This is a genomic window from Nostoc sp., assembly GCF_036917675.1.
Classification (GTDB): domain Bacteria; phylum Cyanobacteriota; class Cyanobacteriia; order Cyanobacteriales; family Nostocaceae; genus Nostoc.
Genome location: NZ_JBALCT010000074.1, coordinates 57,672 through 115,342 on the forward strand (window position 1 = coordinate 57,672; position 57,671 = coordinate 115,342).

At 41.8% G+C, this 57,671-nt stretch carries 51 protein-coding genes and 1 pseudogene (2 of these 52 cut by a window edge); 32 read left to right on the forward strand and 20 right to left on the reverse strand.

All coding sequences use genetic code 11. The features are described 5' to 3' along the window. The 6 genes from hpsE to V7K31_RS29860 all read left to right on the forward strand — a co-directional run. Positions 1 to 186: the end of a hormogonium polysaccharide biosynthesis glycosyltransferase HpsE gene (gene hpsE / locus V7K31_RS29835; RefSeq protein WP_335099848.1), read on the forward strand. The gene continues 795 nt to the left of window position 1, outside the view; the window shows 186 of its 981 coding nt (coding positions 796-981); the start codon falls outside the window, past its left edge; the stop codon is at positions 184 to 186. A gap of 163 nt (positions 187 to 349) precedes the next feature. Next, positions 350 to 1,348 (forward strand): glycosyltransferase, encoded by a 999-nt coding sequence (locus V7K31_RS29840; RefSeq protein ID WP_335099850.1) that lies wholly within the window; start codon positions 350 to 352, stop codon positions 1,346 to 1,348. Between the two features lie 182 nt (positions 1,349 to 1,530). Then, on the forward strand, positions 1,531 to 2,097 hold the full coding sequence (locus V7K31_RS29845) for a pilus assembly FimT family protein (RefSeq protein WP_335099852.1): 567 nt from the start codon (positions 1,531 to 1,533) through the stop codon (positions 2,095 to 2,097). Positions 2,098 to 2,133: 36 nt separating this feature from the next. Continuing rightward, positions 2,134 to 2,784, forward strand: coding sequence for a TIGR04282 family arsenosugar biosynthesis glycosyltransferase (locus tag V7K31_RS29850; protein ID WP_335099855.1), 651 nt, complete (start codon positions 2,134 to 2,136; stop codon positions 2,782 to 2,784). Between the two features lie 352 nt (positions 2,785 to 3,136). Then, a complete protein-coding gene (hpsJ-B, locus tag V7K31_RS29855; protein WP_335099857.1) occupies positions 3,137 to 3,979 on the forward strand; it encodes a hormogonium polysaccharide biosynthesis protein HpsJ in 843 nt (280 codons plus the stop codon). Positions 3,980 to 4,098: 119 nt separating this feature from the next. Continuing rightward, on the forward strand, positions 4,099 to 4,962 hold the full coding sequence (locus tag V7K31_RS29860) for a glycosyltransferase family 2 protein (RefSeq protein WP_335099859.1): 864 nt from the start codon (positions 4,099 to 4,101) through the stop codon (positions 4,960 to 4,962). A 15-nt stretch (positions 4,963 to 4,977) separates the two neighbouring features. Here V7K31_RS29860 and V7K31_RS29865 read toward each other — a convergent pair whose 3' ends face one another. Next, a complete protein-coding gene (locus tag V7K31_RS29865; RefSeq protein ID WP_335099861.1) occupies positions 4,978 to 5,106 on the reverse strand; it encodes a hypothetical protein in 129 nt (42 codons plus the stop codon). A gap of 478 nt (positions 5,107 to 5,584) precedes the next feature. On the opposite strand from V7K31_RS29865, the gene V7K31_RS29870 reads away from it, so the two are divergent. The 4 genes from V7K31_RS29870 (at position 5,585) to V7K31_RS29885 (ending at position 11,559) form a co-directional block, all read left to right on the forward strand. Then, positions 5,585 to 6,349 (forward strand): DUF502 domain-containing protein, encoded by a 765-nt coding sequence (locus V7K31_RS29870; protein ID WP_335100533.1) that lies wholly within the window; start codon positions 5,585 to 5,587, stop codon positions 6,347 to 6,349. Between the two features lie 122 nt (positions 6,350 to 6,471). After that, entirely contained in the window at positions 6,472 to 7,113 is a 642-nt protein-coding gene (gene nusB, locus V7K31_RS29875; RefSeq protein ID WP_335099863.1) for a transcription antitermination factor NusB, read from the forward strand. Positions 7,114 to 7,256: 143 nt separating this feature from the next. After that, positions 7,257 to 8,921, forward strand: coding sequence for a signal recognition particle-docking protein FtsY (ftsY, locus tag V7K31_RS29880; protein ID WP_335099866.1), 1,665 nt, complete (start codon positions 7,257 to 7,259; stop codon positions 8,919 to 8,921). Positions 8,922 to 10,173: 1,252 nt separating this feature from the next. Then, entirely contained in the window at positions 10,174 to 11,559 is a 1,386-nt protein-coding gene (locus V7K31_RS29885) for a PP2C family protein-serine/threonine phosphatase (RefSeq protein WP_334942387.1), read from the forward strand. A gap of 556 nt (positions 11,560 to 12,115) precedes the next feature. Here V7K31_RS29885 and V7K31_RS29890 read toward each other — a convergent pair. After that, positions 12,116 to 13,399, reverse strand: coding sequence for an ankyrin repeat domain-containing protein (locus V7K31_RS29890; RefSeq protein WP_335099869.1), 1,284 nt, complete (start codon positions 13,397 to 13,399; stop codon positions 12,116 to 12,118). Here V7K31_RS29890 and V7K31_RS29895 point away from each other — a divergent pair. After that, positions 13,398 to 13,613 carry a hypothetical protein gene (locus V7K31_RS29895; protein ID WP_335099872.1) on the forward strand — a complete coding sequence of 72 codons (216 nt, stop codon included), beginning with the start codon at positions 13,398 to 13,400 and terminating at the stop codon, positions 13,611 to 13,613. The genes V7K31_RS29890 and V7K31_RS29895 overlap by 2 nt on opposite strands. A gap of 74 nt (positions 13,614 to 13,687) precedes the next feature. Further along, positions 13,688 to 14,158: a DUF4079 domain-containing protein gene (locus V7K31_RS29900; RefSeq protein ID WP_335099874.1), complete on the forward strand. Its 471-nt coding sequence runs from the start codon at positions 13,688 to 13,690 to the stop codon at positions 14,156 to 14,158. A gap of 57 nt (positions 14,159 to 14,215) precedes the next feature. Here V7K31_RS29900 and V7K31_RS29905 read toward each other — a convergent pair whose 3' ends face one another. Next, positions 14,216 to 14,890: a DUF1997 domain-containing protein gene (locus V7K31_RS29905; protein WP_335099877.1), complete on the reverse strand. Its 675-nt coding sequence runs from the start codon at positions 14,888 to 14,890 to the stop codon at positions 14,216 to 14,218. Positions 14,891 to 15,068: 178 nt separating this feature from the next. Here V7K31_RS29905 and V7K31_RS29910 point away from each other — a divergent pair, with 178 nt between their 5' ends. Then, positions 15,069 to 15,725: an NAD(P)H-binding protein gene (locus V7K31_RS29910; RefSeq protein ID WP_335099879.1), complete on the forward strand. Its 657-nt coding sequence runs from the start codon at positions 15,069 to 15,071 to the stop codon at positions 15,723 to 15,725. A 324-nt stretch (positions 15,726 to 16,049) separates the two neighbouring features. Here V7K31_RS29910 and V7K31_RS29915 read toward each other — a convergent pair whose 3' ends face one another. After that, positions 16,050 to 16,937, reverse strand: coding sequence for a methyltransferase domain-containing protein (locus V7K31_RS29915; protein WP_335100535.1), 888 nt, complete (start codon positions 16,935 to 16,937; stop codon positions 16,050 to 16,052). Between the two features lie 72 nt (positions 16,938 to 17,009). Continuing rightward, entirely contained in the window at positions 17,010 to 17,474 is a 465-nt protein-coding gene (locus V7K31_RS29920) for a DUF29 domain-containing protein (protein ID WP_335099881.1), read from the reverse strand. Positions 17,475 to 17,789: 315 nt separating this feature from the next. Between V7K31_RS29920 and V7K31_RS29925 the strand changes: the two genes are divergently transcribed. Continuing rightward, a complete protein-coding gene (locus V7K31_RS29925) occupies positions 17,790 to 18,476 on the forward strand; it encodes a glycoside hydrolase family 24 protein (RefSeq protein WP_335100537.1) in 687 nt (228 codons plus the stop codon). Between the two features lie 10 nt (positions 18,477 to 18,486). Here the strand turns inward: V7K31_RS29925 and menH are convergent, their stop codons facing one another. The 5 genes from menH to metG all read right to left on the reverse strand — a co-directional run bounded on the left by menH (position 18,487) and on the right by metG (position 23,735). Further along, positions 18,487 to 19,308: a 2-succinyl-6-hydroxy-2,4-cyclohexadiene-1-carboxylate synthase gene (menH, locus tag V7K31_RS29930; protein WP_335100539.1), complete on the reverse strand. Its 822-nt coding sequence runs from the start codon at positions 19,306 to 19,308 to the stop codon at positions 18,487 to 18,489. Between the two features lie 285 nt (positions 19,309 to 19,593). Further along, positions 19,594 to 19,995, reverse strand: coding sequence for a metal-sensitive transcriptional regulator (locus V7K31_RS29935; RefSeq protein WP_335099883.1), 402 nt, complete (start codon positions 19,993 to 19,995; stop codon positions 19,594 to 19,596). Between the two features lie 132 nt (positions 19,996 to 20,127). Then, positions 20,128 to 21,336 (reverse strand): LPS export ABC transporter periplasmic protein LptC, encoded by a 1,209-nt coding sequence (lptC, locus tag V7K31_RS29940; protein WP_335099886.1) that lies wholly within the window; start codon positions 21,334 to 21,336, stop codon positions 20,128 to 20,130. Then, positions 21,336 to 21,965 (reverse strand): LabA-like NYN domain-containing protein, encoded by a 630-nt coding sequence (locus V7K31_RS29945; RefSeq protein WP_334825812.1) that lies wholly within the window; start codon positions 21,963 to 21,965, stop codon positions 21,336 to 21,338. Before V7K31_RS29945 ends, lptC begins: the two co-directional genes overlap by 1 nt. Before the next feature lie 165 nt (positions 21,966 to 22,130). Next, positions 22,131 to 23,735 carry a methionine--tRNA ligase gene (metG, locus tag V7K31_RS29950; RefSeq protein WP_335099889.1) on the reverse strand — a complete coding sequence of 535 codons (1,605 nt, stop codon included), beginning with the start codon at positions 23,733 to 23,735 and terminating at the stop codon, positions 22,131 to 22,133. Between the two features lie 372 nt (positions 23,736 to 24,107). Here metG and V7K31_RS29955 point away from each other — a divergent pair, with 372 nt between their 5' ends. Together V7K31_RS29955 and V7K31_RS29960 are read left to right on the forward strand one after the other, a co-directional pair. Then, positions 24,108 to 24,833 carry a lysophospholipid acyltransferase family protein gene (locus tag V7K31_RS29955; protein ID WP_335099891.1) on the forward strand — a complete coding sequence of 242 codons (726 nt, stop codon included), beginning with the start codon at positions 24,108 to 24,110 and terminating at the stop codon, positions 24,831 to 24,833. A gap of 78 nt (positions 24,834 to 24,911) precedes the next feature. After that, positions 24,912 to 25,733, forward strand: coding sequence for an alpha/beta fold hydrolase (locus V7K31_RS29960; RefSeq protein WP_335100541.1), 822 nt, complete (start codon positions 24,912 to 24,914; stop codon positions 25,731 to 25,733). Positions 25,734 to 25,800: 67 nt separating this feature from the next. On the opposite strand, the gene V7K31_RS29965 is transcribed toward V7K31_RS29960, so the two are convergent. Together V7K31_RS29965 and V7K31_RS29970 are read right to left on the reverse strand one after the other, a co-directional pair. Continuing rightward, complete coding sequence (locus V7K31_RS29965) at positions 25,801 to 25,992, reverse strand: hypothetical protein (RefSeq protein WP_335099894.1); 192 nt, start codon at positions 25,990 to 25,992, stop codon at positions 25,801 to 25,803. Between the two features lie 122 nt (positions 25,993 to 26,114). After that, positions 26,115 to 26,411 (reverse strand): DUF1308 domain-containing protein, encoded by a 297-nt coding sequence (locus V7K31_RS29970; protein WP_335099897.1) that lies wholly within the window; start codon positions 26,409 to 26,411, stop codon positions 26,115 to 26,117. A gap of 164 nt (positions 26,412 to 26,575) precedes the next feature. Here V7K31_RS29970 and V7K31_RS29975 point away from each other — a divergent pair, with 164 nt between their 5' ends. Both V7K31_RS29975 and V7K31_RS29980 read left to right on the forward strand, forming a co-directional pair. Then, positions 26,576 to 27,742 (forward strand): EcsC family protein, encoded by a 1,167-nt coding sequence (locus tag V7K31_RS29975; RefSeq protein ID WP_335099899.1) that lies wholly within the window; start codon positions 26,576 to 26,578, stop codon positions 27,740 to 27,742. 466 nt (positions 27,743 to 28,208) lie between these two features. Further along, positions 28,209 to 29,297 (forward strand): aromatic ring-hydroxylating dioxygenase subunit alpha, encoded by a 1,089-nt coding sequence (locus tag V7K31_RS29980; RefSeq protein WP_335099902.1) that lies wholly within the window; start codon positions 28,209 to 28,211, stop codon positions 29,295 to 29,297. Positions 29,298 to 29,719: 422 nt separating this feature from the next. Here the strand turns inward: V7K31_RS29980 and V7K31_RS29985 are convergent, their stop codons facing one another. The 3 genes from V7K31_RS29985 to V7K31_RS29995 all read right to left on the reverse strand — a co-directional run bounded on the left by V7K31_RS29985 (position 29,720) and on the right by V7K31_RS29995 (position 32,962). Then, the gene (locus V7K31_RS29985; protein ID WP_335099904.1) at positions 29,720 to 30,052 is read right to left on the reverse strand and encodes a hypothetical protein; all 333 of its coding nucleotides are present in this window, start codon (positions 30,050 to 30,052) and stop codon (positions 29,720 to 29,722) included. 113 nt (positions 30,053 to 30,165) lie between these two features. Beyond that, the gene (locus tag V7K31_RS29990) at positions 30,166 to 30,870 is read right to left on the reverse strand and encodes a hypothetical protein (protein ID WP_335099906.1); all 705 of its coding nucleotides are present in this window, start codon (positions 30,868 to 30,870) and stop codon (positions 30,166 to 30,168) included. 115 nt (positions 30,871 to 30,985) lie between these two features. Beyond that, on the reverse strand, positions 30,986 to 32,962 hold the full coding sequence (locus V7K31_RS29995; RefSeq protein ID WP_335099909.1) for a heavy metal translocating P-type ATPase: 1,977 nt from the start codon (positions 32,960 to 32,962) through the stop codon (positions 30,986 to 30,988). Positions 32,963 to 33,210: 248 nt separating this feature from the next. Between V7K31_RS29995 and V7K31_RS30000 the strand changes: the two genes are divergently transcribed. The 7 genes from V7K31_RS30000 to V7K31_RS30030 all read left to right on the forward strand — a co-directional run bounded on the left by V7K31_RS30000 (position 33,211) and on the right by V7K31_RS30030 (position 42,199). Beyond that, a complete protein-coding gene (locus V7K31_RS30000) occupies positions 33,211 to 34,548 on the forward strand; it encodes an Nramp family divalent metal transporter (protein ID WP_335099912.1) in 1,338 nt (445 codons plus the stop codon). A 370-nt stretch (positions 34,549 to 34,918) separates the two neighbouring features. Beyond that, a complete protein-coding gene (locus V7K31_RS30005; RefSeq protein WP_335099915.1) occupies positions 34,919 to 35,302 on the forward strand; it encodes a hypothetical protein in 384 nt (127 codons plus the stop codon). A gap of 711 nt (positions 35,303 to 36,013) precedes the next feature. Then, positions 36,014 to 36,292, forward strand: a complete 279-nt coding sequence (gene pipX, locus V7K31_RS30010; protein ID WP_335099917.1) for a transcriptional coactivator PipX — start codon at positions 36,014 to 36,016, stop codon at positions 36,290 to 36,292. Then, the gene (locus V7K31_RS30015; protein WP_335099921.1) at positions 36,289 to 36,957 is read left to right on the forward strand and encodes a YggS family pyridoxal phosphate-dependent enzyme; all 669 of its coding nucleotides are present in this window, start codon (positions 36,289 to 36,291) and stop codon (positions 36,955 to 36,957) included. Before pipX ends, V7K31_RS30015 begins: the two co-directional genes overlap by 4 nt. A gap of 672 nt (positions 36,958 to 37,629) precedes the next feature. Continuing rightward, positions 37,630 to 38,229, forward strand: coding sequence for a cell division protein SepF (locus tag V7K31_RS30020; RefSeq protein ID WP_334942664.1), 600 nt, complete (start codon positions 37,630 to 37,632; stop codon positions 38,227 to 38,229). Between the two features lie 309 nt (positions 38,230 to 38,538). Continuing rightward, a complete protein-coding gene (proC, locus tag V7K31_RS30025; RefSeq protein WP_335099924.1) occupies positions 38,539 to 39,357 on the forward strand; it encodes a pyrroline-5-carboxylate reductase in 819 nt (272 codons plus the stop codon). A gap of 166 nt (positions 39,358 to 39,523) precedes the next feature. Then, positions 39,524 to 42,199 carry a DEAD/DEAH box helicase gene (locus V7K31_RS30030; protein ID WP_335099926.1) on the forward strand — a complete coding sequence of 892 codons (2,676 nt, stop codon included), beginning with the start codon at positions 39,524 to 39,526 and terminating at the stop codon, positions 42,197 to 42,199. Between the two features lie 299 nt (positions 42,200 to 42,498). Here V7K31_RS30030 and V7K31_RS30035 read toward each other — a convergent pair. Then, a pseudogene (locus V7K31_RS30035) lies at positions 42,499 to 42,624 on the reverse strand (glycerate kinase); the annotation flags it as partial. Between the two features lie 164 nt (positions 42,625 to 42,788). Between V7K31_RS30035 and V7K31_RS30040 the strand changes: the two are divergent. Then, on the forward strand, positions 42,789 to 43,424 hold the full coding sequence (locus tag V7K31_RS30040) for a restriction endonuclease subunit R (protein ID WP_335099929.1): 636 nt from the start codon (positions 42,789 to 42,791) through the stop codon (positions 43,422 to 43,424). Between the two features lie 190 nt (positions 43,425 to 43,614). Here V7K31_RS30040 and V7K31_RS30045 read toward each other — a convergent pair whose 3' ends face one another. The 3 genes from V7K31_RS30045 to V7K31_RS30055 all read right to left on the reverse strand — a co-directional run bounded on the left by V7K31_RS30045 (position 43,615) and on the right by V7K31_RS30055 (position 45,372). Further along, complete coding sequence (locus V7K31_RS30045) at positions 43,615 to 43,839, reverse strand: hypothetical protein (RefSeq protein ID WP_335099932.1); 225 nt, start codon at positions 43,837 to 43,839, stop codon at positions 43,615 to 43,617. A gap of 132 nt (positions 43,840 to 43,971) precedes the next feature. Beyond that, a complete protein-coding gene (locus V7K31_RS30050; RefSeq protein WP_335099935.1) occupies positions 43,972 to 45,024 on the reverse strand; it encodes a glycerate kinase in 1,053 nt (350 codons plus the stop codon). A gap of 15 nt (positions 45,025 to 45,039) precedes the next feature. Continuing rightward, on the reverse strand, positions 45,040 to 45,372 hold the full coding sequence (locus V7K31_RS30055; protein WP_335099937.1) for a DUF565 domain-containing protein: 333 nt from the start codon (positions 45,370 to 45,372) through the stop codon (positions 45,040 to 45,042). Positions 45,373 to 46,293: 921 nt separating this feature from the next. On the opposite strand from V7K31_RS30055, the gene V7K31_RS30060 reads away from it, so the two are divergent. Further along, positions 46,294 to 46,926: a hypothetical protein gene (locus V7K31_RS30060; RefSeq protein WP_335099939.1), complete on the forward strand. Its 633-nt coding sequence runs from the start codon at positions 46,294 to 46,296 to the stop codon at positions 46,924 to 46,926. Between the two features lie 597 nt (positions 46,927 to 47,523). Beyond that, complete coding sequence (locus tag V7K31_RS30065; protein ID WP_335099943.1) at positions 47,524 to 49,434, forward strand: ArnT family glycosyltransferase; 1,911 nt, start codon at positions 47,524 to 47,526, stop codon at positions 49,432 to 49,434. Positions 49,435 to 49,481: 47 nt separating this feature from the next. On the opposite strand, the gene V7K31_RS30070 is transcribed toward V7K31_RS30065, so the two are convergent. Next, positions 49,482 to 52,826, reverse strand: coding sequence for an ATP-binding protein (locus tag V7K31_RS30070; RefSeq protein ID WP_442941415.1), 3,345 nt, complete (start codon positions 52,824 to 52,826; stop codon positions 49,482 to 49,484). Between the two features lie 556 nt (positions 52,827 to 53,382). Between V7K31_RS30070 and V7K31_RS30075 the strand changes: the two genes are divergently transcribed. The 4 genes from V7K31_RS30075 to V7K31_RS30090 all read left to right on the forward strand — a co-directional run. Continuing rightward, positions 53,383 to 53,964: a KaiA family protein gene (locus V7K31_RS30075; protein ID WP_335099945.1), complete on the forward strand. Its 582-nt coding sequence runs from the start codon at positions 53,383 to 53,385 to the stop codon at positions 53,962 to 53,964. Between the two features lie 104 nt (positions 53,965 to 54,068). After that, a complete protein-coding gene (gene kaiB / locus V7K31_RS30080) occupies positions 54,069 to 54,383 on the forward strand; it encodes a circadian clock protein KaiB (protein WP_335099947.1) in 315 nt (104 codons plus the stop codon). Positions 54,384 to 54,460: 77 nt separating this feature from the next. Continuing rightward, entirely contained in the window at positions 54,461 to 56,023 is a 1,563-nt protein-coding gene (kaiC, locus tag V7K31_RS30085; protein WP_335099949.1) for a circadian clock protein KaiC, read from the forward strand. Between the two features lie 104 nt (positions 56,024 to 56,127). Continuing rightward, positions 56,128 to 57,671, forward strand: the 5' portion of a protein-coding gene (locus V7K31_RS30090; RefSeq protein WP_335099952.1) for a TolC family protein. Its footprint extends 802 nt past the window's final position; only the first 1,544 of its 2,346 coding nucleotides appear in the window; it begins with the start codon at positions 56,128 to 56,130; its stop codon lies beyond the right edge, outside the window.

A 57,671-nucleotide genomic window follows, 5' to 3' on the forward strand; every position in this document is an offset into this window, starting at 1 on the left:
CAAAAACCAATAGTGTTTGTGAAAACTATTTTAGGGAATTTACGCCGAGTATTACGACACTTTATTCAATATAGAGGGCAATTGAAAAGTAATCTAATTGCTCTTTTTGAAATGGAATTTTACTTGGCTAGTATGATGAGTCCTTTTTACTCCTTGAAGCTTTATTTTAGGAAATTTTTTGTCTAATCGATAACTATATAAAACAATACGCTTGGGTTAAAGATAATTGTAGTACCGAAAATGTTGGGTTTCGTCCCTCAACCCAACCTACCCTGGTTTTGGTTTTTGACTTTAACCCAAGCGTATTGCTATATAAAATGAAAAAATAATAATTATTAAAACCAAATATATGACTTCCATCTCTGTAATTATACCATCTTACAACAGCGAAAAAACTATAAAAACAACAATTGAATCCGTTCTCAGTCAAAGTTTTTCCGATTTAGAATTAATTATAATCAATGATGGTTCAACAGACTCAACACTAGAGATTATTTCAAATTTTCAAGACTCCCGAATAAAAATATTTTCCTTTGAGAATTCTGGTGGAAATATTAGTCGTAACCGTGGACTAAAACATGCTGCGGGAAAATTTGTTAGTTTTTTAGATGCAGATGATATTTGGACAGCCGATAAGTTGGCAAGGCAGTTGCAGGCTCTGCAAGAAAACTTAGGCGTAATGGTTGCTTATAGCTGGACTGATTATATCGATGAAAATGGTGAATTCTTACTTTCAGGTATGCATATTACTGTCAATGGTGATGTTTATGAAAAGCTATTAGTAAGTAATTTTCTAGAAAATGGTTCCAACGCCTTGATTCAAAGAGTTGCAATAATAGAATTAGGTGGATTTGATGAATCACTAAATGCTGGTCAGGATTGGGATATGTGGCTGCGATTAGCTTGTAAGTTCGATTTTGTCTGTGTACCATCTGTACAAATATTATACCGAATTAGTCCTAATTCACTTTCTTCTAATCTTGCAAGGCAGGAAAAAGGCTGTTTGCAAGTGCTAAAAAAAGCCTATCAGGTAAGACCATTAACTGATAAAAATATTTGCAGCTTAAGTCTGGCGAACCTTTATATGTACCTAACATGCAAAGCCCTACAACAGCCGTTTAGTCCATATAAAGGCACGCTAGCAGCCAGATTTATTTGGAAGTATTTACTCAACGATTCTTCAAGGTTCAAACGAATAAATCTAATCTTAAAACTTTTATTTAAAATTGCCGTCATCCTGATACTACCCACTACTTTGTCTACAAGGTTACTAACAAGCATGAAGAGAAGAGCTAAGAAAGTCAAGGCTATTCCATTCTCATCTAGCCCGCCTCAGAATGAATTCTGAGTCTAATAGCGAAAGTCGTCTCAAGACGACTGAAAAAAGGTTATAGTCCGTTAAAACGTACTTTAGCTATAAAAAAAAGACCTTTAGTTCTGGGCGGTTTATGTCTAGAACGAAATAGCCCTGCTAAAAAACTAAAACATTCTTAAATATGTGGTTAGTTGAAAACGAACTAAAAAATAACAATGAATACCCAGGTGCATTTTCCGTATCTAGTTAATACAAAGTATCTCTTTAATAAGCCTTCTAACAGTGGTTTCACACTGCCAGAGATGTTAGTGGTTATTCTATTAATTGGTATATTAGCTACGGTGGGAATACCCAACTGGCTAACTTTTGTGAACACTCAACGCCTCAATACTGCCGGAAGCGAAATTCATCTTGCTATGCGCCAAGCCAAAAGCCAAGCTACCAAGGAAAAATTGACTTGGCAAGCTAGTTTTCGTGAACAAAACGGTATTGTTCAATGGGCGGTTCATCCTGCTACAGTAAACCCATCTGCTGCTAACTGGAATAATCTACATTCTAATGTGCGTTTAGATGCGGAAACAACCCTACAAGAAACAAATGGCATCAGGCAAATCCAATTTGATTACAGAGGCAATGTCAGTAAACCACCGCTAGGACGAATAACACTATCTAGCAAGTCTGGTGGTAAAGCTAAACGTTGCATTTTTATTTCGACGATTTTAGGAACAGTGCGAACAGCAAAGGAGCATACTACAACTGATGACGACAAATATTGCTATTAAGATATTTTTTGTTGAGTTAATTAGACAAGGTATTGTGTGCTGAACTTACCAGCAAACCCAAAACAGCACTTGATTATTTTCACTCGCTATCCAGAACCAGGTAAGACCAAAACCCGATTGATACCTGTTTTGGGGGCTGTTGGTGCTGCCAATCTTCAATGCCAGATGACTGAATATACAATATTTCAGGTTCAAGAATTGCAAAAAGCCATTGACATATCTGTGGAAGTGCGCTTTGCAGGTGGCGATTCGCAACTCATGCAAGACTGGCTGGGGTTGGATTTGGTTTACCAGTCTCAAGGTGAAGGCGATCTAGGTTCGCGGATGATGCGATCGCTTTTCGATGCCTTTCAATCTGGTGCAGAACAAGTAATTATCATCGGTACAGATTGCCCTGGACTGAATGCCCAGATTCTAGCAACAGCCTTTGAGAAGTTACACACCTATGATCTCGTACTTGGCCCTGCGATCGATGGTGGATATTACTTAATTGCTTTGCGCCAACCCATCCCGGAGTTATTCCTTAACATCGAATGGGGAACTGCTCAAGTATTTCAGAAAACCGTGGATATTGCCCAGAAAGTGAATTTATCTCATGTGAACTTATCGCCTTTAGCTGATGTTGATCGACCGGAGGATCTGCCAATTTGGGAACAAGCCCTTGCAGGGGAGATGAGGGAGATATAGTTAAAAGGACGGTTAGAAACCGCCATCAGCAATTTGACACGTATGCATATCTGTGGTGAGGCAGAAAATCCCTGTATTACGACCGATTGAGAACTGCAATAAGGGAAATCGGGTAATTAATCAGTGTTTTCCTCCAGCCCTGCATTAGGTTCGTATCTTCAAATACTAGGAATTTCCTGAAGACACTGCACATAACAAATGTTACTGTGGTCTAGTTGAAAACCAAGAGGCATAGCCTTTACCAGTATTAAATTTGCTTTGTGTTTCTATACAACAGTCACGGTCATGGGCACAATATTTAAGTAGCTTGAAATATGAAAATCACTCGTATTCACCGCCAGTTTCAAAAATTATGGTTAACCGTTTTACTTCCGTGAGTACTGCCCTCACAGTTAAGGTAGTTGGAATAATCTGCATTTTGTCCTTTTTCGTTGACTTTTTCATTCTATTGTTACCCTTTCAACCTACTGATCGGGTATGGCAAATCAACTTGGCAACAGCGCTAGTTGATCGGGGAATTGTTCCTTTAGTCGGTTTGGGGCTTCTGTTTGCTGCCTATTGGATTGATAGTGCTGATGCCGGAAGCGATCGCCCCCAAGGTATCGATTTAAGATTTCCCGCCGTGATCCTCTCAAGTATTTTAGGGTTGATGTTCTTGCTGATTTTTCCCCTGCACCTGAATAACGTCAATCAAGCTAAGACTCAAGCAGTCAACCGCATCACCCAAGAAGCAGATCAGGCAGAAAATCAACTGAACACTCGGTTAACGCAATTGCAAGCACAACTGACTACTGAGCAAGGAAAAGCTCAACTAGAGCAGCTGCGAAACCAAACCAAAGCTCAGTTTAGTGAAATCCTCAAAGATGACCAAAAATATAAGCAAGCACTTGAAAGCCCTCAAATTCCCGCAAATATCAAAGAGTTACTGAAGAAGGCTAAAAAAGATCCCCAAGTACTTGACAAAGCTATCGAACAACAAACAGATGTTCAGACGCTGCAAACTCAACAACTGAGCCAACTTCGCCAGCGCAGAGACGAAGCACAGCAACAAGCTAAAGATACTGCTTGGAAGTCTGGACTGCGGATTGGGATTAGCAGTTTGCTGTTGTCCATTGGTTACATTATCATTGGCTGGACAGGCTTAAGAGGTAAAGGTGCTGTACAAGGTGGTAAACCTAGAGCTACCGCACGCTAATCCACTATTGGCATGGCAGTAGGACGTATCCAATAATTGTTGACGGCTGATACTGCCATGCGCCCAATAACAATAAAAAGGCAATTATCACTGAGTAAAATCACTATAAAACTTGGCTAATGTTCTCAATTTACATACTGACATATAACGAAGAACTAGATATTGCCGCTTGTATCGAATCGGCGATGCTAGCGGATGACATCATTGTTGTGGATTCATGCAGTAGCGATCGCACTGTGGAAATTGCTAGTCGCTATCCTATCCGCGTCGTCCAACACGCTTTTGAAAGCCACGGACGCCAACGCACCTGGATGTTAGAGTCTATCCCCCCGCAGCACGAATGGGTGTACATTCTCGAAGCTGACGAGCGCATGACACCAGAACTGTTCGCGGAATGCGAAAAGGCAAGTCAGAATCCAGACTACATCGGTTACTACGTGGCTGAACGTGTCATGTTCATGAATCGTTGGATTCGCTACAGCACACAGTATCCTCGTTACCAAATGCGACTCTTCCGCCACGGTAAAGTGTGGTTTACAGACTACGGTCATACTGAGCGGGAAGTTTGTGAGGGTGCAACTAGCTTTTTAAAAGAAACATACCCACACTACACTTGTAGTAAAGGCTTGAGTCGCTGGATTGAAAAGCACAACCGTTATTCTACAGATGAAGCTCAAGAAACGCTGTATCAGCTAGAAGAGGGAAAGGTTAACTGGGGAGATTTATTCTTTGGCAAATCGGAAGTCGAAAAACGCCGCGCCTTGAAAGATTTGTCTTTGCGTTTACCCGCCAGACCGTTGCTACGGTTTATATATATGTATTTTATCTTAGGCGGTTGTCTAGATGGACGCGCTGGACTTGCTTGGTGTACATTGCAGGCATTCTACGAATATCTGATTTTGCTCAAAGTCTGGGAAATGAAGTATCTACCAAAACCTAATTTAGATGCAACAGTAATTCTGGCACATGAGAGTATAAAATAGTTGCAGCGCACGGATTCAGAAGCTACACAGGTTGATGTGGCGTAAAGGGGACTGGAGATTAGAAGGATTACGCAGTAAAATCAACAAGCAGCGATTCAGACGGGTACGCGATCGCAAAATCAGTGGGGATTCACATCTGTGCATTGGTGTCAACTTCAGGTAAAAGCCAGTTTACAACAAGCTTTTAGAGATTGTCTCCTCAAGAGTCTCCGACTGGGAATGAGTAATGGGGGGGCTGCCGCCTCAAGACTTGCGGCAGAGCCGTAATTGAAGTGCATTTCCAGCCAGAGGCTGAAAACGAGGTTATAAAATAATTCTTCAGTTTACCCGGTCGGGCTTTCACAATCATCAGCAGCTTTTGATTGAGCGCGGTAGATTAGTAATACTTAAGAAACTTGCAACAATCATTTACAAGTCTTACAAAGAAAAGTAACATCCTCTGAGAATAACTAGTCGCTACCGGATTGGTTGATATCTATGTGTATGCTTGTAGGAAAATAGCTGATTTCCAGCAAAAAGTACGTTTTTTTGCGGCAGCAGCCAACTTGCTAACCTTTTGGACAATTACTTGCAGCAGAAACTGCCAAAGTTAAAGTTTTCGGAATTTGACGAATCTGCTGGTATGGATACCAATAACAAAAGTTCCTCTAGCTTAAAACAGGAGAATCGGGGCTTGGTAATCGATCGCCTAAAACAGGACTTAAAAAACGACCTGATTGCTGGTTTGTTGGTAGTAATTCCCCTAGCAACCACTATCTGGCTGACAATTACCATTGCTACTTGGGTAATCAACTTCCTCACCCAAATTCCCAAACAACTGAATCCCTTTGATGGGTTAAACCCAATTTTAGTAAATATACTGAATTTATTAGTAGGATTAGCTGTGCCACTACTAAGTATACTATTAATGGGCTTGATGGCTCGCAATATTGCTGGGCGGTGGTTGTTAGATTTTGGTGAGCGATTATTACACGCCATTCCTTTAGCGGGACAGGTATACAAAACCCTCAAACAGCTTTTAGAAACAATCCTCAAAGATTCTAATGGCAAGTTTCGCCGGGTAATTTTGGTAGAGTATCCCCGCCGAGGAATTTGGGCGATCGCCTTTGTCACTGGTGCAATCAGCAGTGATATCCAAGCCCAGATGTCTCGTCCCGTGCTAAGTGTTTTTATCCCCACCACCCCGAATCCCACTACCGGATGGTACGCAGTTGTTCCTGAAGATGAGGTGGTGAACCTCTCCATGTCCATCGAAGACGCCTTTAAAATAGTTGTATCAGGTGGGATTGTCGCCCCCAATAGGCCCTTAGTTTTCGCCAAAGAGTCCACACTGGAAGTGAACCACGACGAAATCAAGCAGCAGGTTATTCCCGTTGAAGAAACTTAAAATCAATCTGGCATAGTCACAAGCAAATGCGTAATGTTGTTGTTTAACTGTGCCAAAGTTGATAGAGTAATAAGTTTGTCCCGCCTAGTTAATCAGTTCTCGCACAATCACTCCTCAGTTTTATGCAACCTCGTAAACCCCAGCAAATTGCTCGTGAATTGGCGCTTTTAAGCCTTAGCCAATTACCAGTCAACCCAAAGAAATTAGATAAATTGGAAGACGATCAACTAGTATCCAAGTTGGTGCTAGGAGCGGTACGCACCCTAACTTCAGAAGTGCAAGATACCCTCGATAATGCCGCAGGTGAACTGCAACGCAGTAACGATCGCCTCTTAAGTAGCCAAACTCGGGCTTCCGACCTCGATACTGCTAGAACAATGCTGCAAGAAGCGATCGCCTGCACCCAGACAGCAATCAATCAGTTGGGCACGGCAGTTGATTTCCCAGTACTGATTCAGTTAGCTAATCAGGATAAGGGAGTCCGTAATTACGCAAAAGAGCTTGTGATTACCGTCAACGAAAATCGACACATTATAGATGAACTCCTTTCTAGTGCCTTAGTAGATTGGCAAGTAAATCGCCTCGCCCAAATTGACCGCGATATCCTGCAAATCGCTGTGGCAGAAATGAAGTTCTTAGGAGTTCCTGACAGTATCGCCATCAACGAAGCTGTGGAACTAGCCAAACGCTACAGTGGAGAGGATGGTCATCGGTTTATTAATGGTGTTTTGCGCCGAGTCAGTGACCAGAAGAAAACAGCATAGCTTTTTGCCTTTTATACTTACTTCCCAAAGTGACGAGGATGAAGAAGACAAGGGGACAAGGAGAATAGCCCAATGCCCCATGCCCAATGCCCCAAGTTAAATTAAACTCATAACTTATAACTCATATAACCAATACTGCTGCAATGGTTTTTAATTGGTTCCGTCGTAAATATAACGATTCCTCTGACACTCCCTCTGATCAGAAGCAGGAAAAAACTCCTCCTGCACAAGAACCCCAACCAGAGCCAGCCGAAACATCAACAGCAACTGCTGAAACTACACCAGACACAACGGCAGACTTGTTGACGTTTGCTAAAGCTGCCTACAAAAACATTCAGCAAAAACAACAAGTTGAGCTAGTAGAAACCCCTCTTAATTCAGCAGATACCTCAGCACCATCAGCACAACCTGAAACCCCAGAAACGGCAATTGCCCAAATCACCGAACCAGAAGCAACTGAGGAAGCTGTTAGTACAACCGTAGAAACTGCACAGCCAGAAGTTATCCAAGCTGCTACTGAGGAAGAAAGTACAGAAGATTCCTCAGTGGCAGCAATTGCTGATCAGCCAGATATCAAAAGCCCAGAACTAACGACAAGTGAAGCTGAACCAACACCCACTGAACCACTAACTACGCCAGAGGCAGCACAGCCAACAGCACTATCTTTCTTAGAACGGGCGGCGGCAGAACGGCAAGCCAAGCTAGAACAACTAGTAGCCACCGCCATTGAAGTCCCAGAAGCGGAGGTAGTACAGCCAGTAGCTAGAACCTCAGAGACAGGAGAGGAAATTCCCGGACTGGTATTTGATGATGGGTTTGTGTGGTCGGCAAGAGTTCTCGCAGCTCAAGGTAGAAGTCCAGAAGACGTTTCTATTGAAGAAATTACCTGGCTGAAAAAGCTCCGGCAAGGGTTAGACAAGACTCGTCGAAGTATTCTCAACCAACTGAAGGCGATCGTTGGTCAAGGGCCGCTTAACCAAGCTGCTGTGACGGAAATTGAGGCATTGCTCCTGCAAGCTGATGTGGGTGTTGAGGCGACAGACTTTATTATTAATGCTCTACAGACAAAACTTCGAGAAGAAGTTACTGCACCTGAAGAAGCGATCGCTTACCTGAAAAAAATCCTCCGGGATATGCTGGATGCGCCGAGTAAAACATCCCACCAAACTACCTTTACCCCAGAAAAAGAAACCTTAAACATTTGGTTAATCACTGGGGTGAATGGTGCCGGTAAAACCACCACCATCGGCAAAATTGCCCACTTGGGACAAAAATCTGGCTATAAATGCTTGATTGGGGCAGCAGACACCTTCCGCGCCGCCGCCGTGGAACAGGTAAAGGTTTGGGGTAGCAGAAGTGGTGTGGAAGTAATTGCCAATCCGGGAAAGAATACAGATCCGGCAGCAGTTGTATTTGATGCGATCGCAGCCGCCCAAGCGCGTCAAACCGAATTACTTCTGATAGATACAGCTGGGCGACTGCAAAATAAGAAAAATTTAATGGACGAGCTCGGTAAAATCCGGCGAATTATCGACAAAAAAGCCCCAAATGCCAAAATAGAATCTCTTTTAGTTCTAGATGCCACTTTAGGTCAAAATGGACTGCGACAAGCTGAAGTTTTCTCTCAAGCCGCCCAACTGAGTGGCGTTGTCTTAACCAAGCTGGATGGCACCGCCAAAGGCGGCGTTGCCCTTGCTGTTGTGCAGCAGCTAGGTTTACCCATTCGCTTTATTGGTGCTGGCGAAGGAATTGAAGACCTGCGCCCCTTTTCCAGCTATGAGTTTGTCGAGGCTCTCTTGAGTGGCTAGTTGAAAAATTTGGAGTTAAAAATTTTTCTTGACAAGGTGATCAATTTACGGATGACTGAATCTGGTATTATCACTTGAACTAACTAAAAACAAAATACTGGAAAAATCTCAAGTCCTAAAACCATGAGTTTGTCCCAATAAACAGGTGACTTTTTGACATACTCCTACACTGGCTGCAAGCAGTACAGTGTAGGCTTATCAGTGACTCCAAGTATCCCGTCGGATAAAACACTCTCGCTTTATTTATACTGCACGAGATGTCTCTCCTCACAGTTGAACAATATAAGAATGTTCAATTCTTTGTACTGCTGAAATTTTACCCATCCAGTAACTGGATGGAAACCCATATTCCAGATTGTCTTCTCTACGAGAGGCTACGCCAACGTGTTAGGGTCTGGTAGAGAAGATTCCAAATATCGTTACAAAGCAAATGGCAAAACTAAATCGAGAGGTTTGAACTCTGATGGTTCAACGACAACACTTTTTCTGGCTTATGACTTAAAATTCTTGGAAGATATTTTTTCGAGATTTAGTGTCACCTTTTCTATTCATATCTTACACTTACCAAATGACTCTTTCCTAAAATCAATTACAGGCTAATGGTTTAAGTCTGTTACCACTGACTCAAAAGATCGGCTGACCTCACTTTTTTCTCGTTTCAATGGGTTTAAGTTTTGCATCTTCAGCAACTCAAAATTCGTAAAACGACAAATTCAAAATGGAAAAGCTTAATCTTGACCATTATCCCGACAATTATGGTATACAAATTAAGTATTTGAAGACTTATTTACATATTCTCAGATTTGGGAATGAGTGTAAGTCTGTTTTTTCCAAAACCAAGCTGGATTTTAGCGCTTCTAGAGGTTTTCACTCAAAATACTTCTTGTCTCCTAGTTGCCTCTACCCAAACAGTCACTCTGAAAGCGTTAGGAATTATTCTTTGAATAGAGTATTTTTATAACTTTAGAGATATGCTTTGGGAATTAAGTTATGAAAAAATGAAAAGCTTTCTTAACTATCACCTAAACTAGTAATTTTTACGGGTTGGATTTGGACTAAAAATACATGATTTGAAATTACTAATATTCCATCAGAAATAGAATAAGCAAATAAAATACTTATAAAATTTGCCTGTTACGTCTTTATACTCTTGCTAAAATCACAAGTATTGTCTAAATATGGTTTAGCAATGCCAAAGCCAAAAGATTTATAAGTAATCTAAAATCTGCCAATATAAAGTGCAATAGTACCTGTGCCTGTGTCTCAACTGCCCTCTCAACCCACTGAAAACAATAGTAGTGCCGCGACGGATGTTACACCAGTCGTGGCACTCAAAGAACTCGTGGCAAGGTTGCACCGGGAACAGAACAAAATTCAAGATTTGCTAAGTTCTTTAGGATTTGCCCTGAGAAGTTTCAATAATTTGAATCAGTTTTTGGAACTGATCCCACTGATGGCAACAAGAGTGACAGATGCAGACGGCAGCGCCCTGTTTCTCTACAAACATGGTCAAGTTAGGTTAGAGCAGTTACATTGGCAAGATAGTCGCCAGCGAAAGAATATCCGCAAAGCGCTAGAAATAGCCAGCAGTCAAATCATTATGCCCAATACTACCCCTGTAGCCAATGCCACGGGGATTTTAGATGACCAGATGCATCGCTATTTGGGGCCAGATGTGCAAATCTTTGGTACAGCGATTTTGGTGAAGCATACAGAACGGGGATGGCTCTATGTCTTGAGCCGCGATCCAGAATATAGTTGGACAGAAACTAGGCAAAAGTTAGTTAGGTTAGTGGCAGACCAAACAGCAGTAGCGATCGAAAACGATGAACTAGCTGTAGAACTAAGAAAAAAAGAACGCCTAGATCAAGAACTAGAAATTGGCGCAGAAATTCAACGGCGACTTCTACCACGTCAATGCCCCATAATCCCTGGTGTAGTCCTGGCGGCACGTTGTAAACCTGCCAATCGCGTTGGCGGAGACTACTACGACTTTATTGCTACCAATCACAATAAGATTCAGCCCAAGACTAAAGGCGACACGGAAACTAGTCGCTGGGGTTTGGTTATTGGAGATGTCATGGGCAAAGGTGTCCCTGCTGGGCTAATTATGACGATGATGCGGGGAATGTTACGGGGGGAAGTGCTACATGGTAATTCCCCAGCCGGAATTTTACAAAACTTAAATAGAGTTATGTATGCGGATTTGGAAAATTCCCATCGCTTTGTAACGCTATTTTACTCAGAATATAATCCCTACAGCCGAATTTTGTCTTATAGCAATGCGGCACACAATCCTCCTTTGTGGTGGCACGCAGCCACGAAAACCGTCAGCCGTTTAGATACTCTAGGAATGTTAATCGGTTTGGATGCTAACAGCCAATATGAAGATGCACAGGTACAGTTAGAGCCTGGAGATACAATTATTTACTATACAGATGGCTTGACCGATGCTGCTGCCGCAGGTGGCGATCGCTTCGATGAAGATAATTTTGTCGCTGGCTTCAATACGGCTTGTAAGTACTGCAATGGGCCAGAGGAAATTGTGGATTACCTATTTGACCAAGTTCAGCAATTCATCGGTGCTGATAAGCAAAACACTGATGATATGACACTAGTTGTTCTGCAAATTTTATAGTCATTAGACATTTTTCCTTGATCAAGTCATGAGTCAATGCTTAAACTCATGGTGACAGGGGATTCACCAGAGTGATTAAATTTTTGATTTATTTTTTCTTTGACTTTCCGTAGCGATCGCCTAAATGGTCGCACATCAACCTTTTTTGGTGACTTGTTTGTATTTAGCCTTTAAGATGATACATAAAAAATGATCCTTAGAATACTTTTCTCCTCAAGTAAAAACTATATATTTTGGACATCTAGCACAGTAGGAAACGCCGAGAGGGAGACTAGCTAAAAGGTAAAAGGTACAAGGTAAAAAATAAAAGGTAAATTTACTTCTTCATTTTTGCTTTCTTTCTATCCTTGTGACGCAAGCATTTAGCCTACTCCGTTTTGGCGTTTTAATTTTTCCTTTCTCCGCCGTAGCAAGTTCACAACAGCTACGACGGAGTTTTGCTTTCTTTGTTTCTTAGGTCTAGATTTGGTTGTTTTAAAAGTTATCAACCCTCATTTAATCATTTGTCAAGATATTTATGAAAATATTTGAGATGAAGAATTCAGATGGCTATTAGCTATTCTTGCGCCCCAGCTTTTTGAAGACTTTGCACGACATTCTTATAACCATTAAATTCTGCAATCATCAAAGCAGTATAACCACCCTGGTTTTTCAAATTCACATTTGCCCCAGATCCGAGTAATAACTGCACAATTTCGTCATAACCTGCTGAGGCAGCCCACATCAATGATGTGGCACTGGCGGAGTCTTGAAAATTCACATCTGCCCCCTTTGCCAGCAGCAAATGTATAATCTCTGTGTGCTTGCGTTCGGTTGCCTTGATCAAAGCAGTTTTGCCATGATCCCCCGGAGCATTGGCATCAGCACCATAGTCTAGCAACACTTTCACTGTTTGGGTGTGTCCTTGTGATGCAGCCAATGTCAAAGGTATTTCACCAAGGTTTTTCTGATGAATATCTCCCCCAGAATGCAGCAGTGCCTCAACAATTTGGCTATGTCCCTGCAACGCTGCTACAAACAGTGGTGTATCACCCAGATGGTTCCTAATTTGGACATCTGCACCCCTGTTAAGTAACACTTGCACCACATCAATGTAGCCTTCCACAACGGCAAGATGTAAGGCAGTTTCACCATCTTGGTCTTGGAGATTAATCTCGGCACCTCGATCTACTAAAGCTGCTGCGATCGCACTGTCTCCCCCTGCTGCTGCTGCCGACAAGGCAGTTCCACCATCGGCGTTTTTCAGATTCACATCAGCCCCTGCTGCCAGTAGTGCTTCCACAACTTCCAGATGTCCCAAGTCTGCCGCTAATGTTAAGAGTGTCTCACCCTCTTGATCTGGGATATTGACATCGACATCAGTTTGGAGAATTGCTTGTAGAACTTCTATTTTTCCCTGCTTAACGGCGAGTTTCAACGCAGTATCATCATCTTTATCTGCAATATTAACTTGGGCATCAGCAGCCAATAAGACTCGCACTACATCGATATAACCTTTGAGTACTGCTGCCATTAAAGCTGTGCTGCCATCTTCATTAGTGGCATTGACATCAGCACCTCTGGATAATAAAAGCTGCACAATGTCAAGCTGTTTGGCACTAGCAGCCAACATCAAAGCCGTCAAACCATAGAGTTTTCGGGGCAAGTTGATATTTGCCCCAGCATCCAGCAGCGATCGCACAATTTCGGTGTAGCCTAAATTGGCAGCAAACATTAACGCCGTCGTACCTTGGCGATCGCACGCATCCACCAAGGCACCAGCAGCCAGTAGCGCACACAACCCCTTGATATCCCCACTTTTAGCAGCTTTTAGCAGCAAAGTATCGTTGTTTTCAGTCATGGATCAGATCCCACACAGGGGTTTTGTTCGTCTACCCTCAAAATTTAGTCTGAGATTGTTTATCCACTTTGGCAAGAGGGTAAAAGAAAATAGTGGGGAGTTTGGAGTTTGGAGTTTGGAGTGGGGAGTTTGGAGTTTGGAGTTTGGAGTTATAAGAATTCTTCCCCAATGCCCAATGCCCAATGCCCAATTCCCAATGCCCCGACTTCTTTAATTTGTGCAACTTTAAGCACAGAAAATAGAATTATGCTAATTTTTATGAAGATTTAATAATTAGGCGAGAACACGATGAGTCTGGAACTTTCTGCGTCGGTGAAATATTGGCTGAACTTCATCCATCCGGTGCTCATGTGGGCGCTATTAGCACTCTCAATTTATGCTGCCTATTTGGGACTGCAAGTACAGCATACCAGAAATGCTCAGGGAGAAGAAAAGAAAGAACTGATTAAAGGTAGATATAACGTCAGACACTACCAAATGGGGTCTATAGTCCTAGCTTTGATGGTAGCAGGTGCGATCGGAGCTATGGCTGTCACCTACATTAATCATGGTAAGTTATTTGTCGGCACTCACCTGTTAGCAGGACTGGGTATGACGAGTCTAATAGCATTTTCTGCTGCTTTGTCCCCTTATATGCAGAAAGGGGCAAATTGGGCGCGTGCAACTCACATTTTGCTAAATTTCACGCTTTTGGGACTTTTTGCTTGGCAGGCTGTCACTGGCGTGCAAATTGTTCAAAGAATTCTCACTGGTGCATAATAAGTAGTCCTTTGTCAGTTGTCATAAACTAATAGCAACTGACAAAAGACTCTTGACTCACTGCTTTTGCTTAGAATTAGCACCAAAGGGTATTTCCAAAGATTTCTGAAAATCTTCCTGAACTTTGCGAGTTAAGCGGCGGGAGACTTGGCGGACAATTTGGTTAAGTAAGCGATCGCCTGTAGATTGAATTATAGACTGGGGTAATCGCTGAATAAACCTGGGAAAGTGCAAATAAACCCTTAAATCCAATTCCCATTCAACTCTGGTAACCTCGCCAATGCGAGTGGAAGCATCGCTTTCTATTAACTGTAGAGATGCTTGATAATCGACGTCATAACCAGGCGGATAGTAGTCAGGAATGGGGATTGTACGGATGCGGTAAATACCTTCGTCTGGGGGCAACAATTCTAAACCAATTTTCGGTTCTACTTCATAACCAAAAGCACCAAAACGACCAATTGTTAAAGCGTAGCCATTTTCCCCAAGTGATTGCACTTTCATGGGTTCAGCGCAATGACAAAACCATGAGGCGTGAGCATTAAGATACTCAGCAACCTGCTCTATTGGGGCAGGCATTTCCATAAAATCTTCATAACGACCGGAGAATGTTGTGAGCGTCGCTACATTTGCTTGTCTTAATACGTCCTCGGCTTCTTCTTGGCTGGACGCTACAGGTAAAACTGCTTCTGTTATTTCCCAGGATTTATATTCGCTTTTTCTTGAAAGCATAAATGCGTTACTGTATAATTTTTTGTTGGTCTATATTAATAGTTCCCCAGATGCTTGGGTCATTTCGTACTAGTATCCCATTTTCACCGAAACCTCATTAATCTGCCATCAACTCCATAGAATTACTAAAATCAAGAACTGAACAAGCACATAATAGTTTCTCAGGATAACATTTCTCATGAAAGCATTTGTAGCAGGGGCAACGGGTGAAACAGGTCGCCGGATTGTGCAGGAATTGATAGCGCGGAATATTCCCGTCCGAGCTTTGGTGCGGGATATAGAGAAAGCTAGGGGTATTCTGTCTCCTGAAGCCGAATTGATTGTAGGCGACGTGTTACAACCAGAAAGTCTGACTGCGGCGTTGGGAGATAGCACAGTTTTGTTGGTTGCGACTGGTGCAAAACCTAGCTTTGATCCCACTGGTCCCTATAAAGTGGATTTTGAAGGAACTAAAAATTTAGTAAATGCTGCCAAGGCAAAGGGAATTGAGCATTTCGTCTTAGTTTCTTCTTTGTGTACTTCGCAGTTATTCCATCCACTGAACTTGTTTTGGCTGATTTTGCTGTGGAAAAAACAAGCTGAAGAGTATATCCAGAAAAGTGGTCTTACCTATACGATTCTGCGGCCTGGTGGGTTGAAGAATGAAGATAACCTCGACGCGATCGTAATGCAGAGTGCTGATACACTCTTTGACGGTAGCATCCCCAGGCAGAAAGTTGCCCAAGTTGCTGTTGAGGCGCTGTTTGAAGCAGATGCACGCAATAAAATTGTCGAAATTGTTGCCAAACCGGAAGCAGCCTCAAAAAGCTTTAAGGAGCTATTTCAACAGTGCTGATATCCTAGAGGATTCTATTCTCCAAAATGATCGGCTCACATCTTCATGGAAAAGCGATACCTACGGCTGGCGTAGCTGCGGTACTTTGTCAAGTAGCTTGCTTCATCTAAATTGAGCGCCCTTGATTCCACTTTCCAAAGCGATCGCTCTATCCTACACCCAAAACGTAGGGTAAAGCGTATTACTCATACGACGTTTTAACTTTACACTCATTCACGAGAGACAGGCGATCGCTCTCTTATTACCTTCATTTTTATAAACAGCGATATAATCGAAAATTATCCATCCGATGACGATAGGCAAGATCAAAAATAAAATTTAACGCTAAAATGCCTCTGGATTTTTTTGTTGTGCTTTTTTTTCTGCTTCAATTTCAATCATTACCATAGCTACATGAACATTACCTTCTTCATCTAGTGGTACTTTCTCAATGTATTTTGTAGATATTACTTCGATAAATTGTTCCCTTTTTTCTTCTGGTACTCGTTCTATATAAGGCATCCAAGTTGTCCGAATCCATCCCTTAAACATTTCCTTTCCAGCATGAGTCATATCTTTGGGAATAAGTTCTATGCGATTTATTTGAAAGCCAGATTCCAATAACATTACTTCATACTCTTCTACTCCGAGAAAGCCGTAAGGAAACTCAAAATCTTTAAAATATGACTGCCATTCTGGAAATAACAGTATTTCATCTAAAACAGATATATATAAACTGACACCGCCTTTTCCCCCCATTTGAAGGAGTATTTTCCCACCAGGTCTGAGGCTTTTAAATAAACCTTCTACAACTGGTTTATGATTTTTAACCCAATGTAATACTGCATTTGAAAATACAACATCAAAACATTTTTCAAACAATAAATCACGAGCATCCATTACCTGAAATGAAAGGTTTTGATACTTATCTATTGGATACTGATTTGTTGCGAGCGTTATCATCGAACTGGAATTATCAATCCCAATGACTGATCCATTACATACCACATTCGATATTTCAGCGGTTACTTTTCCATCACCACAACCTAAGTCAAGAACATCCTCTGATCCGTTAAGAGATAATTTTTCTATAAGTTCTCTCGCCCATTTTTGTTGAGCTTGAGAATGTTTTTCATAGTCTTCAGCATTCCAATTATATGTTTGCATCGGTTCCTTTTTTTGAGGATAACGTATATATACGACATTTACAATCGAAAAATAACAAAAGCTGATTTACAGACGTATTAGCATAATAAGTAATGAAGAACCGTAATTAATTTTGTCTGACTACTTACAAAATCACTTTTATTGTGGGAAGTACTCACTATTAAAAATATCTTCAGGAGTAAAAGGACATTGTTCTGGAAAAATCTCAGGGGATAAACCTGTTTTTTGAATTGCTTGCCTTCTGGCTTTAATATAAACTCCATCCAAACAGCTAAGAGAATACTTATAAAGTGTTTTGGAACGAAAATAAAATTCTAGCTCATCACGGAAATTAGTTATTTCTATTTGCCAGCCTCGTTGACAATCTTGTTTTTGAGTTTCCCAATAACGATAAAGTAAAAGATGAATTAATAATTGTTTTAAGTAACTTTCTACTTTTCGTCTTTGTTCATTTCCCAAAGCTTCAATTTCTTCTGCTAAATGTTGCCAATCAAGATTTTCAATATCTTTATTTTCTAATTGTTTAAGTGTTGTTTCTACCCATAAATAATAATCTTCTTCGTAAAGGGTAGGTTCAACAGATTTTAATATTTCTGTTGTCATTAGCTAATGGCTGGAAAAATCAACTATCTAATTATAACATAGGCAAGCGATCGCACTATCCCACACCCAAAAGGGTTTAGCTAATTCACGATAGACGAGCGCTCGCTTGCTATTTTTGGGAGTATGCGGTTTGCTATACTTATTTATGCTGCGTTTTTCTAATTCTTAAAAAAATGAGCGAATCGGGAATGATAACTGACAAGAAGGTGTGAACTTTGCCAGAATGAGCGCGTCAATCATTGTTGTTAGCAAAGAGAGCAAATTTGAAGGAGTCGGACTCTGAAAAGCTTTGAATTCAAAGGCGTTGAAAAACTTATTGGTCCAATAGCCGCGCTTCTCGGCTTTGTGTATTTGTTGCAATGGTATATTGGAGACTTGCGATCGCCTTCTGATCCCATCTTTGAAAATAAACAGCCGCCTTTGGTGATGAAACAGGGCGACCCCTATATCCGCGCTTTAATGCGAACCATCTCGGCGAGTGAGGCTAGTGGGAACCGTCCCTATTCGCTGTTGTATGGTGGACAGCAAGTCAATGACCTTAGCCGACATCCTGAGATATGCGTCACAATTGTCACAGGTCCCAACACAGGTAATTGTTCTACGGCTGCTGGTAGATATCAAATTATCAACATTACTTGGTATCGTTTAGCCCCGCGTTATCACCCAAAGCCGATGCAGATGATGTTTTGGACTGGTTATAGTTTTGAAGCAGAATATCAAGATGTAGTAGTTTACCGTTGGTTAAGTGATTCTAAAGTTTGGGGAACTGATATTTCTCAACTGTTGCGTCAGGGAAAGTTAAATGATGTTTTGCGGCTACTCTCTCCCACCTGGACAAGTCTAGGATATGGCATAGAAACTAATTCTGTTAGTAGCTCTTTGTCTAAGATTTATCAGAAAATGTTGCAAGAGGAATTAACCGCAGCGAAGCAACCACCAAAAGTTAACTCAGCCCCAACTCCCCAGATTCAGCCATTAGGTAAGCAGCCAAAGAAGCAGTAAAATCAGTTTACTACTTATTGAAAAACTCTCTGATATTTTGCACAAATTTTATAGTATTTTCAAAGTGAATGTTATGTGCAGTATTACTAATTACTTTTAGTTGTGCAACTTTACATATATTAGCTATTTCTGTATTTATATCTCTAAACTTTTGATCATTTTCACCAGCTACTAAAAGTAAAGGTGTTGTATTGTCTTTAAGTTTATCCCATAAAGATGGTTGACTCCCAGTTCCCATAAATTGGAGTGATTTTGTTAATTCAATCAGATGATTTTGCAAGCGATTTTCTAGCAATATTTCAAATTCTGGATGATTTTTGATAGAACCAAAAATTGGCTGACTATACCAATTTGATAGAAAAGTAGCAAAATCTGTTTGAATAATACTTCTGCTTAATTTTCTAGCTATCTGAGCATCACGTCTAACTCGTTCTAATCGATCTGCTTCTGTTGCTAAACCTGGGGAAGCTGATTCTAATACAATTTTTATAAAACGTTCTGGGAAATGTATAGTTAGATATAAAGCCAATCTTCCGCCCATCGAATAACCAATTAAGTGGCATTTATCTATTTTTAATTCATCTAATAAATCGATTATTGCTTGAGCGGTAGATTCCATTTTATAGTATTCATCACCTCCTAAAACTTCGGTTTTACCATGTCCTGGCAAGTCAAGGGTGAGATAAGAAAAATCTTCACCTAGTAATTTTATGGCTTCATCAAATTCATTCATGTTTCCCATGAAACCGTGCAATAAAAGAATTAGAGGTTTGTTTATATTTACATTTAAATAATAGTTAAATTTATATTGTTTTAAGTTCCTCGTTCCCAGTCTCCGACTGGGAATGCCTAATATGAGGCTCCGCCTCAAGACTTGCGGCAGAGCCGCAATGAAAAAACATTTCCAGCCAGAGGCTGGAAACGAGGTTTTAAAGGGGTTTAAGCTTAAGTTGACACCTATGAACATTGTTGTGCCCCTACCTGTGCACCTCATTTACCTGAAAAACGCTATATGTTAATTTTGGGATAAACAAGCCTCTGCCTGAGTCAGTACACCAAATCTGACATCTCTACAAAATGTCTTGTCGTGCTAGTTAATTTTTTATTTTTCTAATTCTTAAGGTAAAAATCGATCCAAAGCAGCTTTCAACTGTTTTATTTCAACATCAATATTACCTTCTTGTGCGGCTCTAGCAATACAATCAGTTAAATGTTCATCCAAAACAATTCGCGCTACCCGATCTAATGCGCCGCGTACTGCGGCAATTTGCAGTAGAACATCAGGACAAGGGGTACTTTGCTGCACCATTGCCTTAATACCGCGAACATGTCCTTCTATACGGGATAATCGATTGACAATTCGCCGTAAAGACTCTTCGCTATGGACGTGAGCATGAGCCGAATCTCCAGTCTCATGAGTATGATCTGTATGCTCGTGGTCTGTATCGTCATGGTGGGAATGTTCTGCTTGTTGGGATGTTGGCAAGGATTTCCTACCTAATCGGTTTGATCCATTCATGGGTTATCAAAGGAGTTGTAGTATTAAGATCCTAGCCTAGTACTCGACCAAAATTTTTGAGTGGGGGAGTGGGAGGATGAGGGAGAGTTGGAATTTTGTCGATCTCCCCACTCCCCATTCCCCCTAACTCTACTACTGACGATTGGCTCTTTCTTGGGGAATAATCTCTGTTACTACCCTACCGCTAGAACTGCCACCTTTGACAACAATATTTTCTGTTTGCAGATTACCAACGGCTGTTTCACCCGTAAAATTTAACGGTGGGTCAACTTGTCGATAAATTATATTTCCCTGAGCTTCAACTAACTTATTGTCTAAATACCAAGTTAATGTATTAGATTTCAAAGACTGGCGACGCTGACCAATGGCGTTGACATTACCTGTTAAATAAACCGTTTTTTGCGGTATTTTCATTTCACCTTGATTTGCGGTCACGGTAAGATTTTCGGCACGCTGAAACATCCGCACGGGGGAATTTGTAGTGACAGTTTCTGCATTCATGTTCCAGATCATAGAGTTACTAGCTATTTGCACTGGTGGGTCTAGTAATTCTAATTGAGCATTCTTTTGAATAGTGGCAATTTTTGTTTTTAAGTTGACTTCGGCAGAATTTCCTTTGCCGCGATCGCTAATTTTATTATCTTTGTAGCGGTCAATTTGTATGGGGCGATCGCCAATCAGTTTTTCTTCTTTAATATTCCAGATCAAATGCTCAGTTCGGATTTGCATCTGGGGATCAGTGGAATTGGCTACTACCCCTCCAGAAAATTCCATGCGCTGTTCGCGGGTTTTAACTCGCGCTTCTTGGGCCACTGCTTGTAGTTGTTTATGAGTACCGTTAATCTGGTTGCGGACAATCAACAAATCTTCTTTAGGACGCCATTCTAATTCATTACCTCGCAACACAATTCCATTACTAGGGTCTATGGCAAATATCTTACCCTTAAGAAGCAACTGCTTTCCATTCTGTTCAATGTCTGCTACATCTGCCTTGATTTGGTAAACCACTTTGCCATCTTGGTATAGTTCACCATAAGGGCTTTCAGCCTGACCAATTTGTTTTTCTTTGGTGTATTTTGCCCGTGTCGCCCTGACTTTCCAAATCGGTCGCCCTACTTCATCTGCTTGTTCTAGGGTGACATCAAAGAAAGTTAAATTGTTATCTTGATTAGATGAAGACGTAGTATTTTGTTGAGAAGCTGGGGGGGATTTACCCCCGCAAGCAACTAAACCAAATACCAACAAAAAGGTGAATGGTAAAAGAAGGAAGGAGGGAGTGGAAGAGAAATTTTGAATTTTTTTCTTTCCTCGTCTCCCCCTTTGATTAAATTGATGCGCCATTATTCTTGGATTTCTAGGTGTCCATCACTAGTTCTGGGGTCTTCCAAAAAACCGATACCAGATAAAGGTCGATATGGATAGCTTTGGCGAGGGGTTTTTTGAATCTCCTCTTTGATGGCTTCTAAATCAATGTAGCGATCGCTTACATTAATTAAGCTGTCGCTGGTCATCGAACGTAAACTCACCACTTCTACTCGCACGCCACGATAACTGACTGAATTTACCGCATATGCCAAATCTCCATCACCGCTAACTAAAACTGCGGTATCATAGGAATCTACTAGCGCCATCATGTCTACTGCTATTTCTACATCCAGGTTAGCTTTTTTAGAGCCATCTGGTAGCTGTACCAAATCCTTAGCAATGACTCGATAGCCATTGCGACGCATCCACAGCAAAAACCCCTGTTGCTTCTCGTTTGTCCGATCTACCCCAGTGTAGAAAAAAGAACGCAGTAGTCTAGAACCCCCAGTTAATCGACACAAGAGCTTCGTGTAATCGATTTCGATCCCTAGTTGCAATGCAGCGTAAAATAGATTTGAGCCATCAATAAATATGGCAACCCTGCCCCGATTCTCCAAAACTTGTTCTGGCGTAAAGATTGAATCGTTTTCCAAATTATGCAACATTGTTGTGATACCTCAATTTTTATCCCTGTTATTTTTGATACAAATTACCAACTTTTAGATGCTAGTCACAGAGGCTTATGATAATGTTTCGGGGCTAATTAAGTTAAGCCCCGATAAATTTTTTGAGAGAATAAGAAATTGAACAAAATCAGGGTTTGATAAGGACTAATCGTTTTTCGGGGGTTCTATTCGCTTAAAAACCGGTTGGGGTATACCCAACTGTTGTTTACTAGATAGTATCCCCCATATCGCATGGGTGGCAAAAGGAGCGGTAATTGAACTTTGTATTTGATCGTTAAAGTTTATTCCGAAGCCCAGTTGCTGATAAATATCGCTACTGATGTTCGGAATAATTGGGGATATCAGATAAGCTGCTAGTCTAACTGATTCTAGAACTGCGTAGAGAACCTTTTCCACCGATTCCTGTTGTCCTTGTTTATATAATGACCAAGGAGCTTGTTCATCAATAAACTTATTACTGGCTTGCACCAGTGAAAGGATGGACTCGCAGGCTTGACTGAAAGCTAGCTCCTGGTATGCTTGTTTTACCTGTTGTCCTAGACGTAAACCAATTGCTTTCAAAGGATTTTCGTCAGGGATCGCTTCATTACCGATTGATGGTACATTATTCTCGGCGCAGTATTTCTTCACCATGTTCAAGGTGCGATTGAGCAAATTACCTAAATCATTTGCCAAATCTGCATTCAGAACATTAATGAACCTTACTTCATTAAAATCTCCATCCTTGCCAAATTCGATTTCCTTAAGGAAGTAATAACGAACGGCATCACTACCATAGCGCTGAACTAACGCCACCGGATCAAGGGTATTACCCAGACTTTTGCCCATCTTCTGACCATCTTTGGTCAAAAAACCATGCCCAAATACTCGCTCTGGTAAGGGTAAGCCAGCCGATAATAGCATTGCTGGCCAATAAACTGCATGGAAGCGGAGAATATCCTTACCAATTAGGTGCAAGTTAATCGGCCACCATGTTTTTAAAGCATTTGCTAAAGTCGGTTCTGCATCTGGTTCTAGTAATGCCGTTACATAACCTAGCAGCGCATCAAACCAGACATAAAGGGTGTGCTTGGGATCAACTGGTACGGGAAAACCCCAATCTAGATTTACCCGCGAAATTGAAAAGTCTTGCAGTCCTTGATTTACAAAGCTGAGAACTTCATTACGTCGACTTTCTGGTTGAATGAAATCCGGTCTAGATTGATAAAATTCTGTCAGCTTATTTTGATATTTCGATAAGCGGAAAAAATAGTTTTGCTCGTCTCGCCACTCGACTTCTTTGTTAGTATGAATCGGGCAACGGTGTCCTTCTAGCAGATCCCGTTCTTCTTTGAATTCTTCGCAGGATACGCAGTACCAGCCTTGTTGTTGTCCCTGGTAGATATCACCAGATTCCCAGACTCGCTCAAAGAATTCTTTGACGATCGCTTCATGACGAGGTGCTGTAGTCCGACTAAAGCGATCGTATTGAATGTCTAGTAACTCCCATAAACTCAGGAAGCTAGGGACAATTTCATCACAAAACTCTTGTGGTGCTTTCCCTAAACTTTCTGCCGATCGCTGAATTTTTTGCCCATGCTCATCTGTACCTGTAATTAGTAATACCTGATGCCCCAGCAGCCTCTGAAATCGCGCGACTACATCTGCTGCGATCGTCGTATAAGCACTGCCTATATGGGGGACATCGTTTACATAATATAGAGGTGTTGTCAGTGCAAATGTCTTTTGTGTTTTATTCACTAGATTCATGCAAAATAAAAATCAACTTATTAAAACGGTTTACTTTTATCGGCAAAACCCCGCAATTATACAATAAGATTTCCAGATTTTCCAATAACACCTTAATATTAGCAAATTTCTCAGGTCAATAATTCTTTTGTAATATGCATCAATTCATCTCATTTTTGCCTAAAAGATGGAAATTAACTGATCATAGTTTTTTTTAATAGTTACTATTAGATATTCTTGTGATCAGGAATACATAATCCCAAACGCAGAAAATCTAACTGCTTTTGTGGATTAGACATTTCTATCTTAAGACGGTGATGGCAATAGTAAAGAAATGTAAAAATTAATTTAAGATAAACTGCCATATTTACCGGAAAAATATATTGATTAGGTATGAGTAGAAATAGCCCCCTGGAGATTTCTCGCGCTTTGATGGCGGCACTCTCAACGCAAATGTTTCGCTATTATGAGGATCGCATTCCCCAGGATGCCAGCGTACTGGTAGTCAGCAATCACCGCAGCTTTATGGATGCAGTGGTTTTAATGGCGGCGTTATCGAATCCGATTCGCTTTGCTTGCCATCACTACATGGGACAAGTGCCAGTAATGCGGGAGATTGTCACCGGACAATTGGGGTGTTTCCCCTTGGAGGAAACTGAAAACCGCCTGCAAAGCTTTTTTTCGCAGTCGCAGGTGCTATTGCAGTCGAAGCAGATGGTGGGAGTATTTCCAGAAGGGACTGAACCAATGGTGAAATTTACTGTGCCAAATCATCTGGGTGAATTTCATCGGGGATTTGCTCATTTAGCATTGCGAGCGGATGTGCAGGATTTAGCTGTTTTACCGATCGCGATCGCCTCCCTAGAAGAGGTAAACACGTCTGGCTTCCCTTTAAAGCTTTTGAGCGTATTTGACCCTTCAGAACCGTTATTTAACCAAGGTGGTTGGCATCCTTTGGTAATTTATCGGCGGGTTGCGGTGTTAATCGGTCGCCCTTATTGGATTACACCCCAACAGCAGAAAAAATATCACGGTAAACAGGCCAGAACTGTTGTAGCTGAACTGACTGAATACTGTCACGGCGAAATTAGCAACTTACTGCGTCAAGGTTGCTATTAAGGTCAAAAGCACCGAAGCTTTTATAAGTAAAAATCAGCAATCCAAAACTTTTATACCATTAACTAGTGACCAATGACTATGCCAGAAGTTGAGCTAAATCCTTGTTTCCTGACTCCTGAACGAGTACAGCCAGAGTATCCACTATTGGTATATTTGCCAGGAATGGATGGAACTGGTCAACTATTGCGATCGCAAACTGCTGGATTAGAAGCTGGCTTTGATGTCCGTTGTTTGGCGCTCCCACGCAAAGACCTTAACACTTGGGATGTCTTAGCTAAGAGTGTATTGGACTTAATCCACGCCGAATTAGAAAAAAGCTCTCAGAGGCCAGTTTACCTGTGTGGTGAGTCCTTTGGTGGTTGTTTGGCAATAAAAGTGGCAATCCAAACACCTGAGTTATTTAAGCGAATTATCCTAATTAACCCAGCTTCCTCCTTTCATCTTCGCCCTTGGTTGAATTGGGCATCCCAACTTAGTTACTTGGTGCCATCAGGATTATATGATGTTGGTGCATTGGGGTTGTTGCCCTTTCTAGCATCTTTGCCCCGCATTTCTCAAAGCGATCGGCATGAACTGCTAAAAACTATGCGTTCTATACCGCCAGAAACCGTTCATTGGCGGTTGTCTTTACTGCGAGAATTTGAAGTTGATGACAAGCAGTTAGATCGCTTAACTCAACCAGTTTTGTTGATTGCTGGTGCTAGCGATCGCCTTTTGCCTTCTGTAACTGAAGTGAAGCGGATAGCGAACATCTTACCAAATAACAAGATTGTGGTGTTGCCCCATTGTGGACACGCTTGCTTGCTAGAGCAAGATACTAATCTCTATGAAATTCTTAAGGATAACGATTTTTTAGAAAGTAAAGCTGATATCGGTACAGGGCTAGAGGTAAGAGGATAGGGTGAGAAGTAAGGGTAAGGGCGATCGCTCTTTGAGTGCAAATCGCCCACAAGCATTAGTACTTTAACTACTCAAAGCTATGTGGTTTCAGAACTTGCATTAGGAAAGCGATCGCTCTTTTGGCAAAATGGGTAGGCTTGCTCTCAGAAACAGCTGATTTTTCAGAAGTATCCGACTTTTGCTGTAACATCACAGGGCGCAAAACCCAGAATAAAATTGCGATGCTCAGGATAATCGCAGATGGACTGTTGCTCTGCAATAACGGAATTGGATCAAACGGTAAACAACGACTAAAAGCTGTTTTTGAACGATTGGAAAATCAAGTCAGAGATGCTTATATAAAGTATGGCTCTGGGAAACCTGGGAAATGCTTACATGACATCAGGAGATTCTATAAACTAAAATAATGATATCATTTGTCCCCAAAGTTCTAGTCGGCTGTAAGTTTAGGGCTACAGTTGAGGGATTGTCAGGGATGATATTTAATCTTTGGAATAATCTACTCGCTCTCGTCTGTTCTGATACTCCGCCTGACCATTGAATAATATCAGTAACTTCTTTCAACGCTGTTTGAGTAATTACCATTTGTTGCCCTTGTACATATTGTCGTAATTGATAGCGGACAGGTGAGCCTTCAGAAATAAACGCAAACACAGCGCCTGTGTCTAAATTGACCATTTAAGCGCCACACTCAACGCGATTATTTGATGGGAATGAGGTGACTTTCCGTAAAAGCGTGACAGGAATTATTAATCTATAACTTGTACTTGTCGGGAGATGTCAAGCCGCTCAGACTTCGCTACAACTTTAAAGAGAGAGGCTTTACAGGATAGGATCAAGCAATGGCAGACAAACCCCAAGAAATAGAGGTGAATAAGTTAGTAAATTCACCCAGAGAAACTTCAGAAGTAAAAATCCAGGCTCAATCATCAGTAGAAAATAAACCGTCTGGATTAGAGTCTCTTGTTGAAACTGTTGCTCAGACTGGCAAAGCAGTTTTTGACACAGCAATAGGGGTGGGAGAAGCCACGGCGAAACAAACACACAAGTTAATTGAGCAAACAACTCAAACTAGCGGTCAGGTTGTGAATCGCCTCAGCGAAAATTGGCTGATTAGAAAACTATCTGGAGTATTAAATCTCAATTGGCTAATTGGTGCTACTAACCTTGTTGATTTGGAAAAAGCAGAAGCGGCGGTAAACAAGCTTAAGCAAAAGTATCCCAATGAATCACCGAGCGAGATTGCTCACCGAATCATGGTGGAAAAAGCAACTCAAGCAGCCACAGTTGGACTAGCCACTAGTATTTTGCCAGGAATAGCAGTGGCATTGTTCGCAATTGATTTAACAGCGACAACAAAATTGCAGTCAGAAATGCTTTATCAAATTGCATCTGTCTACGGGCTAAATTTAAAAGATCCAACCCGTAAAGGTGAAGTTTTGGCAATTTTTGGTTTGGCTTTGGGTGGAGAGCGTCTTTTGAAAGCTGCGGGATTAGGCTTGTTGCGAAATGTGCCCTTGGCGGGTGTAGCGATCGCAGCTAGTTCAAATGCAACCATGATCTATTCATTGGGGTATGCTGCTTGTCGATTTTACGAAGCCAAGTTGGATGAATCAACTTCGCTCACATCGCCACAGACTATGGCTTCATTAAAAGCTGAAAGTGAAAAGTATCTCGAAAGTGCGATCGCTCAACAAGCTCTCATGGATCAAATCTTAGTTCACATGATCCTTGCTAGTCATCCAGAAAAGACTTGGGAAGAAATTTTACCAGAATTACAAGCTGTAAACCTCACTCCTAGCTCGTTGGATGCCATTGCCCAAAATATCAAATCACCTAAGTCTTTAGATATATTGCTCAATCAGCTAAATCGTGATTTTGCCATACCCTTGTTGACTCAGTGTTACAAAATTGCCCAGCTTGACAATCAGATTACACCAGTTGAGCAAGAAATAATAGAAGCGATCGCTAACAAATTTGACATTGATACAAATCCAATTGAGACATAGAGCATGGAGATAGGGCATTGAGGATCTGACTTTTGACGGGATCTGGAAAACCTCTCTCTAAACCTTCAAGGAGAGAGGCTTTCAATTCTCCCCCTTCCCTAATTTTTTTGTTTGGTATCAGTAATTTAAATTTTTATCTAATTAGAGATTTTATTAAGTCTTAATTTTTCAAATATCTATTATGAATGGATATTAGCTAAATTTAGCTGATATTTGATTAGCTCAAATAAACCTCAATCAAGGTTCTGCTACCCAAAACCTGTCCCTCTCCGAACTCACGGAGAGGGATGTCCTTTCTTGACAGGGTGAGGTTTTTGTTTTAGGTAATTTGATGACTTGTGTGTACATCGTAGCTTATCCCAAATGGAGAGGCTAACTGTTTGTCATGGTACTGAAAGTAACTGTTTTTTTAAAGTTTCCATGTTACTTCTAGATTAACTGCTTCACTTCAAGTGAAACCATAAAAATGAATCTCAACTCGCAGACTTTTAGCTCAACCCGTAAACCTAAAAATTTTAATAATCCAGAGCGTTTTATTGAAGGATGGTATTGGGTAATACCATCTCAAAATCTGCGGGTGGGTGAAGTAAAACCTATCACGATTTTGGGCAGAGAATTAGTGATTTACCGTGGTAAAGATAAAAGAGTAGTTACCTTTGATGCCTACTGTCCACATATGGGCGCTCACCTGGCTGAAGGTAAAGTTGAAGGTAATGCACTACGTTGTTTTTTCCACCACTGGAAGTTTGATGCTGAAGGGATGTGTATTGATATCCCATGTTTAGATACGCCGCTTTCCTTAAAGTTACAAACTTGGCCTACTGCTGAGAAGTATGGAATGATTTGGGTTTGGACTGGAGAAATACCACAACAACCTCTACCTTTTGTTCCAGAGTTGGAACAAAAAGAGTATGATGTCGCCATCCATTCTCATTTCGTGATGAACTGTCACCCCAATGTGGTGATGATTAATGCGATTGATGCTCAACACCTCAATACAGTTCACAAACTGCCAGTAGAAATTATTTTTGAAAGACAAGAACTGAACGAAAATGCGATTATCTTCAGTAATATTACACCCATCAAAGAAAATTCCTTTTTCATTAAGCTCATCCGTTTTTTCTACAAAAATGCCATAACTTACAGTATTTGCTATTGGTACGGTAGCATTGGTATTGTGACACTTGGCCCCGATTTCTTCCATGTCCACATGATGGTTGCAGTTCGCCTCCACACAGGGGGAAAAACTGAAGGTAAAATTCTATTGATGACTAAAAAACGTAAAGGAATTTTTGGTTGGTTATGCAATCGAGTTCTGCTATGGCTGACTAAGATTATAGCTAAGTACTTTCTCATGGGTGACATCAAAATTCTCCAAACAATTCGGTTTGATTTGAAAACTCCCATCAAAGTAGATCAATCAATCATGCAGTTTATTAACCATGTTGAAAAACAGCAATCCCTAATGTGGGGGACTTGGCAAGAAGCGCGATCACGCGATGTGGAGAGTAAGCCCAAGCGTGAGAGATGGCAAGATACAATGAGTAATGATTAGTATTATGTCTATATAGCTATAATTTCGTCAAACTGCTTGGTCAATTAAAGTTACACGAAATCATAGCATTGTCAACTATCTTTGTAAGAAATGAATCGGTTGTAGGGGTGTACAGTTGCACGCCCCTAGTAACATAGATGCAGCAGGTATTTTGTCAAATACTATAACAATTAATAAAAGTTAAAAGTTCAACGAAATTACTTTTAATTTTTAATTTATTACTGGGCTAGGAGATCAATAAAAAGAAGTGGCAAAGCCACTTCCTAATTCCCAGGTAGAACCTAAGTCATGAGTATAACGACTACAAAAAATTGAAATAGTATAAACAAATACCAATTAACTGGATGTTTCTGTTTTTCTTGTTGTCTGGGTTAGGAAATCCTGATTTATATCAGCCAAATAACTGTATATTTACATAAGTCTCATGATTGCAATGCAGACTCAATTTTATCCAGTTCATCGCTAAAATGTGTTAGTTTTGTCTCTTCATCAAGAAGCTGCTGTTCTAATTGAAACTTGACTGCCGTACCAGCCTCAATAGCTACAGCTTTTTTCATCTGCTTAAACTTCTCGCTGCGGATGTCAAATTCTGCCTGAAGTGCGTCTAGCTGTTTGACTTGTTCTGGTGGATAGGCGGCGCGACTTGGATCAATCAGTATATCTCGTATAGCCGTTGCATCTTTGACAGTGACTGGTAAATCAGCACCTACGCCAATAAGTAATGCATAACCGTTGGTAAAAGTTTGGTTTGTCATGCGGTGGGTGAGGAATGCGATCGCCTTTTATACTCTATAACTAGTAAATATAAGAACGTCGTCTCCATAGTCCCTCTACGTTTTAGCAAGCAAACTAGATGTTTAGCATACCACTACTCGCTTGGATTCAGTACAACGATAATTTCTGCTAGCCTAATTCCCAAAGGTTTCCAATGGGGATTGCTGGAGGAAAAAGTACTATCCCCAGAAACTGCTTGGTAGTCATTAGGGAACTTTTCGTAAGCATTAGGAGCAGTATCTACTCGTAAAATGAGTTTGCCTTGATAACGGGATAATTTACTACTGTCCAACAAAATCGTACCGCCGTAATCCCACGCCAATCCATAAAGTTTAAAGTTACCTAATTTCTTGCGTAACTCGCTCAAGGGGGTTCCGACACCGATACCTTCGCGGGTTTTCCAAGCTGAACCCAAGTTACGCACATCTAAAGGTTTAGTACGAGTATTATCGCTCCAAACTACCAAAAGCGTAGATGCAAAGCAGCTTGTCGTTAGACATCGCCCCTGATTTAGCTTTACCTGAGTAGCGGCGAAACTACCGATTCCTTCAGCACCCGAAATGGTTTTATCAACGAGATGGGATGCGCCAAACAGCTTCACTAAATCTTGCTTGGTGGTTGTGCGTGTTATCGGCCCCACTCGTTCGCCAGGAACAATCAAGGTGTCTGTTAATGGTTGCGATTTAGCAACAGTAATTGGATAATTTATTTTCTGGGGTAGTGCAAAGGCTGGGTTTGCTGAATAATTTAGCAAGAAAGCTAAAGTAGCTGTAGCAATGCCTTTGATTGATGAATTCATGGGTTCTATTTGGGGTAGCAGAATATGAGTAAGAAGCGTTAAATAAATAACTCCTTACTCTTCAATTTTAACTACTACAAATTCCAAATTATGGATTCCCGATTTTCAAAATTTTTTATTTCATTGCTCTAGTTGCATTTAAAATTGCCAGTAAAGCTACTCCGACATCAGCAAAAACAGCTTCCCACATTGTCGCTATACCTAAAATACCCAATCCAATAAATACACCTTTAATTGCTAAAGCAAAGCCAATATTTTGCCAAACAATTTGCCTTGTTTTTCTGGCTATTTGGATTGCTTCTGCCACTTTTAAGGGTGCATCTGTCATAATCACAATATCGGCAGTTTCTATTGCTGCATCTGAGCCTAAGCCGCCCATTGCCATACCAACATCTGCTCTAGCAATCACTGGCGCATCATTAATGCCATCTCCAACAAAGACAACTTTACCATGCTTGCCGGCGGTGCTGATTAATTTCTCAATGGCATTAACTTTTTCTTCAGGTAATAACTCTGCTTCATAGGTATCTATGCCAAGCTGTTGAGCAATCCGGGAAGCGATCGCTTGATTATCTCCTGTTAACATTACTGTTCTCTCTACACCCATTTGCTTGAGAGTTTGAATAGCAAGTCTTGCATCTTCTTTTAGTTCATCAGCAATGACTATATATCCAGCGTAAATGTCATCTACTGCTAAATGAATAACTGTTCCTTCTGCTAGGCAATTATCATGAGCAATCTTCTCTTTATCTAATAGGCGATCGCTTCCCGCTATCACTACCCTATTTTTAACCTTAGCTCTAATTCCATAACCTGCTATCTCTTCATAATCTCTCACCTCAAAATCATCGATTTTTCCACCATAAGCCTTGCGGATAGATTGAGCGATCGGATGATTTGAGTGCGATTCTGCTTTGGCAGCTAATTGTAGTAGTTCTTGTTCATCGTAGCCATTTTTAGGTACTATTTTTACTACTTTGAATACTCCCTTAGTTAAGGTTCCAGTTTTATCAAAAACAACTGTATTAACTGCATTTAAAGTATCTAAAAAAGTAGAGCCTTTAACCAAAATACCACGTCTAGCTGCACCTCCCACACCTCCAAAGTAACCTAATGGAATACTGATGACGAGTCCACATGGACAGGAGATAACTAGTAAAATTAGGGCACGATAAACCCATTCGGAAGTAGTTGCACCAGAAATTAATAAAGGAGGTAATACTGCAACTGCTAGAGAGGTAAAAACTACGATTGGCGTGTAATATCGGGCAAATTTAGTAATAAACTTTTCTGTTTCTGCTTTTTTAATTCTGGCATTTTGCACCAAGTCTAAAATCTTAGCAATAGAAGATTCATCAAAGAGTTTTGTTACTCGAATGCTGAGAACACCCATTTTATTGATCATCCCAGCTAAAACTGTCTCGGATACCCTCACCGTTCGCGGCACAGATTCTCCAGTTAATGCAGATGTATCAACTTGCGAATTACCATCTATAATTTCGCCGTCTAAGGGAATCTTTTCTCCAGGCTTTACAACGATAATATCCCCAATGTTTACTGTTTCTGGCGATACTTTCTTGAGTTCTCCATCTATTTGAATATTGGCATAGTCTGGGCGGACTTCCATTAATGCTTTGATGGAATTACGTGATCGACTAACGGCAATATCCTGGAACAATTCCCCAATTTTGTAAAATAACATTACCCCGACAGCTTCAGGTAATTTATGAATTGCGATCGCCCCTAATGTCGCTACAGCCATCAAAAATGTTTCATCAAATACTCTGCCTTTGAGTATATTGCGCCCAGCAGTTTTTAAAACACTCCATCCACTTAATAAATAGGCAGGGATGAAAAGCAGATATTCACCTATTGAGTAGAATGTATTGTGTAATTGATTTTCAAAAATTACACCAGGCGCATATAAACTTAAAATCACTACCAAAGGCAATACCTCATTTTTGAGATTGAATTCTCCACCGTGATTGTGGCCATGGTTATGATTCTCATCATGAGCATGGTTATGATTCTCGTGATGGTCATGTTCACAGTTGGAACAACCTGAAGATTCTGAATGTACTTTTTGCTTCATTTTATCTGTTGAGGCTAGTAAATTACTTGATATATGATCCTGTGATCAAATGTAATGAAAAAAAGAACTTTTTACAAGTTTATAATTTAAGAACGAGAATCTATATCAATACAAAATTAAGGTTGATTGTTGAATCTTTCTACTAATATTTAGTGGATATCAAAATTTGTAATCTGATAAAACTACCTATTCTTCTCAGTTTTTTTAGAAATTATGACAGAATTATGAAAAATTGAGAGTGTAAACAAATGCCCTTTCCAGAAAAACCCATCAGGAAGCCCAGCCTACCTGAAGTTCACCGCAGCATTAAAATTCCTAACACCAAAAGCATCTGGCGCAAGATGCTGGCTTATGGAGGACCAGGATATCTCGTATCTGTAGGGTATATGGACCCTGGTAACTGGGCGACTGACTTAGCTGGCGGGGCTAAATTTGGTTATGCGTTGCTAACGGTGATTATGCTTTCCAACTTGATGGCGATTTTAATGCAATCGCTGTGTGTGCGCTTGGGAGTAGCAACGGGGCGAGATTTAGCGCAGGCTTGTCGAGATCACTTCAGTTCCCGCGTCAACTTTGGGTTATGGGTACTTTGTGAGATAGCGATCGCAGCTTGTGACTTAGCGGAAGTTTTGGGAAGTGCGATCGCGCTGCAACTGCTTTTTGGCATTCCCCTGAGTTGGGGTGTGTGTATAACAGCCCTAGATGTATTTGTATTGTTACTGCTACAAAACAAAGGCTTTCGCTATACAGAAGCTTTGGTAATCTTGTTGGTAGGAACTGTAGGCATCTGCTTTGCAGCAGAGATCATCTTTTCGCATCCTGATTTGGGCGGAGTTTTATTAGGATATGTTCCCAAAATAGAAATTGTGCAGAACCCAGAAATGCTCTACATTGCTATTGGCATTTTGGGGGCAACAGTGATGCCACACAACTTGTATCTACACTCATCAATCGTGCAGACACGGGATTGGGAATCAACATCCCAAAAGAAATGGGAAGCTATTAAGTTTAGCACAATCGATTCTACAGTTGCTTTATGTTTCGCCTTGTTTATCAACTCAGCAATTTTGATTATTGCTGCTGCCACGTTTCATTTTTCTGGTTATCAGAATGTTGCCGAAATTCAAGATGCTTATAAATTGCTCTCTCCCTTATTGGGTGTGAATGCCGCTAGCGCAATTTTTTGCGTGGCATTACTTGCTTCTGGACAAAGTTCAACCCTTACCGCCACCTTAGCAGGACAAATTGTCATGGAAGGCTTTTTGAATCTGCGTCTGAAACCTTGGTTACGTAGGTTATTAACTAGATTAATTGCGATTATCCCAGCATTAATTTCAATTATGCTTTTGGGAGAAAAGAGTACAGGTGGCTTACTAATTTTCAGCCAAGTTATTTTGAGTTTACAGCTATCATTTGCCGTAGTGCCCTTGGTGATGTTTACAAGTAATAAATCGTTAATGGGTGAGTTTGTCAATCCTTTGTGGTTGCAGATTTTATCGTGGTTAGTTGCGATTGTTATCGGCAGTTTAAATGCTTGGCTGTTATTGCAAACTATTTCAAGCTGGCTGTTCACGAGTCCTAGCTAGAATGTTTATCCCCAGCCACCACAAATATCGATCAACCATAATCAGGGGATGCAAAAGCTTCAACAGGGTAATTTTAACGGAGCGATGTCTGACTCGCTACCGCTACGCGTCTACGCAGACTTTAACCAGGAAAGTAGATCAACTTAATTAAACATCAGACGCTCAGGATATAGAAGCGCACTTCTGGCGAAAAGTCGGGGTTCTGGGTGTTATGTTTATTTATACATATCTAAATTTGCGATCAAACTGTGTAGATATGGAACTTTTTTGGGTAAAAAGTGTCAAGCTAGCTATTGTTAGAGGAAATTCACTTGAAGTTTGAAAGTGAATCGAATACCCTAAACTAGTAGACCATTTTCTCAAGGAATCTATGAACAAAAAAATTATCCTGAATTTGCTTTCCACTTCCTCAATTTTTGTGTCGCTGATGTCTACCCTGGCAGTATTTCATCCTGCCCATGCTAGTAGTAGTATTACTCAGCGATTAATGCACACACAAGACGGTCGTACCTGTATCACTAACCCACATGGTGGAACAGATTTTGTGTGCATTCGAGATTCAGAGAGAAAGCAACCGTATACCTCATCTGCACGTTACTCAACCATTGTCACATCAGTATCAAATCAGAATGTTGCCATGTTGAATTTTACTGACGAGGAAAGCGATGCTGCAATCAAGTTATTTAAATGTGACTGTCCATTGTGTATAAATTCTTTGCGTCAGTTGCGCGGTAGTGGAAACTTGGTGTACTAAGATTGAAGAAGGCTGATAGCGTCTATAACTTATGTTAGATACACGCGATTAATCATGTCTAGAAGATATCCGAAATCAAAAAAGCATTTTTAACTACGTACCACTACTATTATTTGGTCAAATGTAAATTCATTGTTGAGGCGGTTTGTAGCAATATTCCAAACCCCTCAAGTTTATATTGACGAAGAGAACGCACAGACAGACGCTCTTACGCAAAGAAATAATCAATAGAGTATAATTTTTTTCTGTACCCACTCTCACTCTTACTCTCCACTTCCCAGTTAACATTAGCTATTTTGCGCCATTGGGCGACATTTGTGGCAATATAGAAACAAGTTGAAAAGTTCGCTATTGCCATTGGGAACTTCAAAAGGGTGTTTTTCCTTGCCACGCCGAACTTTCGACAAGAGGATCAGGACTATTTTGTGCCTTCTCTCCACAGATTGATAAATTGAAGTCACCAAAGCAGATGGTGATGTTTATCAACCAGCCTCTACTCTCTCAATCTACGCTTCGCGGCTTCTGTTGTACCATTTCGCCTCACTACCACTAGCTTCATCTGCCCATTAGAAACTAGATCAAGGTCTTCATAACCGCAGTTTTGTATTTTAAGCAAATATTCTGACGAATGTTGGTATTATCGTCTGAATGTTTGGAATTCACTGCGAAAAGATATACATACTCCCACCTTGACTACACCTTGACTCTTAAATGAATCCAGAAAACGCAGAAACTTACATAAACCATCCAACTTGGGGGTTACTCTACAAAATCTCTATGGTTGATGAGAACCAGGATTTGTTCACCACACTTTATGCCCAGCGCTTATTTTTTTTGGTTTCAAATGACATTAAAGGTGTTAAATTCCAGTCTCTAGGACGTACTGAGGCTAGAATGATGTTGGAAAATCGCTTACGTACCCTGCGGCGCAGTGGACAATCTCAGGAGTACGATCAGCTTCAGAGTGTTTTCCAACGCACCTTCCAATGAGCAGTTCGATTTATGAACGTATTGTTTCCATTCGCTCCTCACTGCCAACTTCAGTCCGATTGATTGCTGTTAGCAAGCAAGTTTCTGCCCAGGCCATTCGGTCTGCATACTCCGCAGGGATTCGTGATTTTGGGGAGAGTCGTATCCAAGAAGCCGCCAGCAAACAAGCCGAGTTGCAAGACTTACCGGATATTACCTGGCACTTTATTGGACATTTGCAAGGCAATAAAGCCAAAAAAGCCATCGAACAATTCCATTGGATTCACTCCGTCGATAATTTGAAGCTGGCACAGCGTTTAGATGAATTGGCGCAACAGCTAGGAGTGAGTCCCCAGGTTTGCCTGCAAGTGAAAATTCTCCCAGATCCTAACAAGTCTGGTTGGAGTGTACCAGAACTGTTGGCTGATTTACCCACACTCAATCAATACAAAAATTTACAAATTCAAGGTTTGATGACAATTCCGCCTTCAGGATTAAATGATTCCGAAATTTTAAGTGTGTTTAATCTCAATCGTGAACTGGCAAAAGAAATCCAGGAGCAAAACTGGTCGGAGATTAAAATGCAGCAGCTGTCTATGGGTATGTCAGGCGACTATGAACTGGCAGTGCAAGCAGGCGCAACGATGGTACGATTAGGAACCATATTGTTTGGCGATCGCTCTTAGGGATTTCCAACAAATAAATTATCCAATCTTGTGGGGTGGGCACCGCTCAGTCGAACGGTGCCCACCCCACAAGAAGTATTTGAGTATTTTTTTATTTGCAAGTCCCTTAGAGGATGTTTGTCAAGTCTAATTTATGACTCGCCAGACGACTAGAGGGCAAACGTGAGTTAGCAAGCTCTTGATTTTGCATGAGTCCACCTCCGTGGACGAGAGCTTGTGTAGTAGCGTTCGCGTCAGCGTGCCGGAGGCTCTATTATATTTCCCAATACTTTAAAAGATCGCTCTTAGCCTATTGTTCATCAACCTTGCAGGTCAGTATTAATACAAGTTGAGAATTTGATCACAAGAATTTTGTCACAGACTGGTGCAATTGGAAACAAAGGATATAGTATTGACAAGAGTAATCGCCAAGGGAAAATGGGGTATAAAGAACTTTCCTTCGGACAAACCTTAGGATATAATCTTGGCTCCTTATTATGTTTAGGCGATGCACAGACCTTTCCAATAAGTGTCAGTTCATCGCCAAAACCCGTAGTATAGGCTACAAATAGCAATAGATTTGCTGAAGTATCCACCGATGTAGCGTAGTTTACCGCCCTAGGCATCGCTCCTACTCAATCAATCTTAAGCCAAGTCAATGCAGGCTATTCGCATCAGGAGAGTACACACACAATGAACAATATCTTTTCCAAACTCAGAGACTTTGTGGGTCTAAATGAGCAAGTGGAATATGAGTATTACGAAGAAGAACCAGAAACAGATAATAATTACCAAAATCTGTATCAGCAAGAAAATCCCCAACCAGCAGCACAAGAGAGCGCAACCGCTCAAAATCGACGCTGGCGGGAACCAGTGCCTACAATGGGAGATGATATAGCAGCAGGTTCAAAGCCAATGGGGAATGTGATTGGTATGCCAGGAGCAATTAACGGAATTTCGGAAGTTTTAGTACTCGAACCACGCACCTTTGAAGAAATGCCCCAGGCAATTCAAGCGTTGCGAGAACGCAAGTCAGTAGTATTAAATCTGACAATCATGGACCCAGATCAAGCTCAACGAGCAGTAGATTTTGTTGCGGGTGGTACTTACGCACTAGATGGACATCAAGAGCGGATTGGCGAGAGCATCTTTTTGTTTACGCCAAGTTGTGTCCAAGTTAGTACCCAAGGTGGTGTTCTTCATGAAGTACCACAACCGCCAGCACGTCCCTCTCGTCCTACAGGTTCTTCAAATCAAACCTGGGGTAACGAAACTAACCGGATGGCACAATAACAATTCAAAATTCAAAATTGTTGGTGCAGCATCTCGTAAAGAAGAGAGTTTCAGACGGGGATTTAAACCCCTGTCTGAAACTGAATCTACGTGTAGACGTTGGCGTTAGTCTCTCCCTTTGGGAGAAGGGTTCTTAAAGTCTTTGAATTTACAATAAAGTTAAATTAGTTGTTAGTGCTTTGTCATTTGTCCTGGGTTTTGATTTCTACAAGCCGCAGACTCATGACTTATACTTATAAGTTATTAGCTCCTTGACATTCTCCCTGACGTTAACGTACAGGGATTCCTATGACGAATGACGAATAATCAATGACTATAAAATTTGGTTTAATTGGTGGCGGGGTAATGGGAGAAGCGCTCTTATCCCGCCTGATTGCGCGTGGAATTTATCAATCATCAGAAGTCATAGTTAGCGAACCGCTATCTTCACGCCTAAATTTTTTAAAACAGCAATATGATGTTGCTGTGACGACAGATAATAGCCAGGTTTTCAGTCAAGCAAAAGAGATTGTCTTTTTGGCAGTGAAGCCGCAGGTATTTAGCGCGATCGCTCAAGAACTAGCAGATATTGATATTCTTAATAGAGAACACGCACCTCTGATCATTTCCATCCTAGCGGGTGTAACTTTAAGTCAGCTAGAAGCTGCATTTGTGCAATTGCCAGTGATTAGAGCAATGCCTAATACACCAGCAACTGTGGGAGCGGGAATTACTGCGATTTGTTCAGGTGCATACACCAGCCCCAAGCACCACCAAATAGCACAGCAAGTTTTTTCTGCTGTAGGCGAAGTAGTGGAAGTGTCAGAAGCGCTGATGGATGCAGTCACAGGGCTATCTGGTAGCGGACCAGCTTACGTAGCGATCTTGGTAGAAGCACTTGCTGATGGCGGAGTAGCCGCAGGTTTACCTAGAGCAATTGCCAATCAACTAGCCTTGCAAACCGTACTGGGAACAGCGAAACTGTTGCAGGAAACCAAACTGCACCCAGCAGAACTCAAAGATCGTGTTACCAGTCCCGGCGGTACAACCATTGCGGGGATTGCCAAACTAGAACAGGCAGGATTTCGTTCCGCTTTAATTGAAGCAGTCAAAGTTGCCACAGAGCGATCGCAAGAGCTGGGAAAATAAGAAATGGGGCATGGGGCATGGGGCATAGCGCATGGGAAATGAAGACTTAGGAAGAGTTTTTCAATACCCAATGCCCAATGCCCAATGCCCAATTCCCAATGCCCAATTACGAAGTTGACAAAAGACTCGTTAGTATAGTAAACAATCTGGTTGCAAATGTGATTGAGTGAATTATCCTGCACCGTCTCCAGAACTTGACTTAGGGACTATATTTCCCTTTGAACTGGATCAGTTTCAAAAAGAAGCGATCGCGTCCCTAAACGCCGGACGCTCGGTAGTCGTTTGTGCGCCCACAGGTTCGGGCAAAACATTAGTCGGGGAATATGCCATTTATCGCGCCCTAGTGCGAGGAAAACGTGTCTTTTACACGACTCCCCTGAAGGCGCTGTCTAATCAAAAATTACGTGACTTTCGAGAAAAATTCGGCTTTGATCAAGTCGGACTGTTAACTGGAGATGCTTCCATTAACAGGGACGCACCGATTTTGGTGATGACCACCGAAATTTTCCGAAATATGCTCTATGGCACACCCATTGGGCAAGTCGGCATATCATTGATAGACGTTGAAGCGGTGATCCTTGATGAATGCCACTACATGAACGATCGCCAGCGCGGTACAGTTTGGGAAGAATCAATTATCTATTGTCCCCGTGAAGTGCAACTCGCAGCCCTTTCAGCAACCGTTGCCAATAGCGATCAACTCACCGACTGGCTAAATCGGGTTCACGGCCCAACTGACCTGATTTACTCCGATTTTCGTCCAGTCCCCTTGGAATTTCACTTTTGCAATCCCAAAGGCTTATTTCCCCTGCTGAATGATAGCAAAACCAAAATTAACCCCCGCCTTCAGAAGAAGAAGGGGAGAGGGCTAGAAAGGGAGAAGGGGAGAAGTGGAAGACCTGAGGCTCCTGGCATCATTTATACCTTAAGCCAGTTAGAGCAACGGGATATGCTACCAGCGATTTACTTTATCTTCAGCCGCCGGGGATGTGATAAAGCGGTGGCGGAAGTGGGTGATTTATGGCTGGTAAATAGTGAAGAGTCCCAAATTTTACGGGAACAGATTGATGACTTTTTAGCCCGCAATCCCGATGCAGGGCGTTCTGGACAAATTGCACCCCTGTACCGGGGAATTGCTGCCCACCACGCCGGAATTTTGCCTGCTTGGAAAGCACTGGTAGAAGAACTATTTCAGCAGGGACTGATTAAAGTAGTATTCGCCACCGAGACACTGGCGGCGGGAATTAATATGCCCGCCCGGACTACGGTAATTTCCACCCTTTCTAAGCGTACCGACACTGGACACCGCCTGTTGAACGCTTCCGAATTCTTGCAAATGGCGGGACGAGCAGGCCGCCGGGGGATGGATAAACAAGGTCATGTGGTGACAGTTCAAACTCCCTTTGAAGGAGCCAAAGAAGCGGCGTATTTGGGAACATCCAAGCCAGATCCCCTTGTAAGCCAGTTTACGCCCAGTTATGGCATGGTACTCAATTTGCTGCAAACCCATACCCTAGAGCAAACCAGGGAACTGATAGAGCGCAGTTTTGGGCAGTACATGGCCACCTTGCATTTAAGACCAGAATACGATGAGATTGCCGAACTGCAAACACAATTAGCTCAACTTCATGAGCAAATCGTCGCAGTTGATGAAAATGAACTGGCTGTTTATGAGAAATTGCGGCAACGCCTGAAAGTGGAACGCCAGATATTGAAAACTCTGCAAGAGCAAGCACAGTCAGATAGACAAGAAGAATTGGGGATGATGTTGGACTTTGCAGTGTCAGGAACTCTGTTGAGTCTCAAGGGCAAAAATATCACAGTGTCTTCACCCGTAACCGCAGTGTTAGTAGGAAAATCGCCAGGTTCTGGTCAAGCTCCTTACTTGGTATGCTTGGGACATGATAATCGCTGGTATGTAGCAACGACAGGGGATGTAGTCGATTTGTATGCCGAACTCCCACGAGTTGAGGTGCCGCCTGATGTATTACCACCGCCAGAGATGCCTTTGAAACCAGGACAGTCGCGCCGTGGCAATGAAGAAACATTTGCGATCGCTGGACGTATTCCTGATCCGATAGAATCTTTACATCTGGCTCCAGAAGTAGCAGAACAACTCAGTCGCACTACCGCCGTTCAAGAGCAATTAGACGCTCATCCCCTACATGAATCAGGCAATGCTGCAACGCTTTTCAAGCGCCGCGCCCGCTATGTCGAACTAGAAGCCGAACTCGAACAGTTGCAAGGGCAAGTAGAGCAACAGTCACAACGTCATTGGGAAGAGTTTCTGAATTTAATCTTAATTCTGCAACACTTTGGCGGTTTGGATAACTTAGTACCCACAGTATTAGGGCGAATCGCTGCCGCCATTCGAGGTGAGAATGAATTGTGGCTGGGTTTAGTATTCGCTAGTGGTGAATTGGGAAACTTAGATCCGCAGCATTTAGCAGCAGCAGCAGCAGGTTTGGTGATGGAAACGCCTCGTCCAGATAGCAAGGTTAACTTTGAACTCAGTAATGAAGTGACAGAAGCCTTGAAAAAATTGCAGGGAATTCGCCGCCAAATGTTCCAACTACAACGGCGTTATAACGTAGCTTTGCCTATATGGTTGGAGTTTGAGTTAATTGCGATCGTGGAACAATGGGCGCTAGGAATGGAGTGGACAGAGCTCTGCGAAAACACCACCTTGGATGAAGGCGATGTGGTGAGAATTTTACGGCGGACGTTGGATTTATTATCGCAAATACCCCACGTTCCCCATTTGCCAGACTCTTTCCAGCGTAATGCCCATCGGGCGATGCAGTTGATTGATAGATTCCCTGTGAATGAGGTAGTTGAGTGAACAGAACACTCTGACGCGCTTACACGGGGACGCACAGAGAGTATTTGATTTCTGCCCTACGCCACTCGTGACTTCCAGTCATGAGTTATTACCTCACGCCAACGGGTTCTCCAAAGGAGTACGTTTGTGTCGGGGACTTCCAAGAAATAAATTATCCAATTTCACTTAAATCTTAACGATTTTCTCTCTCCCAGCTAAGAGTTCCCTGCCCCTTATCCTAAAAGCGATGGGATATTTTTTTATTTGGAAGTCCCTAGCAGGGAATTCTATTTGCCCAATACTTTTAAAACAATTACGAATTACGAATTAATCTGATCGCAATACACTTCACCAAAACTATTATCAGCATGAATATCAATCATCATATCAACCACTGTTGCATCTTTTACCAACGGCTTGATGAATAATTCTGGGTGAAGCGATCGCCCTTCTAAAAAGCTGCGACTATAATTTTGCTGTAGGTTAATATTTGATTAAATGACAAATCTTTTTCGTTGCCGCTTAACGAAGCTGGTCAGTCAACCAAGGGTTAAGATAGGTTTTATATAGGGAAGTTGGATTGGGTTGCATCTTAATCAAGCAAAAATATATGAGAATTCTCAACGCTCGTAATTTATCTTTAGAAGAAGTTCAGCGTCTGTTTGGCTTTCAAGAACAAAACAGTGACTCATTTTCTAACTACTTATCTCTAGAACCTCTCCTCGAAGTCGAACAACAAGAACTTCTGCAAATTAGAAATGACTTTCGACGCTACCTTACAGCAGGCAAAGTTTCTGAAGGTCAAGTAAAGTTTCTTGCAGTTGCGCCTTTATTAAGATTAGCTGGTTTTTATCGCTATCCTATCGAGATTGTTTTGGAGGAGAATATTGCTGATATTGAAGTTGAAGATGAAGATATCAAAATTAAAGGAAGATTTGATATTTTAGCTATTAGTAAAGCTAAACATACAAAACCTCAAATATCTTTCTGGGTACTGTTAATTGAATCTAAAAATAGTCAGATTGATATATCAACAGGTTTACCTCAGCTACTCACATACGCTTATAAAAATTTAGATAATCAAAAATCAGTTTGGGGATTAACGACTAATGGTAGAAGTTATCAGTTTATCTATATTGAACAAGGAAATCCCCCTATTTATTACCTGTTGCCAGAATTAAATTTAATGGAAAGAGAACGTTCAAGTCATTTGCTACAAGTTCTAAAAGCAATTTGTCAGCTTTAGAGCAATACGCTTGGAGTTGGGGGTTAGGTCTGTATTGGACTCAACTGCAAACTGCTATAAATACTCATTAGCTTAGTAAAGGATTCCTTTCAAAGCTCCCGCCAAGGCATTTGCTATTTCCGCCAAGGCATTTGCTATTTCCGCCAAGGCATTTGCTATTTCCAGCTTAGAATTCGGTATTTTAGACAAACTACGCTTGCAGCACAAAATCAGATGCCGTGAGAGTCGGCGCACCAGTTAGAGTTGCAAATAGACCACCGCTACCAAAACCCGCCGCATCGCCGTTTTCGTTGTAGAACAATTGCCCACTCACACCGTCGTAGACAATTTTCGCTGTGCTAGTCTCTGGTGAATTCATGACTTCAAAATCACTCTTATTACTAAAACCTGTTCCCGCACCAGGAGTTAGGTACAAGAACCCCACCCCCAACCCCCTCCCCGCAAGCGAAGAGGGGGCTATGATGTACTTTATATGATTAGGAAACGCCACCTTCCCTACGGGACGCTGCGCGAACGTGGGTTAAAAATCTTTGATTTTGTATATGAGTTACGAATTAGCCCGATCGCAATACACTGCACCAAAGCTATGATCGGCATGAATCTCAATCACTAGATCAACTACTGTTGCATCTTTTACCAACGGCTTGATAAATAATTCTGGGTGAAGCGATCGCCAAAAATAATTGACAAATTGCTCTATCTCTGCATTGCTCATCCCCGATTTACCCGCAGCAATCATCTGCTGTTCCGCCTGTTTGCGCCACTCCAAAGAACAACGGTAATCGGTTGGATAGAGCAAAATTAAGCTGTCTAATCGCTCCCACAGTGGTAAATAATCGTAGAGGCGATGATTAATATCACGGGCAAATACTCGATCCTCATTTGTGAGAATTGGTGGCGGTGCAGCATCAAATACATCTGGATTAATTGGGCGCACACCCACAAACCAACCTTCAAATAGTACAATATCTACACCTGTTACCATTTCTGGAGTCGTGCGATCGCCAGTACCTCTGTATGCAGATTTATCAAAGCGGGGAACCATAACTGAACTTTGCGACTGGCGGATTTGATCTAGTACATTTAAGCCTAAATCTACATCGTGGGTTCCTGGTGGTCCGCGCCAAATCAAGCGGGGATCTTGCTGTGTTAAAATCAAGCGATCGCTATAAGTTTTATACAAGTCATCCAAAGATAAACTCAGAGTCCGGTATCCCAACTGATCGAGAATTAAGCTGAGAACCTTGGACATTGTGGTTTTCCCAGTACCTTGTCCTCCCAATATTCCCTGAATTAGCGGGCGTCCCAACTGTTGGCGTCCTGATGCTAGTTTGATCGCCAAAGGTAGCCACAAGTCCCACAATACCTGTAACATTTCCTTGGGTTGTAGCTGGAGCGTAGTTTGGCAAAATTGGCTAAAAGCTGGCAGGATAGATTTTAGTAAATGCGATCGCCTTTCTATCACTTCATCAACGTTTTCCGGCGTAATCCCAAAAGCTTTAGCTCTTAACCGATCTGCCAGCGCTGCTGCTCTTGCTTCTTGCTGCCAAGTTTCCCCTAGCGCACCCGTTGCCAAAATTTCACCCAGCCACAAATTCATAAATTCCCTATCTCCCTACGATCCCAGCTTAAAGGCTTCGAGAAACAGGCTGTATGTGAAACCAACTTTGAGGAGATTTAGTGATTCTACCAAAAGCGATCGCTTGGCAAAAAAGCTCTGACTGTAAAATATCCTACTAGTAATTTCCGTTAACAATACTAAAAAACCAGCTACCACAATGTCCAATACACCCTGTTGACCTGATGTAGTAGAAACTGCGTTTCCCAGAAAAAAACCGAACAAAAAACTAATTATCAGCAACGATAGTCGCCGCCAAGGATTTAAAAACCATTGCCCTAAGCGTATAGCAATGGCATCCAACAAGTTATTCAGACGAGTGTTTTGCATCAGATAGACTTCTGGGGAAAAGTCAAGATATCAGGACTTACGCAAACAATAGCCGAAAATAAAGATTTTCTTCTTAGGGACAATTCATGAATTGCCCCTACAACGCGTCTAGTTTTGCGTCAGTCCTAGACATCTTAAAATATTCTCTATATTAAAGAGGATATTGGTTTTAGCCTAAGCTTGTTTGTTAATATTATAGATATATAGGAATTCGGTTTGATTTCTGAAAAGATGCGTAGGGGAGCCAGTCGTGTGGGCGGGTTTCCCGACTTGAGCGAACTGGCGTTGTGTTAGCAAGGAGAGTACGGCACCAAACTCTTGATAATGGTGCGTTACGAACTTCGTTCTAACACACCCTACATACCTAATTTTGTTCAAAAATCAAATAGGAGTCCTATAGCAATCCGATTTGACTTGGGAAAAAATTTAAGTATATTTTGGTGTGTTATCGCGTAGGATAACACACCATAACGTTCGGTAGGTGCGTTACTGTTTGCTAACGCACCCTACGTGTATTTAAAAAATAAAATATTTTTTTATCCAAATGAATTGGCTGCCTCGGTATCTAAGTTTTCTGTTCCCAGTTCAGAGTTCCCTTTCATTCAAAATGATACTGATAATACATTCGTATCCCTAGTTTGAGGAAAGTCTATATTAGGCTACTTTGTATGATTGTATTTTGGGATAATAGGCTACTATTTAGTCAAGCCCAAGGCTATTTCATTCTCATTTAGCACGCCTCAGAATAAATTCTGAGTCTAATAGCGAAAGTCGTCTAAAGACGACTAATAAAAGGTTATAGTCCCTTTTAACGGACTTTAGCTATTAGCCTGTGAACTTTAGTTCTGGGCGGTTTATGTCTAGAACGAAATAGCCCTGAGTCAAGCCTAGACAAAATATTTATTTCTAATAACTATCAATATGAAATCTTCAGTATATCGTAACGTCGGTATTACAGCTTGTTGCTTGGGACTGTTTGTTGCTCTGCTGGGATGCTTTGGAGTGAGCGTATCCTTTGAGTCCACAAACCCAGATACATCTTCACAACTGCCAACTGAAACTCAAGCGTGGGAAACAAGTTCATCTACACCTGTTTCACCTGAAAAAGGTATTTCCGCTAGCCTATCTACTCCAGCAAATACCCCAACTAATCAAGTAGAAAGCAGTAAAAAAAATACTCACCCTGTCTTGGCGGATCGTGATAAATCAGCTAGCAAAGGCAAGGATCAAGGAACTTTACGGGTGAGCAATCAAACAAATCAGCCTGTGCGGCTGGCTCTACTGGCGCGAGAGTCGGTAGCAAAAGGCTCTAGTACTAAACAAACCAACTATGATGTACCAGCACATTGGGATTTTGCTCCCCAAGAGGGTAGTGATAAGGGACTGATTCTATCCCTACCTCAGAATAATTTAAAGCTGGAGAAGGGAGATATTTTAGTTGCTTTTGCACAAGATGGTTCCCGTCGTTACTGGGGTCCCTATGTTGTCGGCGAAACTCAATTACCTAAGTGGAATTCCCAAAACAGAGAATGGCAACTAGTGCTGAGTCAATAAATAGTGGGGAGTAGGGAGTGGGGAGTAGGGAAGTAATTTTTGTCGGCTGGGGATTAGACCTCTTGCAAAAGTCCTTAACACCCCACCCCCAACCCCTCCCCGCAAGCGGGGCTACGGTGTACACACAAGTTATTGCATTCCCCAAAAGTCCTCTAAAACCTCAAAGAGTCCTATCTTTAATCCCTCTCCTTAGTAAGGAGAGGGACAGGTTTTACTACGTAAAACCTTTCTTGAGGTATCTCAGAGGCTGTGAGACTTACAGCAGAATTCAAGTATTTGAACCACATCTGTCGTAAGGGCACAGCAATGCTGTGCTCCTACCGCGTGGTCTATTTACTTGAAAATAGCTGTACCATAAATTACGTTCAGAAAGACTTGTGTGTACACCGTAGGCAAGCGGGGTGGGGTTCTTCTTTTTGATTTATGCAAGAGGTCTATTGTTTACCCTTAGCTCAAATTTTTATTTATAGATGTCTACCCTACAGTTGGTAAGGTGTAGAGTACTGATGTAGAGGAAAATTGTTGAATTTAAAACTCTGAAGAACAAAAGATAGATAACCAACGACTATTGATTAGTGATTGTTGACTATTGACTAAATGATAATGAAATTGAGTGTTAAGCGCACTGTTGATCAGTGGTTCAACAAAATAGAAAAGAATCCAGCCCTTGGTGTAACTCTGTCGATTTTGTGGTTAATCGTGATTGGCTGGATAGCTTTTGGGTGGAATTTGGGCAACACTGGCTTGGTTGATGAGACAGAGCCACTGTTTGCCGAAGCTTCCCGCCAGATGTTAGTCACAGGTGATTGGATAACCCCATTTTTCGATGGTGAGACTCGTTTCGATAAACCTGCTTTAATTTACTGGTGTCAGGCGATCGCCTATAAAATTATTGGGGTGAATGAGTGGGCAGTACGCCTTCCTTCCGCGATCGCCGCCTTAGGCTTAATTTGTTTAGCTTTTTACACCGTACACTGGTATTTGACTAAACAAGATCAATTAGAGCAAGTTTCACGTCCGACTCGCCGCTACTTAACATCTTTTATCGCCGCAGCCCTCATGGCACTCAATGTCGAAACTATTGTTTGGGCGAGAACCGGTGTCTCTGATATGCTGCTCACCGGATGTATGGCATCAGCTTTGTTATGTTTCTTTCTAGGGTACGCAGGGAAGGAAGAGAGCAGGGAGCAGGGAGCAGAATTAATCACCAATGCTCAATCGCCAATGCCCCATGCCCTATTCCCTAATAAGTGGTATTTAGCTTTTTATGTGCTGATTGCTGGCGCAATTTTGACTAAAGGCCCAGTGGGAATTGTCTTACCAGGGCTAATTGTTGGTGCCTTTTTGCTTTACGTCGGAAAGTTTCGAGAGGTGTTGCGAGAAATGCGCCTCCTCGTAGGTATACTGATAATTATCGGTTTGTCAGTGCCCTGGTATGCTTTAGTGATTGGGCGCAATGGCTGGAATTACATTAACTCCTTTTTTGGTTATCACAACCTGGAACGCTTTACAGAAGTAGTTAATGGTCACTCAGCACCTTGGTATTTTTACTTTTTAGTGGTGTTGCTGGGTTTTGCCCCATACTCAGTGTATTTACCAGTGTCTATAGTCAGACTAAAGTTTTGGCAGCGATCGCACTGGCGATCGCTTGAACGTTTTCAGCAATTTGGTTTATTCGCTTGGTTCTGGTTTGCTAGCGTCTTTAGCTTTTTCACCATTGCTGTCACCAAACTTCCTAGTTACGTCTTGCCTTTAATGCCAGCAGCTGCAATCCTGGTAGCCCTGTTGTGGAGCGACCTTTTACCAAACATGGAGAATGAAAATGACACCAAGAGAGGATTTGATCATCTCCCCGCGTCTTCTTCCATCTCCCCCTTACTCGTCTGGAGTGGTTGGCTGAATGTAGTGTTGTTATCATTTTTGGCAGTAGCACTGTTTAACTTAACCCACATATTAGGTACTGATCCAGCTATAAGTAACTTCCACGAACTGATTCAACAATCTGGTATACCAGTAATAGCGGGCGTAATTTGGCTGGTTTGTGCTGTTTTGGTTGGGGTTTTATTACTGAGTCGCCGATGGAACTACATTATCAGTATTAATTTAATCGGGTTTGTGGCGTTTTTAATTTTTGTTTTAACGCCGGCTTCCTTTTTTATTGATCGAGAACGTCAATTACCCTTAAGGGAGTTGTCTGCCGTCATCCTAGAAGCAAAACAACCAGGTGAAGAATTGATCATGCTTGGCTTCAAAAAGCCTAGTGTAGTCTTTTATAGCCACATCCACGTAAATTATTTAGGATTTCCCCAAGAAGCTGTAGATCATATTAAAAATCAGGCTGTTAAGGGACTACAACCTCCCTCACTGCTGCTGTTGGCTGAACAGACAAAGTTTTTACAAATGGGCTTACAGCCAGATGATTACAAGAGTTTATCGACCAAGGGTGCTTATAACTTGGTTCGAGTTCCTTTTAAGAAAAAGAAAAATCAAAAAATAGACATATCATAATTGGGCATTGGGCATTAATCACTTGACTCCTAACTCCCCACTCCCCATTAACATTTGCCATTATAACCATTGACAGCTAAAGCTTGATTGATCTGGTTTAAGAGGTCTTCCATTGATATCGATCGCGGTAATATTTGGGTAGCGATCGCGCTAACAACAGTTTCTATCGATTCCAAACCATTCTTCTTCTGCTTGTCAATTTCCTTGTAAGCTACCCCAGGCTGAAAAGTGGTTTTTGGGCGATTTAATCGCTGATTAAGTACCAAAATTGGTGGTAATTTGTCAGGTGAATCTCCCAATGTCTTCAGTGCTTTTAGCAAGTCTTTGTGGATAGCGGATTCTCCTAAACAAATTAGCAGTAAGTCAACGCTTTGGTGGCGAATTTGTTGTAACACTTCTGCCCAACAGGGACTCATCGCCGCTTTGAAGCCTGCTGTTTGTAGGTACTGAATTAAAGCTTGAAACCATTCAGAACCCCGTTGAGGAGTTTCACTACTAATTAAGTAATTTTTTTCAGTCTGATAACCCTTAACTTGCTTGCGTCTTACCTGTGGAAAATCACGCAGCATTGTCAAATCCACTACCAAGATGTTAGGAGGGCAGCAAATACCAGAAGCAATTTGCAGTACTGATAATAAGGCATCTGTTTTCTCGGTGCGACTGCTGTTGTCTTTGGCAAATGGTGTTAAGTAAGGAAATACAGATAGCCCTGGTATTTTAGAAGCTATTAGGGTGGTTGCAACATCGCAAGTAACCAGTGGTATAGCCGCCAAACGTGGATGCCCAATTAGTTGTTGCAGATAAATTTGGGCGGTGTTACTTTCCACATCTAGCAAAATGACATCAAACTGCCATACCCGTGCCAAAAGTTCTGCCTGATCTAGGTCATCTACTTCAATCACCCGATGTTCTCGAAGTGAGAGGTGGGGATTGATCGATTCCAACTGGGGATTCACCAACCGGAGAATTCGCAGTGGGGTCTTAGTTGGGATAATTGCGCTATTGTCTAACCCTAGTTGTAAAACTGCTTGTGCAGTACATAATTTTTCTAAAACTGGTGCTAAGACGTGATGCTCTACTGGCAAACTTAAGAAACCATCAGATCGGTTAGCAAATGCTTGCTCCTTTTCGGCTGCCGTCGCTGTCACAATTACAGATATATGACGGGTTGCGGTGTCAGATTTCAGTAAAGTCAGCACATCCCAGCCTGATAGCAGGGGTAGCAACGGATTCAAAAATATCGCTATTGGTTGCAAGCGCCGAGCTTTTTCGACTGCTTCTGTCCCCGATCGCGCAATCACTACCCGATATCCTAAACCTTTGAGTTGTTCGGTCAAGTCTTCAATATATCGGGCTACTGCCTCGACTACCAAGACCAAGCGTTGCGAACTAACGGCATGATGCTGTGTGGGGGTAATCTGCTGACGAGCGACTGTGGGCTTTTGCCGTGTCTGTTGGAGTCGTGTTTCTTCCTCTTCTCTGATTCCCATATCTGGTTCAGAAAAGCCTGTTTTCGGGGGACTGGGCGGCAGAAGTAGGGTAAACTGGCTACCTTTTCCTTCACGAGATAAGAAGCTGACATCTCCTCCGTGGAGACGAGCCAAGGCGCGAGTTAATACCAGCCCCAAACCAGTGCCTTCAAATTGGCGGGTGAGGGGATTTTCCAGTTGTTGAAATTTTTGAAAGATTAAGTGTTGCTGGTGTTCAGGAATGCCAATGCCTGTATCCCAAACTGTAAAGGCAATCCATCCTTCCCAACGATTCACCCGCAATCCAATTTCGCCAGATATTTCGGTGAATTTAAAGGCGTTGGAAAGTAGGTGTACTAGCATCTGGCGTAAGCGCAATTCATCTGCCACCATCTGATCTAAGCCTAGTTCAATGGAGAGGCAGAATTGGGGGGCAGATAAACGGGCATTTTGAGTTGGTGAAGCAGATGTCGTTTTGGTAGTATGAGTGTGGATGGCTTTGGCCTCGGATAGGGCGCGATCGCACACAGCCCGAATTTTCACCGGAGTCAGCGTCAAATCCATTTGTCCCGTCTCCATCCGGGTCAAATCCAAAATATCATTAACCACACTCATCAGGTGGCGTCCACTTTGATGAATCAGTCCTGCATAACGCGCTTGACGCTCGTTGAGTTCTCCCAACTGCTGATCCACGAGCAAGCGCGATAATCCTAAAACGGCAGTTAGGGGAGTTTTGAGTTCATGACTAATACAAGCTAAAAATTCATCCTTCAACCGATTTAGTTGAATTAAATCGGCATTTTTTGCTGCCAATTCTTTGCAAAGCTGTTGCTGCTGGGTCACATCAGTAGCTAAAACTAACCACAAATCATTGCTGAGTGCAATCTCCTCTTCAGCACTCATGACTTTAAACTCAGGACTATCTAAGGGAATTTTGGCAAACTGCCAGATTTGCTCCTGACCATTTTCCAGTTGAACAACGCAGGTACAAGTACCCACCTGACTATCCAAATAGCACCGACTGTATACAGCCTCACCTGATGCTTCTTGCTGAGTCGGTTCTTGTTCACCACCATCCTCATCCTCCCTACCATTGGGATGAACCTTGATTGCTCGTTGTGTGACATATTCTGGATTTTCGGAGGGTTTAGGGACAAGTATCGCCTCCACTTGTTGCCTAACTCCTTCTGGATCTTTCAAGGCTCCTAATTGCTGCCACCAAGCCGGATTTCGTGCTATTACCTTACCAGTAGCCGTTTGCAACATCAAAGGCCAAGGCAGTCTTTCCAGCAAGTGTACTAGTGGCTGGTGTCCCAATGATTTGGGTTCATTTGGTGTCTGCACACTAGCATTATACTCATGGCGATACTCACCTGAACTTTGTAACCCAGCCATCCGTTCCTTAGCCAGCGATCGCAACAGACGTGAACTATCCAGCAGCCCCAAATATCGACCATCAGAGTCAATCAGCGCCCAATCTAAGTTCTGATGTTTTTCGGCTTGGGGATAACACAAGCGCAAGCTTAATTGCTCTACAGTCTCAGAAGCTGATATTGTTTGTATTGGCTCAATTAGACCTTGACCCCAGATCGAGAGTGATTGGTGTAAATTTAGATTTTTATTGTCACTATCTGCTAATAATTTTGGGATTAAACGGGCAGAATACAGCAATCCGATGGGACATTGCTGTTGATTCACTACTACCAAGCGATCGCACTGCTCTTGCTCAAAAATCTCTAACACCACTGCCAGAGAACTTGTTTGGGGGCAGCTAGGTACGGTTGCCTGAAAGTCATAAAGCGGGTAATCTAGCATTAACATAAGGCTTTGGGGGTCATTCTTCCTATGGAAACCTCCGGCATTTCCATCTCCCAACTGGTGATGGTTTTTTTGCCTAAAGCCATATCCTCTAAGAAGACTCATATAAGCAACTCTGGTTATTTCAACGCCATTAAAACAACGGGATTTCCGATCACGGACACTTGCTTGCGTCCGAGTGCATTTTTCCCAGAGGCGACGTTTCTCATTTCTAGCAACTAGCCTCCCCAGTCTCTTACTGGTATTTAAACTCCTCATCGATAGCGACGGCTAAAACAATTATGACCCCAAAGATTCGCTTTAGAACCTTGAGGAATTATAATGATTTAGAATGCGACAAAGGTTTAAGTTCGTTTAAGTATCTTATCAAGGAGCAAAATAAAAAATCTATTTAGTTATATAAGGTATGCAAATAAAAAAGTAGCTAATGTGTTTTGCTATGCTGACATATACCTCATCATTAAAGACCTACTAAGTCCTACCACTCAGTTGCTGCACTAAGTTGTTGAGTGAGTTGCTGCATTATCTGCTAACACAGAGCCTTATTTTGAGGCAGAATCATTAGTTTACTGCACATCCAGTATTACCCTAGAAGCGTTTGTCAAATTTATCAACCCACGTTTCTTGGTCACAGCGATCAAGGAGAGATATTAAAGAGTAAATGTTATTACCAATATTGATTCTGCAACCTGATATTAACAAATGTTTAGATAATTCAGTTGGGTTAGCCAACCAAAAAGGTTTGAGTGCGTGGGTGTGGAAATTGATTAAGGCAATTATTGCCCAATTTTCCTATCTACCTGTTGCTGCAACTACCTCTGGAAAAATCAACTATTTACCAAATTGGCTGCAACAAAATCTAAGTAAAGCATACACTGGCAGACACGTCTATGTATTTGCCAGTCAGACGCAAAAAAGCCAACAGCATTTCCAGGAGATGACTCCAGCAGAAAGGCAAGGATTATTAAGAGGGCTTAAATCAGATTACAGCCTGATTCTGATAAATTATTTTACCACAGACAAAACACTCAAAGAAAAAATTGATAAATTTATCAATACTATATTTTATGCTAATATTCCTGTGCCCCAAATCATCGAGATTCACATGGAGGTAATTGAAGAATTTTCTCACCAGCTTCAATTAGAAGGAAGGAGGAATGAAACGTTACTTGATTACCGCCTAACGTTGATAGATATCCTAGCTCACCTGTGCGAAGTGTATAGGAGTTCGATTTCTAAATAAATTAAGTTTATTGATGTTCAACTTGGAAAAAACTACTGCTGTTAGTGACTCCCAATGCGCGAAAAAATATTGTATTTGTCTGATAATGACTAGCTATTAACTATATGATTAAAGCCAGAAAAACCTACGTTCTCAAGCTTTACGTAGCAGGGAATACCCCTAATTCAGCTCGGGCATTAAAAACACTTAAAGATATTTTAGAACAGGAGTTTGAAGGTGTTTATGCTTTAAAAGTGATCGATGTCCTGAAAAGCCCGCAACTGGCGGAAGAAGATAAAATATTAGCAACTCCAACATTATCTAAAATTTTGCCTCCACCCGTTCGCAAAATTATCGGGGATCTTTCAGATAGAGAAAGAGTATTGATTGGATTAGATTTGCTCTATGAAGAACTAAATGAAGAAGATTTTGAAGAGTAAAATTTTAATCATAAAAAAATTCAGTCCAAACTTTAGTAATAAAAAAACCGGGTTTAATACCCTTTTGTGATCAAGCAATGAGTGAAAACGAGCAAGAAAAACCAAAGCAACCACCGATAATTGGGGGTATAGAAAAAATTCGGACGATGATCGAAGGATTTGACGATATTAGTCATGGTGGTTTCCCAATTGGCAGAACTACCTTGATTAGTGGCACATCCGGCACAGGCAAAACTTTATTCTCTCTTCAGTTTCTCTATAATGGTATCACCTACTTTGACGAAGCAGGAGTATTTGTTACTTTTGAAGAGTCACCCAGTGATATTATTAAAAATGCCCATATTTTTGGTTGGAACTTACCACGCCTAATCGAAGAAGGCAAGTTGTTTATTCTTGATGCATCTCCCGATCCTGAAGGTCAAGACATCATTGGGAATTTTGACCTTTCTGCACTCATTGAGCGCTTGCAATATGCCATCCGCAAATACAAAGCTAAACGAGTTTCTATCGACTCAATAACAGCAGTATTTCAGCAGTATGAAGCGATGGGAGTAGTGCGACGCGAGATTTTTCGCCTGGTAGCACGTCTCAAACTACTGAATGTCACCACTGTAATTACCACTGAACGTGGTGAAGAATATGGGCCAGTTGCCTCTTTCGGAGTAGAAGAATTTGTTTCCGATAATGTAGTAATTGTTCGCAACGTTTTAGAAGGAGAACGCCGCCGTCGCACAATTGAAATCCTGAAGTTGCGCGGTACAACTCACATGAAAGGCGAGTATCCCTTCACGATTACTAATGAAGGAGTTAACATCTTCCCACTGGCAGCAATGCGCTTAACTCAACGATCTTCTAATGTCAGAGTATCTTCTGGTGTCAAAACCTTAGATGAAATGTGCGGAGGTGGTTTCTTTAAAGATTCAATTATTTTGGTAACAGGAGCCACAGGTACTGGCAAAACCCTGTTAGTTAGTAAGTTTATTCAAGATGGCTGCCTGAATGGAGAACAGGCAATATTATTTGCTTATGAAGAATCACGCGCCCAACTGTCTCGTAATGCTTCCTCTTGGGGAATTGATTTTGAAGAATTAGAAGATCAAGGTTTACTGAAAATAATCTGTACCTATCCTGAATCAACTGGTTTAGAAGACCACTTACAAATTATTAAATCAGAAATTGCTGTCTTCAAACCAGCTCGCATCGCCATTGATTCACTATCAGCACTAGCTAGAGGTGTTACCAATAATGCATTTCGGCAGTTTGTAATTGGGGTGACGGGTTATGCTAAACAAGAAGAAATTACTGGTTTCTTTACCAACACAACTGACCAATTTCTGGGGGCGCATTCGATTACTGACTCTCATATTTCCACGATTACCGATACAATTCTGATGTTACAGTACGTAGAAATTAGAGGAGAAATGTCGCGGGCAATTAACGTGTTTAAAATGAGAGGCTCTTGGCATGATAAGGGCATTCGTGAGTATAATATCACTGCTGATGGTCCCGATATTAAAGATTCTTTCCGAAACTACGAACGGATTATCAGCGGTGCTCCTACTCGCGTTAGTATCGATGAAAAGGCGGAACTTTCTCGCATTGTTAGACGTTTTGAAGACAAACAGAGTTCCGAACCCTAAATTTAGTATCGTAGTATATTCTTTCCTAAGTTTAGTATCGTGCTATATTCTGTGGTGAAGAAAGGTTTTCTGCCGCTAGAGTGATTTTCGTGTGAGGGGATGCGGTGAAAGGACAGCAATTATTTTATAGCTTCTTACCTGGTTTGACAGCAGCGGTCTTAACAACGGGGCCTGCTTGGGCTGGTACTGTGAAACTAACAGGGGTACAACTGGCGTCTTCTCCTAGTGTTTTGACTTCTACTTCTGGTCAAGACTTGATTGTGGACACCACGAATACCCAACTGCCTAACGGTGCAGATGTTAGTGTTCCAACCTTAGTACCTGCTTTTGGTTTTACTAAACTTAGTGTGAAGCCTTTAAGGAATAACAGTATCCCAGTGTTAATGACTGGAAGTACTGGTGTACCCATAGAACAAATTCTTAAGAAAGATGAAGGTAGATTTTTCAGTTTCACATCTACCTCTAATCCTTCGCAACAGCCAGATGTCAGCCTTTCTGCTCAAAATAACCAAAAAAACAGTAATTCAGACCCAAATGGGCAGAAGTTAAAGAGCGTAGTAATTCCTAACTACACTTCAAAACCTGCTTCTGTCCAAAAAGAAATTTTGTCCCTGTCTACTTTACAGCAGCCAGTGGTTCAACAAATAAATACTGTTAATCAGTTGCAGACATTTTTACAAGCTTCAGGCACAGGGGCAGGAGCAGCAAAACTATTGTCAGCGCAGAGGTGTCCACAGGAGTTGAGGAAAAGCAAAACTGATTCCTCGGCTTCTTTGCTGCTGGCCTCAAGCACCTGCTTAGGACAAAGTGCGGCTGGGGAACGTGTGGCTCAGAGTAATCCTGAGACTCCGGCAGATTCAGTGCAACCTCAGATTGTGCCGGGAACCGTAACTCCTGCACCAGGCGGTTCAGTACAACCTCAGATTGTGCCGGGAACCGTAACTCCTGCACCAGACGGTTCAGTGCAACCTCAGATTGTGCCAGGAACCGTAACTCCTGCACCAGACGGTTCAGTGCAACCTCAGATTGTGCCAGGAACCGTAACTCCTGCACCACCTGGTTCAGTGCCACCTCAGACTGTGCCAGGAAACCTAATTCCTGCGCCGTCGGATTCGCTAAAAATTCCCGATAACCTGATTCCTAGCTCAAATCCCCTGCTATTTCCCACCAAACCGGAAGAAGTGAGACTTCAGGGAAATCAGCCGATTACTTTAGCACAGGCTCTGGAGCTAGCACGGCGTAACAATCACGATCTACAGGTGTCGATATTGCAGCTAGAACGCAGTCGCGCTGCTGTACGCCAGGCACAAGCTGCTTTGCTTCCCACTCTTGGTATTAGTGGTGATATTACTCGCAGTCAGAGTCCTTCTACTCAACTTCAGGACGAAATAGCCAACCAGCAAGGTTTTCGCTCTAACACAGACGTACCTAGTACAGCTTTCAACGGTCAAGCACAACTGACATATAGCCTTTATACTTCTGGGAGTCGGCAAGCTACTATCAGACAGGCTGAGGAACAGGAGCGTTCCGATGAGCTGGCTGTAGAAACTCAGTTTGAAACAATCCGTCTGAATGTTGCCACTGACTACTACAATCTGCAACAAGCGGATGAACAAGTACGTATTTCTCAGTCGGCTGTGCAGAACTC

Bases quoted from the DNA above. Each gene is read 5' to 3' on its own strand.
- V7K31_RS29840 (WP_335099850.1), top strand. From the start codon at position 350: ATGACTTCCATCTCTGTAATTATACCATCTTACAACAGCGAAAAAACT.
- V7K31_RS29845 (WP_335099852.1), top strand. From the start codon at position 1,531: ATGAATACCCAGGTGCATTTTCCGTATCTAGTTAATACAAAGTATCTC.
- hpsJ-B (WP_335099857.1), top strand. From the start codon at position 3,137: ATGGTTAACCGTTTTACTTCCGTGAGTACTGCCCTCACAGTTAAGGTA.
- V7K31_RS29860 (WP_335099859.1), top strand. From the start codon at position 4,099: ATGTTCTCAATTTACATACTGACATATAACGAAGAACTAGATATTGCC.
- V7K31_RS29865 (WP_335099861.1), bottom strand. From the start codon at position 5,106: ATGCACAGATGTGAATCCCCACTGATTTTGCGATCGCGTACCCGTCTG.
- V7K31_RS29870 (WP_335100533.1), top strand. From the start codon at position 5,585: ATGGATACCAATAACAAAAGTTCCTCTAGCTTAAAACAGGAGAATCGG.
- nusB (WP_335099863.1), top strand. From the start codon at position 6,472: ATGCAACCTCGTAAACCCCAGCAAATTGCTCGTGAATTGGCGCTTTTA.
- ftsY (WP_335099866.1), top strand. From the start codon at position 7,257: ATGGTTTTTAATTGGTTCCGTCGTAAATATAACGATTCCTCTGACACT.
- V7K31_RS29895 (WP_335099872.1), top strand. From the start codon at position 13,398: ATGGATCAGATCCCACACAGGGGTTTTGTTCGTCTACCCTCAAAATTT.
- V7K31_RS29890 (WP_335099869.1), bottom strand. From the start codon at position 13,399: ATGACTGAAAACAACGATACTTTGCTGCTAAAAGCTGCTAAAAGTGGG.
- V7K31_RS29900 (WP_335099874.1), top strand. From the start codon at position 13,688: ATGAGTCTGGAACTTTCTGCGTCGGTGAAATATTGGCTGAACTTCATC.
- V7K31_RS29905 (WP_335099877.1), bottom strand. From the start codon at position 14,890: ATGCTTTCAAGAAAAAGCGAATATAAATCCTGGGAAATAACAGAAGCA.
- V7K31_RS29910 (WP_335099879.1), top strand. From the start codon at position 15,069: ATGAAAGCATTTGTAGCAGGGGCAACGGGTGAAACAGGTCGCCGGATT.
- V7K31_RS29920 (WP_335099881.1), bottom strand. From the start codon at position 17,474: ATGACAACAGAAATATTAAAATCTGTTGAACCTACCCTTTACGAAGAA.
- V7K31_RS29935 (WP_335099883.1), bottom strand. From the start codon at position 19,995: ATGAATGGATCAAACCGATTAGGTAGGAAATCCTTGCCAACATCCCAA.
- lptC (WP_335099886.1), bottom strand. From the start codon at position 21,336: ATGGCGCATCAATTTAATCAAAGGGGGAGACGAGGAAAGAAAAAAATT.
- V7K31_RS29945 (WP_334825812.1), bottom strand. From the start codon at position 21,965: ATGTTGCATAATTTGGAAAACGATTCAATCTTTACGCCAGAACAAGTT.
- metG (WP_335099889.1), bottom strand. From the start codon at position 23,735: ATGAATCTAGTGAATAAAACACAAAAGACATTTGCACTGACAACACCT.
- V7K31_RS29955 (WP_335099891.1), top strand. From the start codon at position 24,108: ATGAGTAGAAATAGCCCCCTGGAGATTTCTCGCGCTTTGATGGCGGCA.
- V7K31_RS29960 (WP_335100541.1), top strand. From the start codon at position 24,912: ATGCCAGAAGTTGAGCTAAATCCTTGTTTCCTGACTCCTGAACGAGTA.
- V7K31_RS29970 (WP_335099897.1), bottom strand. From the start codon at position 26,411: ATGGTCAATTTAGACACAGGCGCTGTGTTTGCGTTTATTTCTGAAGGC.
- V7K31_RS29975 (WP_335099899.1), top strand. From the start codon at position 26,576: ATGGCAGACAAACCCCAAGAAATAGAGGTGAATAAGTTAGTAAATTCA.
- V7K31_RS29980 (WP_335099902.1), top strand. From the start codon at position 28,209: ATGAATCTCAACTCGCAGACTTTTAGCTCAACCCGTAAACCTAAAAAT.
- V7K31_RS29985 (WP_335099904.1), bottom strand. From the start codon at position 30,052: ATGACAAACCAAACTTTTACCAACGGTTATGCATTACTTATTGGCGTA.
- V7K31_RS29990 (WP_335099906.1), bottom strand. From the start codon at position 30,870: ATGAATTCATCAATCAAAGGCATTGCTACAGCTACTTTAGCTTTCTTG.
- V7K31_RS29995 (WP_335099909.1), bottom strand. From the start codon at position 32,962: ATGAAGCAAAAAGTACATTCAGAATCTTCAGGTTGTTCCAACTGTGAA.
- V7K31_RS30000 (WP_335099912.1), top strand. From the start codon at position 33,211: ATGCCCTTTCCAGAAAAACCCATCAGGAAGCCCAGCCTACCTGAAGTT.
- V7K31_RS30005 (WP_335099915.1), top strand. From the start codon at position 34,919: ATGAACAAAAAAATTATCCTGAATTTGCTTTCCACTTCCTCAATTTTT.
- pipX (WP_335099917.1), top strand. From the start codon at position 36,014: ATGAATCCAGAAAACGCAGAAACTTACATAAACCATCCAACTTGGGGG.
- V7K31_RS30015 (WP_335099921.1), top strand. From the start codon at position 36,289: ATGAGCAGTTCGATTTATGAACGTATTGTTTCCATTCGCTCCTCACTG.
- V7K31_RS30020 (WP_334942664.1), top strand. From the start codon at position 37,630: ATGAACAATATCTTTTCCAAACTCAGAGACTTTGTGGGTCTAAATGAG.
- proC (WP_335099924.1), top strand. From the start codon at position 38,539: ATGACTATAAAATTTGGTTTAATTGGTGGCGGGGTAATGGGAGAAGCG.
- V7K31_RS30040 (WP_335099929.1), top strand. From the start codon at position 42,789: ATGAGAATTCTCAACGCTCGTAATTTATCTTTAGAAGAAGTTCAGCGT.
- V7K31_RS30050 (WP_335099935.1), bottom strand. From the start codon at position 45,024: ATGAATTTGTGGCTGGGTGAAATTTTGGCAACGGGTGCGCTAGGGGAA.
- V7K31_RS30055 (WP_335099937.1), bottom strand. From the start codon at position 45,372: ATGCAAAACACTCGTCTGAATAACTTGTTGGATGCCATTGCTATACGC.
- V7K31_RS30060 (WP_335099939.1), top strand. From the start codon at position 46,294: ATGAAATCTTCAGTATATCGTAACGTCGGTATTACAGCTTGTTGCTTG.
- V7K31_RS30065 (WP_335099943.1), top strand. From the start codon at position 47,524: ATGATAATGAAATTGAGTGTTAAGCGCACTGTTGATCAGTGGTTCAAC.
- V7K31_RS30070 (WP_442941415.1), bottom strand. From the start codon at position 52,826: ATGAGTCTTCTTAGAGGATATGGCTTTAGGCAAAAAAACCATCACCAG.
- V7K31_RS30075 (WP_335099945.1), top strand. From the start codon at position 53,383: ATGTTATTACCAATATTGATTCTGCAACCTGATATTAACAAATGTTTA.
- kaiB (WP_335099947.1), top strand. From the start codon at position 54,069: ATGATTAAAGCCAGAAAAACCTACGTTCTCAAGCTTTACGTAGCAGGG.
- kaiC (WP_335099949.1), top strand. From the start codon at position 54,461: ATGAGTGAAAACGAGCAAGAAAAACCAAAGCAACCACCGATAATTGGG.